The 56,227-nt window shown below is 65.8% G+C and carries 54 protein-coding genes and 1 tRNA gene (1 of these 55 cut by a window edge); 37 read left to right on the top strand and 18 right to left on the bottom strand.

The window, feature by feature from the left end; genetic code table 11:
* Positions 1-2,678, bottom strand: the 5' portion of a protein-coding gene (gene polA, locus EV665_RS20585; protein WP_133035502.1) for a DNA polymerase I. The gene continues 310 nt to the left of window position 1, outside the view; the window shows 2,678 of its 2,988 coding nt (coding positions 1-2,678); the start codon lies at positions 2,676-2,678; its stop codon lies beyond the left edge, outside the window.
* 428 nt (positions 2,679-3,106) lie between these two features.
* On the opposite strand from polA, the gene EV665_RS20580 reads away from it, so the two are divergent.
* The 5 genes from EV665_RS20580 to EV665_RS20560 all read left to right on the top strand — a co-directional run bounded on the left by EV665_RS20580 (position 3,107) and on the right by EV665_RS20560 (position 9,104).
* Complete coding sequence (locus tag EV665_RS20580) at positions 3,107-3,547, top strand: MarR family winged helix-turn-helix transcriptional regulator (RefSeq protein ID WP_064332086.1); 441 nt, start codon at positions 3,107-3,109, stop codon at positions 3,545-3,547.
* 117 nt (positions 3,548-3,664) lie between these two features.
* Complete coding sequence (locus EV665_RS20575; RefSeq protein WP_064332087.1) at positions 3,665-5,056, top strand: M20/M25/M40 family metallo-hydrolase; 1,392 nt, start codon at positions 3,665-3,667, stop codon at positions 5,054-5,056.
* A gap of 195 nt (positions 5,057-5,251) precedes the next feature.
* Positions 5,252-6,199: a lysylphosphatidylglycerol synthase domain-containing protein gene (locus EV665_RS20570; RefSeq protein WP_064332088.1), complete on the top strand. Its 948-nt coding sequence runs from the start codon at positions 5,252-5,254 to the stop codon at positions 6,197-6,199.
* A gap of 100 nt (positions 6,200-6,299) precedes the next feature.
* Positions 6,300-6,731 (top strand): BA14K family protein, encoded by a 432-nt coding sequence (locus tag EV665_RS20565; protein WP_064332089.1) that lies wholly within the window; start codon positions 6,300-6,302, stop codon positions 6,729-6,731.
* A 156-nt stretch (positions 6,732-6,887) separates the two neighbouring features.
* On the top strand, positions 6,888-9,104 hold the full coding sequence (locus EV665_RS20560; RefSeq protein ID WP_133035501.1) for a transglycosylase domain-containing protein: 2,217 nt from the start codon (positions 6,888-6,890) through the stop codon (positions 9,102-9,104).
* Positions 9,105-9,113: 9 nt separating this feature from the next.
* Here the strand turns inward: EV665_RS20560 and EV665_RS32380 are convergent, their stop codons facing one another.
* From EV665_RS32380 to EV665_RS20550, 3 genes are all read right to left on the bottom strand, one after another.
* Entirely contained in the window at positions 9,114-9,290 is a 177-nt protein-coding gene (locus EV665_RS32380; RefSeq protein ID WP_162853114.1) for a hypothetical protein, read from the bottom strand.
* 370 nt (positions 9,291-9,660) lie between these two features.
* A complete protein-coding gene (locus EV665_RS20555) occupies positions 9,661-10,029 on the bottom strand; it encodes a hypothetical protein (RefSeq protein WP_133035500.1) in 369 nt (122 codons plus the stop codon).
* A 24-nt stretch (positions 10,030-10,053) separates the two neighbouring features.
* Complete coding sequence (locus tag EV665_RS20550) at positions 10,054-10,752, bottom strand: hypothetical protein (RefSeq protein ID WP_133035499.1); 699 nt, start codon at positions 10,750-10,752, stop codon at positions 10,054-10,056.
* A gap of 467 nt (positions 10,753-11,219) precedes the next feature.
* Between EV665_RS20550 and dnaK the strand changes: the two genes are divergently transcribed.
* Positions 11,220-13,136, top strand: a complete 1,917-nt coding sequence (gene dnaK / locus EV665_RS20545; protein WP_064332092.1) for a molecular chaperone DnaK — start codon at positions 11,220-11,222, stop codon at positions 13,134-13,136.
* 241 nt (positions 13,137-13,377) lie between these two features.
* Positions 13,378-14,508: a molecular chaperone DnaJ gene (dnaJ, locus tag EV665_RS20540; RefSeq protein WP_133035498.1), complete on the top strand. Its 1,131-nt coding sequence runs from the start codon at positions 13,378-13,380 to the stop codon at positions 14,506-14,508.
* A 182-nt stretch (positions 14,509-14,690) separates the two neighbouring features.
* Here dnaJ and EV665_RS20535 read toward each other — a convergent pair whose 3' ends face one another.
* Positions 14,691-15,365 carry an HAD-IA family hydrolase gene (locus EV665_RS20535; RefSeq protein WP_133035497.1) on the bottom strand — a complete coding sequence of 225 codons (675 nt, stop codon included), beginning with the start codon at positions 15,363-15,365 and terminating at the stop codon, positions 14,691-14,693.
* 346 nt (positions 15,366-15,711) lie between these two features.
* Here EV665_RS20535 and recF point away from each other — a divergent pair, with 346 nt between their 5' ends.
* Both recF and moeB read left to right on the top strand, forming a co-directional pair.
* The gene (gene recF, locus EV665_RS20530; protein WP_064332095.1) at positions 15,712-16,836 is read left to right on the top strand and encodes a DNA replication/repair protein RecF; all 1,125 of its coding nucleotides are present in this window, start codon (positions 15,712-15,714) and stop codon (positions 16,834-16,836) included.
* Complete coding sequence (moeB, locus tag EV665_RS20525) at positions 16,833-17,591, top strand: molybdopterin-synthase adenylyltransferase MoeB (protein WP_133035496.1); 759 nt, start codon at positions 16,833-16,835, stop codon at positions 17,589-17,591. The genes recF and moeB overlap by 4 nt, the downstream gene beginning before the upstream one ends.
* 174 nt (positions 17,592-17,765) lie before the next feature.
* Here moeB and EV665_RS20520 read toward each other — a convergent pair whose 3' ends face one another.
* Positions 17,766-18,770: a 2-hydroxyacid dehydrogenase gene (locus EV665_RS20520; RefSeq protein ID WP_064332097.1), complete on the bottom strand. Its 1,005-nt coding sequence runs from the start codon at positions 18,768-18,770 to the stop codon at positions 17,766-17,768.
* A gap of 180 nt (positions 18,771-18,950) precedes the next feature.
* Between EV665_RS20520 and EV665_RS20515 the strand changes: the two genes are divergently transcribed.
* Positions 18,951-19,490, top strand: a complete 540-nt coding sequence (locus EV665_RS20515; RefSeq protein WP_133035495.1) for an SH3 domain-containing protein — start codon at positions 18,951-18,953, stop codon at positions 19,488-19,490.
* Here EV665_RS20515 and EV665_RS20510 read toward each other — a convergent pair.
* Complete coding sequence (locus EV665_RS20510) at positions 19,483-20,475, bottom strand: adenosine kinase (protein WP_133035494.1); 993 nt, start codon at positions 20,473-20,475, stop codon at positions 19,483-19,485. The genes EV665_RS20515 and EV665_RS20510 overlap by 8 nt on opposite strands.
* Positions 20,476-20,650: 175 nt before the next feature.
* Positions 20,651-21,220 carry an elongation factor P gene (efp, locus tag EV665_RS20505; protein ID WP_064332100.1) on the bottom strand — a complete coding sequence of 190 codons (570 nt, stop codon included), beginning with the start codon at positions 21,218-21,220 and terminating at the stop codon, positions 20,651-20,653.
* Positions 21,221-21,381: 161 nt separating this feature from the next.
* On the opposite strand from efp, the gene epmA reads away from it, so the two are divergent.
* From epmA to EV665_RS20485, 4 genes are all read left to right on the top strand, one after another.
* Complete coding sequence (epmA, locus tag EV665_RS20500) at positions 21,382-22,437, top strand: EF-P lysine aminoacylase EpmA (RefSeq protein ID WP_133035493.1); 1,056 nt, start codon at positions 21,382-21,384, stop codon at positions 22,435-22,437.
* Entirely contained in the window at positions 22,434-23,495 is a 1,062-nt protein-coding gene (locus EV665_RS20495; protein WP_133035492.1) for a lysine-2,3-aminomutase-like protein, read from the top strand. The genes epmA and EV665_RS20495 overlap by 4 nt, the downstream gene beginning before the upstream one ends.
* Before the next feature lie 248 nt (positions 23,496-23,743).
* Complete coding sequence (locus EV665_RS20490) at positions 23,744-24,448, top strand: GntR family transcriptional regulator (RefSeq protein ID WP_133035491.1); 705 nt, start codon at positions 23,744-23,746, stop codon at positions 24,446-24,448.
* A gap of 121 nt (positions 24,449-24,569) precedes the next feature.
* The gene (locus EV665_RS20485; RefSeq protein ID WP_064332104.1) at positions 24,570-25,532 is read left to right on the top strand and encodes a dihydrodipicolinate synthase family protein; all 963 of its coding nucleotides are present in this window, start codon (positions 24,570-24,572) and stop codon (positions 25,530-25,532) included.
* A gap of 270 nt (positions 25,533-25,802) precedes the next feature.
* Here the strand turns inward: EV665_RS20485 and EV665_RS20480 are convergent, their stop codons facing one another.
* The gene (locus tag EV665_RS20480) at positions 25,803-26,840 is read right to left on the bottom strand and encodes an Ldh family oxidoreductase (RefSeq protein ID WP_133035490.1); all 1,038 of its coding nucleotides are present in this window, start codon (positions 26,838-26,840) and stop codon (positions 25,803-25,805) included.
* Between the two features lie 148 nt (positions 26,841-26,988).
* On the opposite strand from EV665_RS20480, the gene EV665_RS20475 reads away from it, so the two are divergent.
* The 7 genes from EV665_RS20475 to lhpI all read left to right on the top strand — a co-directional run bounded on the left by EV665_RS20475 (position 26,989) and on the right by lhpI (position 34,750).
* Positions 26,989-28,506, top strand: a complete 1,518-nt coding sequence (locus EV665_RS20475) for an aldehyde dehydrogenase (NADP(+)) (RefSeq protein WP_133035489.1) — start codon at positions 26,989-26,991, stop codon at positions 28,504-28,506.
* A 178-nt stretch (positions 28,507-28,684) separates the two neighbouring features.
* Complete coding sequence (locus EV665_RS20470) at positions 28,685-29,494, top strand: ABC transporter substrate-binding protein (RefSeq protein WP_133035488.1); 810 nt, start codon at positions 28,685-28,687, stop codon at positions 29,492-29,494.
* 65 nt (positions 29,495-29,559) lie between these two features.
* Entirely contained in the window at positions 29,560-30,225 is a 666-nt protein-coding gene (locus tag EV665_RS20465; RefSeq protein ID WP_133035487.1) for an amino acid ABC transporter permease, read from the top strand.
* Between the two features lie 11 nt (positions 30,226-30,236).
* On the top strand, positions 30,237-30,887 hold the full coding sequence (locus EV665_RS20460; RefSeq protein WP_133035486.1) for an amino acid ABC transporter permease: 651 nt from the start codon (positions 30,237-30,239) through the stop codon (positions 30,885-30,887).
* Complete coding sequence (locus EV665_RS20455) at positions 30,880-31,602, top strand: amino acid ABC transporter ATP-binding protein (protein ID WP_133035485.1); 723 nt, start codon at positions 30,880-30,882, stop codon at positions 31,600-31,602. The genes EV665_RS20460 and EV665_RS20455 overlap by 8 nt, the downstream gene beginning before the upstream one ends.
* A gap of 7 nt (positions 31,603-31,609) precedes the next feature.
* Positions 31,610-32,860, top strand: a complete 1,251-nt coding sequence (locus EV665_RS20450; protein ID WP_133035484.1) for an NAD(P)/FAD-dependent oxidoreductase — start codon at positions 31,610-31,612, stop codon at positions 32,858-32,860.
* Positions 32,861-33,067: 207 nt separating this feature from the next.
* The gene (gene lhpI, locus EV665_RS20445; protein WP_133035483.1) at positions 33,068-34,750 is read left to right on the top strand and encodes a cis-3-hydroxy-L-proline dehydratase; all 1,683 of its coding nucleotides are present in this window, start codon (positions 33,068-33,070) and stop codon (positions 34,748-34,750) included.
* 116 nt (positions 34,751-34,866) lie between these two features.
* On the opposite strand, the gene EV665_RS20440 is transcribed toward lhpI, so the two are convergent.
* Positions 34,867-34,956: transfer RNA gene (locus EV665_RS20440), tRNA-Ser, on the bottom strand.
* Positions 34,957-35,190: 234 nt separating this feature from the next.
* Here EV665_RS20440 and EV665_RS20435 point away from each other — a divergent pair.
* From EV665_RS20435 to EV665_RS20425, 3 genes are all read left to right on the top strand, one after another.
* On the top strand, positions 35,191-35,511 hold the full coding sequence (locus EV665_RS20435) for a hypothetical protein (RefSeq protein WP_244770395.1): 321 nt from the start codon (positions 35,191-35,193) through the stop codon (positions 35,509-35,511).
* A gap of 82 nt (positions 35,512-35,593) precedes the next feature.
* Positions 35,594-36,244 carry a peptide-methionine (S)-S-oxide reductase MsrA gene (gene msrA / locus EV665_RS20430; protein ID WP_133035482.1) on the top strand — a complete coding sequence of 217 codons (651 nt, stop codon included), beginning with the start codon at positions 35,594-35,596 and terminating at the stop codon, positions 36,242-36,244.
* A 217-nt stretch (positions 36,245-36,461) separates the two neighbouring features.
* Positions 36,462-37,454, top strand: coding sequence for a BMP family lipoprotein (locus EV665_RS20425; protein ID WP_064332132.1), 993 nt, complete (start codon positions 36,462-36,464; stop codon positions 37,452-37,454).
* Between the two features lie 98 nt (positions 37,455-37,552).
* On the opposite strand, the gene EV665_RS20420 is transcribed toward EV665_RS20425, so the two are convergent.
* Positions 37,553-37,777 carry a SlyX family protein gene (locus EV665_RS20420; protein ID WP_064332723.1) on the bottom strand — a complete coding sequence of 75 codons (225 nt, stop codon included), beginning with the start codon at positions 37,775-37,777 and terminating at the stop codon, positions 37,553-37,555.
* A gap of 161 nt (positions 37,778-37,938) precedes the next feature.
* On the opposite strand from EV665_RS20420, the gene EV665_RS20415 reads away from it, so the two are divergent.
* Genes EV665_RS20415 through deoA form a run of 7 tightly spaced genes read left to right on the top strand, consistent with a single transcriptional unit; the run spans position 37,939 to position 44,866 of the window.
* Complete coding sequence (locus EV665_RS20415; RefSeq protein ID WP_133035481.1) at positions 37,939-39,474, top strand: ABC transporter ATP-binding protein; 1,536 nt, start codon at positions 37,939-37,941, stop codon at positions 39,472-39,474.
* Entirely contained in the window at positions 39,471-40,604 is a 1,134-nt protein-coding gene (locus EV665_RS20410) for an ABC transporter permease (RefSeq protein WP_133035480.1), read from the top strand. The genes EV665_RS20415 and EV665_RS20410 overlap by 4 nt, the downstream gene beginning before the upstream one ends.
* Positions 40,605-40,609: 5 nt before the next feature.
* Positions 40,610-41,581 carry an ABC transporter permease gene (locus EV665_RS20405; RefSeq protein WP_064332135.1) on the top strand — a complete coding sequence of 324 codons (972 nt, stop codon included), beginning with the start codon at positions 40,610-40,612 and terminating at the stop codon, positions 41,579-41,581.
* A 2-nt stretch (positions 41,582-41,583) separates the two neighbouring features.
* Positions 41,584-41,976 (top strand): cytidine deaminase, encoded by a 393-nt coding sequence (locus tag EV665_RS20400; protein ID WP_064332136.1) that lies wholly within the window; start codon positions 41,584-41,586, stop codon positions 41,974-41,976.
* On the top strand, positions 41,973-42,785 hold the full coding sequence (locus EV665_RS20395; RefSeq protein WP_133035479.1) for a purine-nucleoside phosphorylase: 813 nt from the start codon (positions 41,973-41,975) through the stop codon (positions 42,783-42,785). The genes EV665_RS20400 and EV665_RS20395 overlap by 4 nt, the downstream gene beginning before the upstream one ends.
* The gene (gene deoC, locus EV665_RS20390; RefSeq protein WP_133035478.1) at positions 42,778-43,551 is read left to right on the top strand and encodes a deoxyribose-phosphate aldolase; all 774 of its coding nucleotides are present in this window, start codon (positions 42,778-42,780) and stop codon (positions 43,549-43,551) included. The genes EV665_RS20395 and deoC overlap by 8 nt, the downstream gene beginning before the upstream one ends.
* A 1-nt stretch (position 43,552) precedes the next feature.
* On the top strand, positions 43,553-44,866 hold the full coding sequence (deoA, locus tag EV665_RS20385; protein ID WP_133035477.1) for a thymidine phosphorylase: 1,314 nt from the start codon (positions 43,553-43,555) through the stop codon (positions 44,864-44,866).
* Here deoA and EV665_RS20380 read toward each other — a convergent pair.
* From EV665_RS20380 to EV665_RS20350, 7 genes are all read right to left on the bottom strand, one after another.
* Positions 44,856-45,392 (bottom strand): TIGR02281 family clan AA aspartic protease, encoded by a 537-nt coding sequence (locus EV665_RS20380; protein ID WP_133035476.1) that lies wholly within the window; start codon positions 45,390-45,392, stop codon positions 44,856-44,858. The genes deoA and EV665_RS20380 overlap by 11 nt on opposite strands.
* A gap of 267 nt (positions 45,393-45,659) precedes the next feature.
* Positions 45,660-46,289, bottom strand: a complete 630-nt coding sequence (upp, locus tag EV665_RS20375; RefSeq protein ID WP_064332141.1) for a uracil phosphoribosyltransferase — start codon at positions 46,287-46,289, stop codon at positions 45,660-45,662.
* A gap of 105 nt (positions 46,290-46,394) precedes the next feature.
* The gene (locus EV665_RS20370; RefSeq protein WP_371328611.1) at positions 46,395-47,351 is read right to left on the bottom strand and encodes an adenosine deaminase; all 957 of its coding nucleotides are present in this window, start codon (positions 47,349-47,351) and stop codon (positions 46,395-46,397) included.
* A gap of 8 nt (positions 47,352-47,359) precedes the next feature.
* Complete coding sequence (locus tag EV665_RS20365) at positions 47,360-48,589, bottom strand: phosphopentomutase (protein WP_133035475.1); 1,230 nt, start codon at positions 48,587-48,589, stop codon at positions 47,360-47,362.
* 112 nt (positions 48,590-48,701) lie between these two features.
* Entirely contained in the window at positions 48,702-49,313 is a 612-nt protein-coding gene (locus EV665_RS20360) for a TadE/TadG family type IV pilus assembly protein (RefSeq protein ID WP_245507776.1), read from the bottom strand.
* Positions 49,313-49,915 (bottom strand): TadE/TadG family type IV pilus assembly protein, encoded by a 603-nt coding sequence (locus EV665_RS20355; RefSeq protein ID WP_064332144.1) that lies wholly within the window; start codon positions 49,913-49,915, stop codon positions 49,313-49,315. The genes EV665_RS20360 and EV665_RS20355 overlap by 1 nt, the downstream gene beginning before the upstream one ends.
* A 124-nt stretch (positions 49,916-50,039) precedes the next feature.
* Positions 50,040-50,453: a pilus assembly protein N-terminal domain-containing protein gene (locus EV665_RS20350; protein ID WP_064332145.1), complete on the bottom strand. Its 414-nt coding sequence runs from the start codon at positions 50,451-50,453 to the stop codon at positions 50,040-50,042.
* A 322-nt stretch (positions 50,454-50,775) separates the two neighbouring features.
* Here EV665_RS20350 and EV665_RS20345 point away from each other — a divergent pair, with 322 nt between their 5' ends.
* From EV665_RS20345 to EV665_RS20320, 6 genes are all read left to right on the top strand, one after another.
* Positions 50,776-50,955, top strand: a complete 180-nt coding sequence (locus tag EV665_RS20345; RefSeq protein WP_064332146.1) for a Flp family type IVb pilin — start codon at positions 50,776-50,778, stop codon at positions 50,953-50,955.
* 119 nt (positions 50,956-51,074) lie between these two features.
* Positions 51,075-51,578 (top strand): A24 family peptidase, encoded by a 504-nt coding sequence (locus tag EV665_RS20340; protein ID WP_133035474.1) that lies wholly within the window; start codon positions 51,075-51,077, stop codon positions 51,576-51,578.
* A 191-nt stretch (positions 51,579-51,769) separates the two neighbouring features.
* Positions 51,770-52,576 carry a Flp pilus assembly protein CpaB gene (cpaB, locus tag EV665_RS20335; RefSeq protein WP_064332148.1) on the top strand — a complete coding sequence of 269 codons (807 nt, stop codon included), beginning with the start codon at positions 51,770-51,772 and terminating at the stop codon, positions 52,574-52,576.
* A gap of 14 nt (positions 52,577-52,590) precedes the next feature.
* Positions 52,591-54,138 (top strand): type II and III secretion system protein family protein, encoded by a 1,548-nt coding sequence (locus EV665_RS20330; RefSeq protein ID WP_133035473.1) that lies wholly within the window; start codon positions 52,591-52,593, stop codon positions 54,136-54,138.
* A gap of 11 nt (positions 54,139-54,149) precedes the next feature.
* On the top strand, positions 54,150-54,866 hold the full coding sequence (locus tag EV665_RS20325) for a CpaD family pilus assembly protein (RefSeq protein ID WP_380687122.1): 717 nt from the start codon (positions 54,150-54,152) through the stop codon (positions 54,864-54,866).
* 61 nt (positions 54,867-54,927) lie between these two features.
* Positions 54,928-56,211 carry a CpaE/TadZ family protein gene (locus tag EV665_RS20320; protein ID WP_064332725.1) on the top strand — a complete coding sequence of 428 codons (1,284 nt, stop codon included), beginning with the start codon at positions 54,928-54,930 and terminating at the stop codon, positions 56,209-56,211.
* Positions 56,212-56,227: the final 16 nt, after the last annotated feature.

The following is a 56,227-nucleotide window of genomic DNA, read 5'->3' as shown; positions in this document are numbered from 1 at the left end:
GACTTGATCTCCGGGTAGTGTGCGCGGCGGCCGAAGATGGTTTCGACATAGCCATTCTCGCGGGCGAAGGCCTTGGTCTGGTCCATGTAGTCCTTGATGCCCGGGAAGCGCTCGAAATATTTCTTGATGTAGTCGCCGGCCTCGGAGCGCTCGATGGAGAGCTGGTTGGCAAGGCCGAAGGCCGAGATGCCGTAGATGATGCCGAAATTGATCGCCTTGGCGCGGCGGCGGACCTCCGGGGGCATGCCGTCCACCGGGACGCCGAACATTTCGGACGCCGTCATCGCGTGGATGTCGATGCCGTCGGCAAAGGCCTGTTTCAGTTGCGGGATATCGGCGACATGGGCGAGCACGCGCAGTTCGATCTGGCTGTAGTCGGCCGAGACCAGCTTGTGGCCGGGCGTCGAGATGAAGGCCGTGCGAATCTTGCGGCCTTCCGCCGTGCGCACCGGGATGTTCTGCAGGTTCGGATCGGAGGAGGAGAGGCGGCCGGTCGTCGTGGCGGCGAGCGCGTAGGACGTGTGCACGCGTTTCGTGTCGGGATGCACGAAGCCCGGCAGGGCGTCCGTATAGGTGGATTTCAGCTTGGTGAGCTGGCGCCAGTCGACGATCTTGCGCGGCAGCGGAATGCCCTGGGCGGCAAGATCCTCCAGCACCTGTGCGGAGGTCGACCACTGGCCGGTCTTCGTCTTGGAGGCGCCGGGCAGGCCCATCTTGCCGAACAGGATGTCGCCGAGCTGTTTCGGCGAGCCGATGTTGAAGCGTTCGCCGGCAAGGTCGTAGATCTCCTCCTCAAGGCCGGCGGCGCCCTGTGCGAGTTCCCCGGAAAGGCGGGACAGCACCTGGCGGTCGATGGTGATGCCGCGCTCCTCCATGCGGGCGAGCACCGGCACCAGCGGGCGCTCCAGCCGCTCGTAGACGGTGGTCATGCGCTCGCTTGCAAGGCGCGGCTTCAAGACGTGCCAGAGGCGCAGCGTCACGTCGGCGTCTTCCGCCGCATAGGCCGTGGCGCGGGAAATATCCACCATGTCGAAGGTCTGCGCGCCCTTGCCGGAACCGGCGACGTCCTTGTAGGAAATCGGCTTGTGGCCGAGCCAGCGTTCGGAGAGCGTGTCCATGCCGTGCGTGCCCGCGCCCGCGTCGAGCGCATAGGACATCAGCATCGTATCGTCGAAACCCTTCACGGTGATGCCGTGGCGGCGCATGACGAGGTAATCGTATTTGAGGTTCTGCGCGACCTTCAGGACGGAAGGATCCTCCAGCAGGCTTTTCAGCCGTTCCAGCGCCGGCCGGATCGGGATCTGCCCCTCGGCGAGCCCGCCGCCGAGCAAATCGCCGACGCCGGTCTTGTGGTTGAGCGGCACGTAGCAGGCGCGGATGACGGTGCCCGTCGGGTCCTTGGCATTGTCGGCGATCGCAAGGGAGAAGCCGCAAAGCTCCGCCTGCATGGCGTCGAGCGAGGTCGTCTCGGTGTCGAAGCCGACGAGGCCGGTCTCGCGCGCGGCGGAGATCCAGCGGTCCAGCGTTTCGATGTCCCGCACGGTTTCGTAGCTGGCATGGTCGATGGGGGCGGCCGAAAAGCGTTCGGCGCGGGCCCTGGCGAGCGCCGAGGGCGTGTCGCCATCCGCGCCGGCGGTGGGCAGCAGCGTGGCAGCGGCCTCGGCCGCCGTTTCCTTGCCGTCGAGCACGAGGGCGGGGCCGGCGACGTCGCCCTTGTCGAGGTCCGGGCCATGCGCCTCGGCGCCCCATTCGACCGGCACGTCCGCCGGCGCGATGGCGCCCGCGTCGCACTCGCAGGCTTCGGCGACGCGGCGCGTCAGCGTGGTGAATTCCATCGCCTTCAGGAAGGCGATCAGCCGCGGCCCGTCCTGCGGATGCAGGATCAGGTCGTCGAGCGGCGTGTCGAGCGGCGTGTCCGTCTTCAGCGTGACGAGCTGGCGGGAGAGCAGTACGAGCGCGCGGTTGGCGATGATGTTCTCGCGGCGCTTGACCTGCTTGATCTCCTCGGCGCGGGCAAGCAGCGTGTCGAGGTCGCCATATTCTTCGAGGAGCTGCGCCGCGGTCTTCGGGCCGATGCCGGGAACGCCCGGGATATTGTCGGTCGAATCGCCGGTCAGCGACTGGAGGTCGATCATCTTTGCCGGCGGCACGCCCCATTTCTCGACGACTTCGGGAATGGAGATCTGCTTGTCCTTCATGCCGTCATACATCGAGACGTTCTGGGTCACGAGCTGCATGAGGTCCTTGTCGGAGGAGACGATGGTGACATCCGCGCCGTCCGCCTCCGCAAGGCGGGCATAGGTGGCGATCAGGTCGTCGGCCTCAAAGCCTTCCTTCTCGATGCAGGGCAGGTTGAAGGCGCGCGTCGCGTGGCGGATCAGGCCGAACTGCGGGATCAGGTCCTCGGGCGGTGCCGTGCGGTTCGCCTTGTACTGGTCGTAGAGGTCGTTGCGGAAAGTCTTCGAGGAATAGTCGAAGATGACCGCGAAATGGGTCGGCGTCACGCCCACATCGGTGTTGCGCGCATCCTTCAGGAGCTTCCACAGCATGTTGCAGAAACCCGAGACGGCATTGACCGGCAGCCCGTCCGACTTGCGGTTGAGCGGCGGGATGGCGTGGAAGGCGCGGAAGATGAAGCCCGAGCCGTCGACGAGGAAGAGATGATCACCTTTTTTCATGGGGTGAATGGATAGCGCGGGCGGCTTTCCGCGTCCATCTTTCATTGCGGGCAAACAGGCCTTTCCAGGGGCCGGAAAGCCTCACACGAACGTTACCGATTTGTAATTTTCCCGGGCGCCTGAAACCCTTGAAAAGCCACATTCGAACCCACAGATATTGATCATCGGCACCTGATCAAAGCCGTTGTCTGGCACCCGGCCTGTCCCCCGCCGCGCCAGACAAAGGACAAAGGCCTCATCCCCCTCTCCGGGCCTTTGTCCATCATTCGAAGAAGCCGCCGCGACAAGCCTCCTGTCGTCGGCGGCTTCTCGTTTCTGGGGCCGCGCTGATGAATGGGGGAGCGCAGGAAGACATGGCCTCTCCCGGTCGCCAAAGCATCGCCTGCGATCCATTGTCTTCCGCCGAAAACCGGCTTAGCTTTCGCTCCATGGAATTTGACCGGAAGGAGTCGGCAGCGTACCTCGCCAATCTCCTGGCGAAGGCGGCGTCCCGCGCCCTTCAGGCACGGGCGGACGGGGCCGGTTTCGCGCCCGGCCAGTTCCCGGTCCTCCTGGAACTGTGGAGCGGCGACGGCCTCACCCAGCGCGAGCTTCTCGACCGGCTCGACATCGAGCAGGCAACCATGGCCAACACGCTTGCCCGCATGCAGCGCGACGGGCTCATCTCCCGCCGGCGCCACCCGAAGGACAAGCGGGCCCAGCTCGTCTTCCTGACGAGCCGCGGCAAGGCGCTGCGCGAGACCGCGATGGCGGCCGCCTCGGCCACCGAGGACACGCTCTTCCGGGGCTTCCGGCGCTTCGAGCGGGAGCTGCTTCTGGAATATATGCGCATGGTGCTTGCCAATCTCGGCCGCGATCCACGCCTCTGATCGTCATACGATTTGCCCTGACCGAGCCGATCGGTCTAATGTCGCGCCGAAATTCATTTGATTTGCTGCATGTTGCACCGCAAGAGCGCGCCCGCACCATGTCCTGGGGGTTCATCCATGACCAACATCCTGCCCGTCCTCGATCGCGCCAGCGCCGGCATTCCGGCCAGCCTCGAACGCCTGTTCGAGCTCGTGCGCATCAAGTCCATCTCCACCGATCCGGCCTTCAAGGCCGAGTGCCGCCGGGCGGCCGAGTGGCTGGTCACGGAACTGCGCTCGCTCGGCTTCGACGCGACGGTGCGCGATACGCCCGGCCATCCGATGGTGGTCGCCCATCACGACGGCGCCAGGCCCGATGCGCCGCATGTGCTCTTCTACGGCCATTACGACGTCCAGCCGGTCGACCCCCTGAATCTCTGGGACCACGATCCCTTCGAGCCGGCGGTGCGCGATGCCGGCGAGGGCCGGCGCATCATCACGGGCCGCGGCACGTCAGACGACAAGGGCCAGCTCCTGACCTTCGTGGAAGCCTGCCGCGCCTACAAGGAAACGGCGGGCAGCCTGCCCTGCCGCGTCACCATCCTCTTCGAGGGCGAGGAGGAATCCGGTTCGCCTTCGCTCAAGCCGTTCCTGGAGGCCAATGCCGCGGAATTGACGGCCGACTTCGCCCTCGTCTGCGATACCAGCATGTGGGATGCCGACACGCCGGCCATCTCCGCAGGCCTGCGCGGCCTCGTCGGCGAGGAGATCGTCATCAAGGCGGCCGACCGGGATCTGCATTCAGGCTATTTCGGCGGGGCTGCGGCAAACCCGATCCATATTCTGTCGGACATCCTCGCCGGCCTGCACGACGAGACCGGCCGCGTGACGCTCGACGGCTTCTATGACGGCGTCGAGGAAACCCCGACCCAGATCAAGGCGGCCTGGGACAAGCTCGGCAGTTCGGCCGAGAGTTTTCTGGGCGAGATCGGCCTGTCGATCCCCTCGGGCGAAAAGGGCCGGTCCGTGCTGGAGCTCACCTGGGCGCGCCCGACCGCCGAGGTCAACGGCATCACCGGCGGCTATACGGGCGAGGGCTTCAAGACGGTGATCGCCGCCGAAGCCTCGGCAAAGGTCTCCTTCCGCCTCGTCGGCAAGCAGGACCCGGCGAAGATCCGCGATGCGTTCCGTACCTATGTGCGTGGAAAAATCCCGGCGGACTGCTCGGTGACGTTCCATGCCCATGGCGGCTCGCCGGCCATCCAGCTTCCCTACGATTCCGCCCTGCTCGGCAAGGCGAAGAACGCGCTGTCCGACGAATGGCCGAAGCCCGCCGTCGTCATCGGCATGGGCGGCTCCATCCCGATCGTTGGCGATTTCCAGAAGATGCTGGGCATGGAATCCTTGCTCGTCGGCTTTGCGCTGTCGGACGACCGCATCCATTCGCCGAACGAGAAATACGAGCTGCGCTCCTTCGAAAAGGGCATCCGCTCGTGGGTTCGCATTCTTTCGGCGCTCGCGGCGCGCTGACGCAGATGTGATGAGATGGGAGGCCAGCATTAACCGGACGGAACGGAAATGCTGGTTTCCTCAAAAACAAGGACCGCGCGCGGACAGGCGACGACGGTCCGGACACGGGGAAAGGGTGAGAATGGCATCAGGAAAGATTGCGAGAACACCTCGCTGCTCGGGCTATGGGGCGCCGGGAGCAGGGGGGAAGGCAGGATGAAGCGGCTGAAAAAGTTCTTCTGGCCGCTCGTCAGCACCGCCGCGATCATCCTGTCGGTCTATATCCTCTACAAGGACCTTCGCGGCCTGTCGCTCGACGAGTTCATGGCGAGCCTGCATGCCATTCCGGTCTCCGGCTGGCTGCTGGCATGCGGCGCCACGCTCGTCGCCTATGCGGCGCTCGCCGCCTACGACCACCTGGCGCTCGAACATCTCGGCCATCGCATCTCGCTGTGGTTCATCACCATCACCTCCTTCACCACCTATGCGCTGTCGCACAATATCGGCGCCTCGGTGTTCTCCGGCGCGCTGGTGCGCTACCGCGCCTATACGTCGAAGGGACTGACCGGATCGGAGGTGGGCGTCCTCGTCGCCTTCTGCTCCTTCACCTTCGCGCTCGGCACGGTCGTGCTGTTCGGCCTGGTGCTGGTGCTGGAGCCGGAGATCGTCGGGCGGTTCGCCGAGTTCCTGCCGATCGAGGCGGCGTTCTCGACCGGTGTCTTCATCCTGGCGCTGGTCGCGCTCTACGTGGTCGGCAGCCTCGTCGGCTTCCGGCCGATCAACACGCGCTGGCTGAGGCTGGAATATCCCAAACCCTCGCTCGTCTTCCGCCAGCTCATCATCGCGCCCATCGAGCTGATCGGCGCGGCGGCGATCATCTATTTCGTGCTGCCGGTGGAGGGCAATCCGGGCTTCTTCGTCGTGCTCGGCATCTTCCTCGCCTCCTTCTCGGTGGCGCTGCTCTCCCACGCGCCGGGCGGCATCGGCGTCCTGGAACTCGTCTTCATCGCCGGCCTGCCGGACATGGATCCGGCGGCGGTGCTGGCCGCGCTCGCCGTCTTCCGGCTGTTCTACCTGATCATCCCGTTCATCATGGCGCTGGTGGTCATTCTCGTCTTCGAACGGCAGCGTTTCCTCAGCCGGCTGGGCAATGGCGAGGATTGAGACGTGGAGAAGTTCGGTTCATCTTGCATTCAGTCGAATTGTTTCATGCTGTCATCCGTCTTGATCACTGTAAAACAGTGACTATCCAAGGGAGATCGACATGAAGACAACGATCAAGGGCGGTATTGCCGCCGCCATGGCCGTCGCCATGTTCGCCACGACATTCGTATCCGCACCGGCCTTCGCCATGCCGATGCCGAAGGTCGGCGCTTCTCAGGCGAGCGATGTGCAGGAGGTGCAGTGGCGTCGCGAGCGTCGTGGCTGGCACAATGGCCATCGCGGCTATCGCTACGAGCGTCGCGGCTATCGCCGGCACTCGGACGGCTGGTGGTATCCGCTGGCCGCCTTCGGTGCGGGCGCGATCATCGGCGGCGCGATCGCCAATGACGGCTACGCCCAGCCGCGCTACGAAGGCATCAATCCGCGCCACACCGAATGGTGCTATGCGCGCTATCGCTCGTACCGGGCCTATGACAACACGTTCCAGCCCAACTATGGCGCCCGCCGCCAGTGCCTCTCGCCTTACTATTGAGGTGATTTTACGGGCGGCCCGCAAGGCCGCCCGATCTTTCTCTCAAATCCCCCTCAAACTGTCGCCCGCCCGTTCACCGGTTCTTAACGACCCCTTAAATCGCCGCATTTAAGGTCCACCGGACGGTGATCTTTTCGAGGGTGTATCCGACCGCTTATGGCAGCCAATCGCAAATCCCAGCGCATCGAACCGTCCTTCCGGGGATCGGGAGGGCACGACGACGAGGATGATTTCCACGTCGGCGCGGGAGATCGCGTGGCAGGCGGCGGCCGCAAGGGGCGCGGCAAGCCGCAGAGGGCCGAGCGGCCGAGGCGCGGTTCCGGCGGGCGCCGGCAGGCGGGCGGCGGCGGTTTCTTCGGCCTCTTCCGCCGGCTCTTCTACTGGTGCGTCGTGCTCGGCATCTGGGGCGCCATCGGCGTCGGCGGCCTCGTCCTCTACTACGGCGCGCGCATGCCGAGCGCCACGAGCTGGTCGATCCCCGATCGGCCGCCGAACATCAAGATCCTCGCGGTCAGCGGCGAGGCCATCGCCAATCGTGGCGCGACCGGCGGCGAGGCGCTGTCGCTGGAGAACATGTCGCCCTATATCCCCCAGGCCGTCATCGCCATCGAGGACCGGCGCTTCTATTCGCATTTCGGCATCGATCCGCTCGGCCTTGCCCGCGCCATGCTCACCAACATCACCACCGGCCGCATGGTGCAGGGCGGCTCGACGCTGACCCAGCAGCTCGCCAAGAACATGTTCCTCTCGCCGGAACGCACGCTGGAGCGCAAGGTTCAGGAAGTCTTGCTCGCCTTCTGGCTGGAGCACAAATATTCCAAGGACCAGATCCTTGCGATGTATCTGAACCGCGTCTTCTTCGGCTCCAATTCCTACGGCGTCGAGGCCGCCGCGCGGCGCTACTTCAACAAGTCGGCGCGTGACGTGAACCTCGGCGAAGCCGCCCTCCTCGCGGGTCTCCTGAAAGCGCCCTCGCGCCTCTCGCCGGCGCGCGATCCGGAAGCGGCGGAGGCGCGTGCGCAAATCGTGCTCGGCGCGATGCGCGAAGAAGGGTTCGTCACCGACACCGAGATCAAGACCGCGATGTCGCAGACGCCGGCGCGGGCGAAGAGCTACTGGTCCGGCGCCCAGCATTATGCCGCCGACATGGTCATGGCCCAGCTGCCGGGCATGATCGGCGACATCACCGAGGACCTCGTCATCGACACGACGATCGACCTCGACCTCGAGAAGAAGGCCGACGCGGCGATCACCGCGCTCCTAGACAAGGAGGGCGAAAAGTCGAACGCCTCGCAGGCCGCCCTCGTCTCGATCGACGGCACCGGCGCCATCCGGGCCCTCGTCGGCGGGCGGGACTATGCGGAAAGCCAGTTCGACCGCGCCTCCAAGGCCAAGCGCCAGCCGGGCTCGGCCTTCAAGCCCTTCGTCTATGCGGCGGCGCTGGAAGCCGGCCGCTCGCCGCTTTCCGTGCGCAACGACGCGCCGGTCAGGATCGGCAAGTGGACACCGGAGAACTACGACCAGAAGTATCGCGGCGAGGTGACGCTCTCCTCCGCGCTCGCCCAGTCGCTGAACACGATTGCCGCGCAGCTCGTCATGGAGGTCGGCCCGGACGACGTCATAAAACTCGCCCGCCGGCTCGGCATCGAATCGGAGCTTCAGTCGAACGCCTCGATCGCGCTCGGCACGTCGGAGGTGACGCTGGTCGAGCTGACCGCCGCCTACGCCCCCTTCATGAACGGCGGCTACAAGGCGACGCCGCACATCATCCGCCGCATTTCGACGGCCGACGGCCGGGTGCTCTACGAGAACACCTACGACAACCCGCCGCGCGTGCTGGAGCCTGGCATCGTCTCCCAGATGAACGGCATGATGATGCGCGTCATCACCGAGGGCACCGGTAAGAACGCCCGCATTCCCGGCTGGCCGGCGGCCGGCAAGTCGGGCACGACGCAGTCCTTCCGCGACGCGCTCTTCGTCGGCTACACCAGCAACCTGACGACCGGCGTCTGGTTCGGCAACGACGACGGCAAGTCGATGAAGAAGGTGACGGGCGGCGGGCTTCCGGCAAAGGCCTGGAGCCAGTTCATGACCGCCGCCCATGAGGGCCTAGCGCCTTCGCCGCTCTTCGGCACGGCCGGCGGCGAGCCTGTCGTGGACGGGACGGAACCGGCCCCGGAAGGCGACCAGCTCTTCGACATCATCTCCCGCACGCTGGGCAACGAGCCCGCCCGCGACGGGCAGGCGGTGGCGAACGGCGAGACGGGCGCCGTTCCGCTCGACGACGGCCTTACGCCGCCCGCAGACGTCGGCCAGCAGGGACAGACCGGCACGCGCCGGACGACGCTTCTCGATGTGCTGCTGGGGGGCTGACGGCCGCGTTTATCCGAAGGCGATGACGACATTTTCCGGCTCCCTCGGATGATCGATCCAGATCCGAATGCGCGTTTTGACGGTGGGCACCGATACGCTGGCAAACTCCGGCTCGTTGGCATCGAAGAAGACAAGCATCTTGTCGGGCGTGTCGAGAAACCCGTCGAATGTCGGGGGCGTCGACATGGTTATTTCCGAAGCTTCTCCAACGGAAAAGCTGGTGTCGCCATCATTCCAATATGTGCATGGAATACTGATGCAATCGGGAGTAGATGGAATGAATTTTTCCCTGAGATTGTAAGGAATGTTGCGTATATCCCGGTTTGCCAGATAAATTCTGCTGTATTAAGGCAGTGATGCTGAAGCGAAAAGTAGCTATCCTAGGGTTTTCCACCTCCTTTGAGCAGCATCTTCTCGCCAAGCGTACCTTTCTGTCTCCAGGAGATAATAAACATGTTATGGTTCGAAACAGTCATAACGTCGTGCCATTTATAAAAGTATTCTATATATTAAATGTAATTTGCAATAATAATGCCGTAGGACATTACTGTATTTCTTATCCCCAAGCAATAACGACATTTGAAGGCTCAATTGGATGATCGAGCCAAATGCGGATTCGCGTTTTTGTTGATGGAACTGTTGTGCTGACGTACTCAGATACTGTTGCGCCAAAAACAATAAGCCGCCTGTGTGAAGTTTTGAGAAATCCATCAAATGCCGGTTCGGCTGTTTCATTCAGGTCATCGAACGGGCCGAAAGTGACATTCGTGTCTCCATGGTTCCAGTCATAGGCAGGAACGTTTATACACTGAGGCGATGCAAAGATTCCCTGTCGATCCATGTGCATTGGAATATCGACACCGGTGCGGCCGGCGATATAGATGCTAAGATATTCTGGAGCGATTGTAAGCGTTTCAACAGACATGACCTCAATAACTTCCCTTTGATATCAAGCCGCCTTGTGATTTGCTGCACCACCAGCAGTGTGGATAAATCCTGCTAGGTTTGCCAACGATTTTGGCACCTGATGGTCGCCGGCAAAATGGCCCTGTGGCGTTCCCGACGTCTTTGTACCACACCAATGACATCCGTACGCCCGGCCTATGCGATCAATATCCGCCTGCTCCGCTCTGGTAAGCCGCTTATTGGTTGCTGGTGCGGCAATCCACTCCTTTGCAAACGGCCCGATACCGGTCCGAGGTAATTTTAACTGGAGCGCTCGGAGCATCGCCTCCTGTGCCGTTGCGTCGTTGGCCCGTATCAGTCCCTCAACCGTTTCGTATACGTGCGGCGTCGGTTTCCAGTTCGGTTCGCGCCTGTGAACGGCCCGCAGTGCCTCCTGCATTCGGCCGACGCTGACCGCCAAGCGCGCCTCCTGCGAGGGCGTCACGGCCTGCCATCTCCCGAGGATACGGATCTGTCCTCCGCCGCGAGGTCCTCGACGGCTGACGAGGATTGGCCGGACGCCGGAACCTTCGTCGACCCATTGCCCGCCGTCGGGATTGCCTGCGGGGACACGCGGTTGGTCGGCGCGGAAGCCGACCTTTAGTCGAAGAGAGAAGGCCAGCGCGCGGATTTCGACTGTTGTCGCCGCATATCGGTAGCTTGATTGTAAAAAGCTTGGTTCGGTAGGCTCCGTCGAGATCATTGCCACACAATCCGCTCGCAATTCAGTCGGAAAAGTGTGCGCGCGTTGGCGGCGACGGGGATAAATTTACCTCAAGAAAAATTTTACACTGCGTACAAGTAAAGGAAAATATTATATGTTTCCTTCCGTCGCTCTCTATCCGACACCTCCGTCCATGCCGGATGCTCTACATTTCCGGGCCTTAAGATCCCATCTCTCTGGGAGCCGCCAAGACCTCGATCCGTTGCTTGAAACACCGGAGAGGATTGTGGTTGATTGCGGGTTGCGAGGGGGGTACACCAAATCCATCGGACGCGCTGATTTTGCGAGCTTTGCGGCCCGGCAATGTCTTGCAGTCGTCTGGAGGGCTCCTTATATACGCCGCAAGGCAGGGCTGCGGCCCATGCTTTCGTGAAGACCATACCATTAGGGGCTGCCAATCGAATGCCTGAATGGGTTCCGGCAGTTCGCTTCAAGGAGAGAATGACATGGCTAAAGTAATCGGTATCGACCTCGGGACGACCAATTCCTGCGTCGCCGTCATGGATGGCAAGGACGCGAAAGTTATCGAAAATGCCGAAGGCGCGCGCACGACGCCTTCCATGGTCGCCTTCACCGAAGACGGTGAGCGGCTGACCGGCCAGCCGGCCAAGCGCCAGGCGGTCACCAACCCGGAAAACACCCTCTTCGCCGTCAAGCGCCTCATCGGCCGCCGCTACGACGACAAGCTCGTCGAGAAGGACAAGGGCCTCGTTCCCTACAAGATCGTCAAGGGCGACAATGGCGATGCCTGGGTCGATGCCCGCGGCAAGGGTTATTCCCCCTCGCAGATCTCCGCGATGATCCTTCAGAAGATGAAGGAAACCGCCGAATCCTACCTCGGCGAGACCGTCACCCAGGCCGTCATCACGGTTCCGGCCTACTTCAACGACGCGCAGCGCCAGGCGACCAAGGACGCCGGCAAGATCGCGGGTCTTGAAGTGCTGCGCATCATCAACGAGCCGACGGCCGCCGCGCTCGCCTACGGCCTCGACAAGAAGGACGGCAAGACCATCGCCGTCTACGACCTTGGCGGCGGCACGTTCGACATCTCGGTGCTGGAGATCGGCGACGGCGTCTTCGAAGTGAAGTCGACCAACGGCGACACCTTCCTCGGCGGTGAAGACTTCGACATGCGTCTGGTCAACTACCTCGCCGACGAGTTCAAGAAGGACCAGGGCGTCGACCTGAAGAACGACAAGCTCGCCCTTCAGCGCCTCAAGGAAGCCGCCGAGAAGGCCAAGATCGAGCTCTCGTCCTCGCAGCAGACCGAGATCAACCTGCCGTTCATCACGGCGGATGCGACCGGTCCGAAGCACCTGACGATGAAGCTGACCCGCGCCAAGTTCGAAGCGCTCGTCGACGATCTCATCCAGCGCACCGTCGCGCCCTGCAAGGCAGCCCTCAAGGATGCCGGCGTTTCGGCAGCCGAGATCGACGAAGTCGTTCTCGTCGGCGGCATGAGCCGCATGCCGAAGGTGCAGGAGACCGTCAAGCAGCTCTTCGGCAAGGAGCCGCACAAGGGCGTCAACCCGGATGAAGTGGTCGCCATGGGCGCCGCCATCCAGGCCGGCGTTCTGCAGGGCGACGTCAAGGACGTCCTGCTCCTCGACGTGACCCCGCTGTCTCTCGGCATCGAAACGCTGGGCGGCGTCTTCACCCGTCTGATCGAGCGCAACACGACGATCCCGACGAAGAAGAGCCAGACCTTCTCGACCGCCGAGGACAACCAGTCGGCCGTGACCATCCGCGTCTCGCAGGGCGAGCGCGAAATGGCGGCGGACAACAAGCTGCTCGGCCAGTTCGACCTCGTCGGCATTCCGCCGGCCCCGCGCGGCATGCCGCAGATCGAAGTCACCTTCGACATCGACGCCAACGGCATCGTGCAGGTCTCGGCCAAGGACAAGGGCACCGGCAAGGAGCACCAGATCCGCATCCAGGCCTCCGGCGGTCTTTCCGACGCGGACATCGAGAAGATGGTCAAGGATGCCGAGGCCAATGCCGAGGCCGACAAGAAGCGCCGCGAGGGCGTCGAGGCGAAGAACCAGGCCGAAAGCCTGATCCACTCCTCGGAAAAGTCGCTGAAGGAATATGGCGACAAGGTTTCCGAGGCCGACCGCAAGGCCATCGAGGACGCCATCGCCGCGCTGAAGACCGCCGTCGAGGCCTCCGAGCCCGATGCGGACGACATCAAGGCGAAGACCAACACGCTCATGGAAGTCTCCATGAAGCTCGGTCAGGCGATCTACGAGGCCCAGCAGGCCGAGGAGAACGCTTCTTCTGCCTCGGGCGAGGCCGGCGACAATGTCGTCGACGCCGACTACGAGGAAGTCAAGGACGAGGACGACCGCAAGAAGTCGGCCTGAGCCTCCTGAACTGCCGGCCGCGCTCTCTCGCGGCCGGTGCAACGGATAGCGAGAAGGCGGAAGTCAGCGCGAAGGGAAAAAGACAAGATGATCACTCCCGTTTACCGCGGCGACGATGTCTTGGCTTTTCCTTCGCTCCGGCTTCCGCCTTTTGCATGCGCGCTTTTCAGGCATGCAGGCTAAGGCAAGCTTCCAGGTCCATAACAAGAAGACCGTTCCCGAGAAACGGACGTGAACCCGAATGGCAAAAGCTGATTTTTACGAGACGCTGGGTGTTTCCAAGAGCGCCGACGAGAAGGAGCTGAAGAGCGCCTTCCGCAAGATGGCGATGAAGTACCACCCGGACAAGAATCCGGGCGATGCCTCCGCCGAGCAGAAGTTCAAGGATGTCAACGAGGCGTATGACACGCTCAAGGACCCGCAGAAGCGCGCGGCCTACGACCGTTACGGCCATGCGGCCTTCGAGCAGGGCGGCATGGGCGGCGGCTTCGGCGGCGGTGGTTTCCAGGGCGGCGGCTTCTCCGACATCTTCGAGGACATTTTCGGCGAGATGATGGGCGGCGGGCGCCAGCGGCGCTCGTCCGGCGGCCGCGAGCGCGGCGGCGACCTGCGCTACAACATGGAGATCTCGCTGGAAGAGGCCTATGCCGGCAAGACCGCGCAGATCCGCGTGCCGACGTCGATCACCTGCGACGTCTGCACCGGTTCGGGCGCCAAGCCCGGCACCAGCCCGAAGACCTGCGCCACCTGCCAGGGCTCCGGCCGCGTGCGCGCCGCACAGGGCTTCTTCTCGATCGAGCGCACCTGCCCGACCTGCCATGGCCGCGGCCAGACGATCAGCGATCCCTGCACCAAGTGCCACGGCCATGGCCGCGTCACGGAAGAGCGCTCGCTGTCGGTCAACATCCCCTCGGGCATCGAGGACGGCACGCGCATCCGGCTCTCGGGCGAGGGCGAGGCGGGCGTGCGCGGAGGCCCTGCGGGCGATCTCTACATCTTCCTGTCGGTGAAGCCGCACGAGTTCTACCAGCGCGACGGGGCGGATCTCTACTGCACCGTGCCGATCTCGATGACGACGGCAGCGCTCGGCGGAACCTTCGACGTGGCGACGCTCGACGGCACCAAGTCGCGCGTCTCGGTACCGGAGGGCACCCAGGCCGGCCGCCAGTTCCGCCTCAAGGGCAAGGGCATGCCGGTACTGCGCTCCACGCAGGTCGGCGATCTCTATATCCAGATCCAGATCGAGACGCCGCAGAAGCTGACGAAGCGCCAGCGCGAGCTGCTCAAGGAATTCGAGGAGATCTCCTCGAAGGACAACAACCCGGAATCGTCAGGCTTCTTCGCGCGGATGAAGGAGTTCTTCGAGGGCTGACCGCTCTCGTGAACAAACGTCACCCCAAGCACTCCGTCATCCTCGGGCTTGTCCCGAGGATCCATTTTTCAATGGGTTGTGGACGACCATGACAGAGGAGCGTTTGGCGGATTTTGTCAGCAGCCGGAAGCCGGGATGGAGACATCCCGGCTTTCCTGTTTCGTGAAACGGGAGCCCACGCGTCAGCCCGCCGCCCGCAGCAGCGTCAACCGGCCGTCCGCATCGGCTTGCGTGGTGACGCCCTCGTAGCTCTGCAGCGTCGGATGGCCGGTCTCGATGGGGTGATGGTGCGTCGCCGTCATCACCACGACATGGGCGCCGGCGCCCTCGCCGGCAAGAATGCCCGCCGGCACGTCCTCGAAGACGAGGCAATCGGCCGGGTCGAAGCCGAGCCGCTCGGCACCCAGCCGGTAGCCGTCCGGTGCTGGCTTGCCGCGCGTCACGTCGTCGGCCGTCACGATGACCGCGGGCAGCGGAATGCCGGCGGCGGCGAGGCGGCGATGGGCGAGCGCCACCGGCGCCGAGGTGACGATGCCCCAGCGGCCGGCCGGCAGGGCGGACAGGAAGGCGATCGCGCCCGGGATCGGCAGCACGCCCTCGACATCCTCCATTTCCTCGCGCTCGACCTCCTTGGCCTCGGCGACGGGATCGACGCCCGGCAGGCCGAGCCGCGTGATCGTGTCGATGCCGCGCACGCCATGCATGGTCGGCAGGAAGGTCGCCACGTCCAGCCCGTGCTTCAGCGCCCAGCGCGTCCAGACGCGCTCGGTGGCCGGAATGGAGTTGATGATCGTGCCGTCCATGTCGAAGAGGAAGGCGGAGAACGAACGGTCGAAGACGGGAAGGAAAGAGGACAAGGCAAGGACCTGCGGGCTGGGAGGGGGGAGGATGCAAGGCACGGCGGGATGTCCTGGCTTACCTGCTCGCGGCCGGGCAGGCAACCGGCTCAATGCCGCCGGATTTTCAGTCCCGACACAACGCAGGGCAATCGGTTGCGAAGACCCCTCTGCCTACCGGCATCTCCCCACAAGGAGGAGGGGTTTGCACCAAACGCGATTGCCCTGCGGTGTGACGACAGGGCTGCCGGCTGCGGGCCGGGACGACTTGCATGGCGCCCGGCGCCTGCCCATCTTTCTGTTGTTGCCCGATTTATGCGCCGCGGGGTGATTCCCCTTGGCGGCAAAATGCTCTAGCTCTCACCCCATGCCGCACAAGGTTTCCCTCTCCCGCCTCAAGCTCACGGATTTCCGCAACTATGCGGGCCTGTCGCTGCCGCTCGACGGCCGGCATGTCGTGTTGACGGGGCAGAACGGTGCGGGCAAGACCAACCTGATGGAGGCCGTCTCCCTGCTTTCGCCGGGCCGGGGCCTGCGCCGCGCGCCCTATGGCGATGTCGTGCGCGCCGGCGCGAGCGGCGGCTTTTCCATCTTCGCCACGCTCGACGGCATGATGGGCGAGGTCGACATCGGCACGGGCACGGAGGGCGGCGACGAGGGCCAGGCGCGGAAACTCCGGCTGAACGGCACGCCCGCCCGCACCGTCGACGAACTGCTCGACCATCTGCGCGTCGTCTGGCTGACGCCGTCCATGGACGGCCTCTTCACCGGCCCCTCCGCCGATCGCCGCCGTTTCCTCGACCGGCTGGTGCTGTCGCTCGATCCCGAGCACGGCCGCCGGGCGGCGGATTTCGAGAAGGCGATGCGCGGCCGCAACCGGCTGCTGTCCGAGCCGCGGCCCGATCCCGCCTGGCTGACGGCGCTGGAGCGGCAGATGGCGGAACTCGGCATCGCCATGGCGCATGCCCGCCACGAGCTCGTCGGCCTCCTCTCCGGCCTCGTGGAGGCGGCGCGCGACGACGGCCCGTTCCCTTCGGCCACCATGCGCCTTTCCGGCTTCCTCGACGGGGAATGGCAGCGCCCGGCCTACGAGATCGAGGATATCTATCTCGGCATGCTGCAGGACGGCCGCTACCGGGACGCCGCCGCCGGCCGCACGCTGGACGGCCCGCACCGCGCCGACCTCTTGATCCGCCACCGCGAGAAGGACATGGAGGCCGAGCGCTGCTCGACGGGCGAGCAGAAGGCGCTGCTCGTCGGCCTCATCCTCGCCCATGCCGGCCTCGTCGGGGGCATGACCGGCCATGCGCCGGTGCTGCTGCTCGACGAGATCGCCGCCCATCTCGACGCAGGCCGCCGGGCCGCGCTGTTCGACCGGGTCGATGCGCTCGGCGGCCAGGCCTTCATGACCGGCACCGACCGGTCGATGTTCGATGCGCTCGGCGATCGCGCGCAGTTCCTCACCGTCTCGCATGGAGGCATCGTGCCATGACCGATCCGCTCAGCCCCGAAGAGATCGACCGCTACCGCCGGCATATCGTGCTCGCCGAGATCGGCGGCGCGGGCCAGCAGAAGCTGAAGCAGGCGCATGTGCTGGTCGTCGGCGCCGGCGGCCTCGGCGCGCCGGTCATCCAGTATCTCGCCGCCGCCGGCATCGGCCATATCGGCGTCCTCGACGATGACACGGTTTCCCTCTCCAATCTCCAGCGCCAGGTGATCCACGATACGGCCGGCCTCGGCACGCCGAAGATCGCGAGCGCCGAGGCCGCCGTCGCCCGCCTCAACCCGCATGTCGCCTTCACCGGCATCGCCGAACGGCTGACGGCCGGCACCGCCGCGCGCCTCCTTGCCGGCTACGATCTCCTCGTCGACGGTTCGGACAATTTCGATACGCGCTATGCCTCCGCCGATGCGGCGGAGGCCGCGCGCATTCCGCTCGTCACCGGCGCCGTCGGCCGCTTCGACGGTTCGCTGACCGTGCTGAAACCCTATGAGGCCGGGCCGGACGGCACGCTTCATCCCGGCTACCGCGACCTCTTCCCCACGGCACCGCCCCCCGGCGTCGTGCCGGCTTGCGCCGAAGCCGGCATCGTCGGCGCGCTGACGGGCGTCGTCGGCACGCTGATGGCGATGGAGGTGATCAAGCTCGTCACGGGCGCCGGCGACCCGCTGGTCGGGCGGCTGCTGCTTTACGACGGGTTGGCGGCGCGGTTCGAGACGCTGAAGTACAAGCGGCGGAAGGCGTAAACCCTCCGTGTAGGAGAAATAGCCCTCCACTTGCCCCTTCTCCCCGCGGGGGAGAAGGGGGCAGCAGCGACGAAGCGGTCTTGCGTCCGGAATGCGAAACGCGGAAATGCTCTATCTGTTTGTTTTTACGCAATTCCGGACGCAAAACCGCTACGCACTTTTGCTGGAATTGCTCTAGACCCGGCTCGGCAGCACGCGGTCCGGCGGGCGGTGGCCGTCGAAGAAGGTGCGGATGTTGATGACGACCTTCTCGCCCATGTCGACACGGCTTTCGAGCGTCGCCGAGCTCATATGCGGCAGGAGCACGACCTTGCCCTCGCTAGCCAGCTTCAGGAGCTTGGGATTGACCGAAGGCTCGTTCTCGAAGACGTCGAGGCCGGCGCCGGCGATCTTGCCTTCGCGCAGGCACTTGATCAGCGCCGTCTCGTCGATGATGCCGCCGCGCGCCGTGTTGACGATATAGCTCGTCGGCTGCATCAGCTCGAGCCGGCGGGCCGACAGTAGGTGATAGGTCGCCGGTGTCGAGGGGCAGTTGACCGAGACGATGTCGACGCGCGCCAGCATCTGGTCGAGGCTGTCCCAATAGGTCGCCTCCAGCGCGTCCTCCGTGTCCGGGCGCACGCGGTGGCGGTTGTGGTAGTGGATGGAGAGGCCGAAGGCCTTGGCGCGGCGAGCGACGGCGGTGCCGATGCGGCCCATGCCGACGATGCCGAGGCGCTTGCCCCAGATGCGCCGGCCGAGCATCCAGGTCGGCGACCAACCGGCCCATTCGCCCTTGCGGTCCGTCAGGATGCGCGCCCCTTCCGCCAGCCGGCGGGGGGCGGCGAGGATCAGCGCCATCGTCATGTCGGCCGTGTCTTCGGTGAGAACGTTCGGCGTGTTGGTGACGGTGATGCCGCGCCGTGCCGCCGCCTCCACGTCGACATTGTCGACGCCGTTGGAGAAGCAGGCGATCAACTTGAGTTGCGGGCCGGCCTGCTCGATGAGCGCGGCGTCGATCCGGTCCGTCAGCGTCGGCACGAGCACGTCGGCCGATTTGACGGCGGCGACGAGTTCGGGCTGGCTGCGCGGCGTGTCGTCGATGTTGAGTTCCGCGTCGAACAGCTCGCGCATCCGGGTCTCCACGACCTCGGGCAGGCGGCGGGTGATGTAGACCTTCGGTTTTTTCTTCTGGGTCATGGGCTGTTCCGGCGTCCTGTTGACGGGTCCTTAACCAAGTTGGGCAAGGATTGCTTCATCAGGGGCATTTTCTACCAGACCCGGTCGCGAAGACAATCCGCCCTCTTCGGCGTTCCTGCGATTTGCCACTTTGCGCCGGTTCGGCAGCGTAATGCCTCCTCCAGTTTGTGCGGATCGTCCATGCGTCACCTTGTCCTGCGTCTCAGCCTTGCCGCCCTTGTGGGCCTCCTCGTCTCCGTTGCCGGCGTCCAGTTCGCCCATGCCCAGGCGGCCAAGGGGCCGAGCGGCCTGCCGCTGCCCCGCTTCGTCAGCCTCAAGGCGAAAAGCGTCAACCTGCGCGTCGGCCCCAGCGTCGATTATGCCGTCGCCTGGCGCTATCTCAAATCCGGCGTGCCGGTGGAAATCATCCAGGAATACGATAACTGGCGCCGCATCCGCGATGCGGATGGCACGGAGGGCTGGGTCAACCAGGCGCTGCTCTCCGGCGAGCGCACCGCCGTCACCGCGCCGTGGATGCGCGGCAAGGGCGAGGGCATCTTCGTCAACATGCGCCGCGAGGCGATGCCGAACTCGACGGTCATCGCGAAGATCCAGCCCGGCGTCGTCATCAAGGTCGGCGAATGCAACGGCGACTGGTGCCGCGCCGAAGCGGACGGCACGGCCGGATGGGTCTCGCAGAACGAGATCTGGGGCGCCTATCCGGGCGAGGCCTTCAAGTAAGGCCGGCCTTCCTGGCCTCTTCCGCCAGCGAGAGCAGCGGACGGGGGCCGACGTGCTGGATGACGAGGCCGGCGGCAAGGCTGCCGAGCCGGCCGCAATCGGCCAGCGACCGCCCGGTCGTATAACCGTAGAGGAAGCCGGCGGCATAGAGATCGCCCGCGCCCGTCGTGTCGACGACGCTCGGAATGCTGATCGCCTCCACCCTGGTGCGTTCGCCGCCGGTCAGGATGACCGAGCCTTCCTCGCTCATCGTCACCACCGCCAGCCGGCAATCCTTAGCGATGCGCGTCAGCGCCTCCTCGAAATCCTCTGTCTCGTAGAGCGCCAGGGCTTCCGCCTTGTTGGCGAAGACGATGTCGATCGTGCCGGAGCGCATGAGGTCGAGGAACTCGTCGCGGTAGCGGTGCACGCAGAAGCTGTCCGACAGCGTCATCGACATTTCCCGGCCGTTCGCATGGGCGATGCGGGCGCAGTCGCGGATCGCGTCCTTGGCGCGCGGCGGATCCCAGAGATAGCCTTCGAAATAGGTGACCTTGGCCTCGGCGACGACGCTTTCCTCCACGTCTTCCGGCCCGAGCTCCACGCAGGCGCCGAGATAGGTGTTCATCGAGCGCTCGCCATCGGGCGTGACGAAGATCATCGAGCGGGCGGTCGGCGGCGGGCCGGCCAGCGGCATCGTCTCGAAATGCACGCCCTGGGCGCGGATGTCGTGGATGAAGATCTCGCCGAGCTGGTCGTTCGCCACCTTGCCGAAATAGGCGGCCCTGCCGCCGAAGCTGGCGACGCCCGAGGCGGTGTTGCCGGCGCTGCCGCCGGAGGCTTCGAGCGCGGGGCCCATGCGGGAATAGAGCAGTTCCGCCCGCTCGGCATCGATGAGGTTCATCGCGCCCTTGATGATGCCGTTGTCCGTGATGAAGTTCTCGTCGCAGCGCGCGATGATGTCGACGATGGCGTTGCCGACCGTCAGCACGTCGAATTTGGTCATGCGGGGTTCCCGTCTCGGTTGGGTAAGAGCCGGAGGTTGGTCTTAACGGATTTTCCGCAAGTTGGAAGAAAAAAAGCCGCCCGGCCGTTTCCGGCGGGCGGCTTCCTATGATGCGGCGCATAACCCTTTCGATCGGCATGATCGAGAGAAAGGAATTATGCGCCAATCAAAAGGCTCAGTCCTTGGCGCGTTCCACGTAGGAACCGTCTTCCGTCGCGATCACGACGCGCGTGCCGGCGGTGATGTGCGGCGGCACCAGCGTGCGCACGCCGTTCGACAGGATCGCCGGCTTGTAGGAGGACGAGGCCGTCTGGCCCTTGACGACCGGTTCGGTCTCGACGATCTCCAGCGTGACGTGGCGCGGCAGGTCGATGGCGATGGCGACGCCTTCATGCACCGACAGGATGACCGTCATGCCTTCCTGGAGGTAGGCCTTCAGGTCGCCGATGTCCTCGTGGGACATGGTCAGCTGGTCGTAGGTCTCCGGGTTCATGAAGTGGTAGCCGTCACCATCCTCGTAGAGGAAGTTGTGCTCGCGGTCCTCGACGAAGGCGCGCTCGACCTGTTCGGTCGTGCGGTAGCGTTCGGAAACCTTCACGCCGTCGGAGATGCGGCGCATGTCGATCTGGGTGACCGGCGTGCCCTTGCCCGGGTGGAAGTTCTGCGCCGTCAGCACGACATAGAGCTTGCCTTCGACCTCGAGGACATTGCCCTTGCGGACGGAAGAGGCGATGATCTTTACCATAAGTCTTCCTTGTAACTGGATGGATCACGGCGTAGAGGACCGCCTTGAGACGCCTTCCCCGGGTGCCGAAAATGTGTTTTCGGGGCCGCAACTACCCTATATTCCGGCAAAAGACCAGTCTGTCCGCCGGCAAGCGCGAAGAAACCTGTCACAGGAACGCCATGAGCCTGAAGCCCTCGCCCTGGTGGACGCCCGATGTCCATGCCGATCGCCGGCCGTTCCTTCTTGCGCGAAACCGTATCCAGGCGGCGCTGCGCGGCTGGTTCGCGGCGCGCGATTTCATCGAGGTCGACACGGCGACGCTGCAGGTCTCGCCCGGCAACGAGGCGCATCTGCACGCCTTCGAGACCGCCGCGATCGGCCATTCCGGCGCAAGGACGCCGCTCTACCTGCACACCTCGCCGGAATTCGCCTGCAAGAAGCTGCTGACGGCGGGGGAAAGGCGCATCGCCTGCTTCGCCCATGTCTACCGCAACCGCGAGCGCGGGCCGCTGCACCATCCCGAGTTCACCATGCTGGAATGGTATCGCGCGGGCGAGGCCTATGACGTGCTGATGGAGGATTGCGCCGAAATCCTCGCGCTGGCCGCCAGGGTGGCGGGGGCCGCGATGCTTACCTATCGCGGCGCGACCTGCGATCCGGCCTTGCCGCCCGAGCGGCTGACGGTGGCGGAAGCCTTCCGGCGCCATGCCGGCATCGACCTCCTCGCCTCGATCGATCCCGACGGCGCGACGGACCGCGCGCGCCTGGCCGCTTTCCTGCAGGCAGCCGGCCTGCGCGTGGCGGAAGACGACACCTGGACCGACCTCTTCAGCCGCGTGCTGGTGGAAAAGGTGGAGCCGCAGCTCGGTTTCGGCCGCGCCACCATCCTTTGCGAATACCCCACGGCGGAGGCAGCGCTCGCGCGGCCCGCCGCGCATGACGGGCGCGTCGCCGAGCGCTTCGAGCTCTATGCCTGCGGGGTGGAGCTGGCCAATGCCTTCGGCGAATTGACCGATGCGGGCGAGCAGCGCCGGCGCTTCGAGCTGGAAATGGCGGAAAAGGCCCGCGTCTACGACGAGACCTATCCGCTCGACGAGGATTTCCTCGCCGCGCTCGCCCATATGCCCGAGGCCAGCGGCATCGCGCTCGGCTTCGACCGGCTGGTCATGCTGGCGACGGGCGCCGCGCGCATCGACCAGGTGATCTGGGCGCCGGTGGCGGAGACCGCGCCATGACGGCGGCGCGCAGCCTGACGACGGTGGCGGAGCTGGTCGAGGCCGGCCTCGTTCCCGAGGCGCGGCGGGCGGGCGCGGCGGCGGTCGCCGCGCGCTATGCCGTCGCCGTCACGCCGTCGCTCGTCGCGCTGATCGATCCGGCCGATCCGAACGATCCGGTCGCCCGCCAGTTCGTGCCCGATGCCGCAGAACTCGTGACCCTGCCGGAGGAGCGCGCCGACCCGATCGGCGACCTCGCGCACAGCCCCGTCGAGGGCATCGTGCACCGGTATCCCGATCGCGTCCTCCTGAAGGCCGTGCATGTCTGCCCGGTCTATTGCCGCTTCTGCTTCCGCCGCGAGATGGTCGGGCCGGAAGGGCTCGGCACCCTGTCCGCCCAGGCGCTCGATGCGGCGATCGCCTATATCGCGGCCCGGCCGGCGATCTGGGAGGTGATCCTGACGGGCGGCGATCCGCTCGTGCTCTCGCCGCGCCGGCTGCAGGCCATTCTGGAACGGCTTGCTGCCATTCCTCACGTGAAGATCGTGCGGTTCCACAGCCGGGTGCCCGTCGTCGATCCGGCGCGGGTGGATGCCGCGCTGATCGCGGCGCTGAAGGCCTCCGGCAAGACGACCTATGTGGCGCTGCATGCCAACCATCCGCGCGAATTCACGGCCGAGGCCCGCGCCGCCATCGCCCGCATCGTCGATGCCGGCCTGGTGATGATCAGCCAGACGGTGCTCCTGAAGGGCGTCAACGACGATGCGGCGGTGCTGGCCGACCTGATGCGCACCTTCGTCGAGAACCGGGTCAAGCCCTATTACCTGCACCATCCCGACCTGGCGCCCGGCACCGCGCATTTCCGCCTGACGCTCGCCGAGGGCAGGGCGCTGGTCGAAAGCCTGCGCGGCCGCGTCTCCGGCCTGTGCCAGCCGGCCTATATCCTCGACATCCCCGGCGGGCACGGCAAGGTGCGGGCGGATTCGGCGGCGGTCGAAGAGGCGGACGACGGCTGTTTCCGCCTTCTCGATTTCCGCGGGGAAACGCATCTCTATCCGCCGCGGCAGGACGAGGCGTAGCGCCGGCGCGAACGACCAGCGCGGAACGGAACCGCCCTTCAGGACAAAAGAGGGGCCTGCCGGCGCCACGGCGTCTCGCCGGGCGGGGCTTTCATACGCGTTTTTTCATCTTTGTGCGCGGCAGGTGCCGGATTTCCCGAAATCCCGGCCCCCGGAGACTTGACGACAGTTTCGTCAAAATGCCCACTTTAAACGATTGATAGCGCTGCCGGACAATTGTATTTCTTTTGTCGACAAGAGGATTTTCGATGACCGATACCGATTCCAGTTCCCTGCCCGAACGCAAGCGTGGCTCCGGCGTGAAGATGGTCTATGACCTGCTGCGCGACGAGATCCTCGACCTGAAGCTCGCCCCCGGCAGCCCGATCGACGAGGTGCAGCTTGCCGAGCGGTTCAAGATGTCGCGCACGCCGATCCGCGAGGCCCTTGTGCGGCTGGCCGGCGAGGGGCTGATCGAGACCCTGCCGAACCGCTCGACCATGGTCTCGAACATCGACTTCCTCAACCTGCACACCTTCTTCGACGCGCTGGTGCTGATGTACCGCGTGACGACGCGGCTTGCGGCGCAGGCGCACCGCCCGGAGGACCTCGCCGTCATCAGAGGCTTCCACGAGGACTATGCGGCGGCACTTGCGGCGCGCGACCCCCTGAAGATGATCGCCACCAATGCCGCCTTCCATGCCGCCATCGCCGAGGCCGGGCGCAATCCCTATTTCACCAGCCTGTTCCGCCGGCTGCTCGACGAGGGACGGCGCATCCTGCAGCTCTACTACCAGTCCTACGACGAACAGTTCCCCCAGCGCTTCGTGGACGAGCATGCCGCGATCATCGCCGCCATCGCAGCGCGCGACATCGAGGAGGCGGACCGGCTCGGCAAGGCCCATGCCGAGGCGATCGTCGCCCAGGTACAGAAGCTGTTCAGCCGCAACGACAGGCTCGACATCACGCTCTGACGGAGTTTGTATTTTTCTTGTCGACAAATAAAATACAAGGTGCTATACCCATCATCAGAGAGGGGGAGGCCTCGTGCATCGTGCCGGCCGCCCATCCGCCGAACCGCCAAAGGAGACCGACATGAAGGCCAAGATTTTTTCCGGTGTCATTCCCGCCCTGATGACCCCCTGCAAGGACGACCGCACGCCGGATTTCGACCAGCTGGTGCGCAAGGGCAGGGAACTCATCGAAAAGGGCATGTCGGCCGTCGTCTATTGCGGCTCGATGGGTGACTGGCCGCTCTTGACCGACGAACAGCGCATGGAAGGCGTCGAGCGCCTCGTCAAGGCGGGCATCCCGGTCATCGTCGGCACCGGCGCCGTCAACACCGCCTCGGCCGTCGCCCATGCCGCGCATGCCCAGAAGGTCGGCGCGCAGGGCCTCATGGTCATCCCGCGCGTGCTCTCCCGCGGCTCCGTCGTCGCCGCCCAGAAGAACCATTTCAAGGCGATCCTCTCGGCCGCTCCGGACCTGCCGGCCGTCATCTACAACAGCCCCTATTACGGCTTCGCCACCCGGGCCGACCTGTTCTTCGCGCTGCGCGAGGACCACAAGAACCTCGTCGGCTTCAAGGAGTTCGGCGGCGCGGCCGACATGCGCTATGCGGCCGAGAACATCACCAGCCGCGACGATGACGTCTCGCTGATGATCGGCGTCGATACCTGCGTCTTCACCGGCTTCGTCGATTGCGGCGCCGTCGGCGCGATCACCGGCATCGGCTGCGTGCTGCCCAAGGAAGTCCTCCACATGTGCAACCTCGCCCAGGCCGCTGCCAAGGGCGACCCGGACGCCCGCGCCCGCGCGCTGGAGCTGGAATCGGCGCTCGCCGTGCTCTCCTCCTTCGACGAAGGCCCGGATCTCGTCCTCTACTTCAAGCACATGATGGTGCTGAAGGGCGACAAGGAATACACGCTGCACTTCAACGAGACCGACGCGCTCTCCGACAGCCAGCGCGGCTATGTCGAGACCCAGCTGAAGCTGTTCGACACCTGGTATGCCGAATGGAGCAAGCTGCCGGGCGCCGTGCAGACCTACAAGGCATAGGGTTTGACGCCTTCTGGCAACAGGAAAGGCCCTCCGCAAGGAGGGCCTTTTGTTTTGGCGGCGATCGTGTGTGTCTGGCTGCGGCGAGCGATACGCCCCTGCGGCATTTCATGCCAAGGGCCCTCCCTCCTCCGTCATGCTCGGGCTTGACCCGAGCATCCATGCGACAAGCGAGGCGTACCGAGGGTTGGATCCTCGGGTCAAGCCCGAGGATGACGCTCGTGGGGATGCTCGCGACTCATTCGCCGGCTAATGAAAAGAGCGACGCGATCAGCCGATCGCATCCAGCCCCTTTTCCAGCAGGCGGTCGAGCTGCTCGATCTCGGCGGCGGTGAGCGTGACACCGTCCGCCTCGGATTTCCTGCGTGCCACGAAGCGGCGCTGCGAGGGCAGGCGGGCGCCCTGGCCGACGATGGCCTCGAACAGCACTTCGGCGCGGGCGAAGGGATCGCCGGGCCGACCGGCGGAGAAGGCCTCCGGCGACATGGCGATGATCAGCTCGCCATGGAAGGGCGCAAGCGTCGTGGTGCCGAGATAGTCCAGCACTTCCGGGCTCGTCAGGTCGCCGATCATGATGCCGGCGAGCAGTTCGATCATCGTGCCGATGGCCGAGCCCTTGTGGCCGCCGAAGGGCAGCATGGCGCCGGCGAGCGCGGCTTCCGGATCGGTGGTCGGGTTGCCCTCGGCGTCGATCGCCCAGCCCTCGGGCAGTTGTTTGCCGGCGCGGCGGTGCAGTTCGATCTCGCCGCGGGCGGCGACCGAGGTGGCGAAGTCGAAGACATAGGGCGCATCGCCCTTGCGCGGCCAGCCGAAGGCGAAGGGATTGGTGCCGAGCAGCGGCCTGTTGCCGCCGGTGGGCGCGACGGTGGCGTAGCTCGGGCACATGACGAGGCCGGCAAGGCCTTCATTTGTCACGGCCTCCACCTCCGGCCAGAGGGCGGAGAAATGCGTGCAGTCGTTGATGACGAGCGCGGCAAGGCCGAGCGAGCGGGCGCGCGCGGCAAGAACCGGCACGCCGAGTTCGAAGGCCGGGTTGGCAAAGCCGCCGCCGGCATTGACCTTGACGATGGCCGAGCCCTCGTTGGCATCCAGCACCGGCACGGCGTCCGGCTTGACCTTTCCGGCCTTTACTGTGCGCAGCGCACCCTCGATCCGGTAGATGCCGTGCGACTTGCAGGCGTCGCGCTCCCCGGCGACGATGACGCGGGCAAGCGCGCTGGCCTGCACGGCATTGAGCCCGGCCTTGCGGAAGATCGCTTCCACCCGTTCATGAAGGGCGGCAATCGTCAGGGTGGAGGTCTGCGTCATCTTGGTCTCTTCCGCTTTTGCCGACCGGGGCAGGTTGGCGATTGAACATTTGCATACATAGAGTATACAAGATTTCGACAAGTGCAATTCGCCCTGCAAGAGTCTATGTCAGGGGCGAATCCCTCTTCCCGTGAGAAAGGTACGTCTAATGGCTTTCACTCCCAACGGTAAACATCTCGTCGCAGGCGAATGGCTTGACGGAAACGGCACCTTCACCTCCTCGCCCGCCCATGGCCCGGCGCACGGCTTTGCCGTCGGCACGGTGGAGCTGGTGAACAAGGCCGCGCAAGCCGCCGAAGACGCCTTCCTCAGCTACGGCTATTCCTCCCGCGCGACACGCGCCGCGTTCCTGCGCGCCATCGCCGACGAGATCGAGGCCCGGGCAGAAGCGATCACCGAGATCGGCACGCAGGAGACCGGCCTGCCGGTCGCGCGCCTTCAGGGCGAGCGCGGCCGCACCACCGGCCAGCTCCGCCTCTTCGCCGATCATATCGAGAAGGGCGACTATCTCGACCGCCGCTTCGACGCCGCCCTGCCGGAGCGCCAGCCGCTGCCGCGCCCGGAAATCCGCCTGATCCAGCGGCCGCTCGGCCCGGTCGCCGTCTTCGGCGCCTCCAACTTCCCGCTCGCCTTCTCCACGGCCGGCGGCGACACGGCGGCCGCGCTTGCCGCCGGTTGCCCCGTCGTCGTCAAGGGGCACTCGGCCCATCCGGGCACGGGCGAGATCATCGCCGAGGCCATCGAGGCCGCCATCAGGAAGGCCGGCGTCCATCCGGGCGTCTTCTCGCTCATCCAGGGCGGCAACCGCCAGGTCGGCGAGGCGCTGGTGCAGCATCCGCTGATCAAGGCCGTCGGCTTCACCGGCTCGCTCGCCGGCGGCCGCGCCCTCTTCAACCTGTGCGCCGCCCGTCCGGAGCCGATCCCGTTCTTCGGCGAGCTCGGCTCGGTCAACCCGATGTTCCTGCTGCCGCAGGCCATGAAGGCCCGCGCGGAAGGCCTCGGCCAGGGCTGGGCGGGCTCGCTCACCATGGGCGCCGGCCAGTTCTGCACCAATCCGGGCATCGCCATCGTTGAGGACGGCGCGGATGCCGACCGTTTCACCGCCGCCGCCGTGGAAGCGCTCGGCAAGGTCGGCCCGCAGACCATGCTGACCGACGGCATTGCCAAGGCCTACCAGGACGGCCAGGCGCGCTTTGAAAGCCGCAACACCGTCAAGCCGCTGCTGACGACGGAGTCCACCGGCCGCAACGCTCTGCCGAACCTCTTCGAGATCTCCGGCGAACAGTTCCTCGCCGACCACGCGCTTTCGGAAGAGGTCTTCGGCCCGCTCGGCCTTGTCGTGCGTGTCTCTTCGGTCGACGAGATGGAGAGGCTCGCCCGCAATTTCGAAGGCCAGTTGACGGCGACCATCCACATGGATGAAGGCGACCTTGCCGATGCCAGGCGCCTGCGCCCGGTCCTCGAGCGCAAGGCCGGCCGCGTGCTCGTCAATGGCTTCCCGACGGGCGTCGAGGTGGTGGATTCCATGGTGCATGGCGGCCCCTATCCGGCCTCCACGAACTTCGGCGCCACCAGTGTCGGCACCATGTCGATCCGCCGCTTCCTGCGCCCGGTCTCCTACCAGAACATGCCGGAAGGTCTGCTGCCCGAAGATTTCCTGAACTGATTCAATGTTCTAGCGCTCCTGTCGGCCGGGCTTCCCGTAAGGAGGCCCGGCCTACACATTTTCTCCTTCTGGGTATATACTTTTTGTATATTAGTTGTATTTTAGAGGCGGTTTACAGTTTCGGCGCAGGACGGACCTCCGCCGCGTGAATCGACAGACCAATCCAGGGAGAGAGTTTATGAAGAAGACCTCGGTCCTCGCCTTCGGCCTCGTGGCCGCCACCGCTCTGACCAGCCCGGCCAAGGCCGACAAGCTGGACGACATCATCTCGTCCGGCACGCTGCGCTGCGCCGTCGTTCTCGACTTCCCCCCGATGGGTGCGCGCGACGAGAACAACAACCCGATCGGTTTCGACGTCGACTACTGCAACGATCTAGCCAAGGCCCTCGGCGTCACCGCCGAGATCGTCGAAACGCCTTTCCCGGAGCGCATCCCGGCGCTGATGTCCGGCCGCGTCGATGTCGGCGTCGCCTCGACCTCCGACACGCTGGAGCGTGCCAAGACCGTCGGCATGTCGATCCCCTACTTCGCCTTCGAGATGGCTGTCACGGCCAACGACAAGTCGGGCATCAAGTCCTTCGAGGACATGAAGGGCAAGACGGTCGGCGCCACCGCCGGCACGTTCGAGGCCATCGCGCTCGAAAACTCGGTCAAGGAATGGGGCACTGGCGAGTTCCGTCCGTACCAGACCCAGGCCGACGTCTTCCTCGCGCTGAGCCAGGGCCAGATCGACGCGACGGTCTCCACCTCGACGGTTGCCCAGTCCAACGTCAAGAGCGGCAAGTTCGCCGGCATCTCCGTCGTCGGCAAGGCGCCCTATGACATCGACTATGTCGCGCTTTTCACCAACCGCGAAGAATACGGCCTGATCAACTACCTGAACCTCTTCGTCAACCAGCAGGTTCGCACCGGCCGCTACAAGGAACTCTACGAGAAGTGGGTCGGCGGCGACGTGCCGGACCTCTCGGTCGGCGGCGTCTACCGCTAAGAGCCGTTTCCAAGGCGGCGCGGGATGTCCCGCGCCGTCCATCGTTTCCGAAGGGTGAGACGGCAATGTTCAGTTACACTTTCCATTGGAACCAGGCGCTGAAGGCGTTGCCCCAGATGCTGGACGGCGCGCTGGTCACGCTGCAAATCGCGCTGCTCTCCATGGCCATCGGCCTTGCCGTCGCCCTGGCGCTGACGCTCTTCCGGCTGTCCGGCAACCGCATCCTCGGCGGCTTCGCCACCGCCTGGGTCGAGATCGCGCGCAACACGCCGGCCCTCTTCCAGATCTACATGGCCCATTTCGGCCTCGGCAGTTTCGGCATCCATCTCAGCCCCTATGCGGCGCTGCTCGTCGGCATCGCCTTCAACAATGCCGGCTATCTCGCGGAGAACTTCCGCGGCGCGCTGAAGGCGATCCCCGAGACGCAGACCCGCGCCGGCCGCTCCCTCGGCATGACCTCGCTGCAGGCCTTCCGTTACATCGTCATGCCGCAGATGCTGCGCGTCGCCTTCCTGCCCGCCACCAACCAGATGGTCTGGGCGATCCTGATGACGTCGCTCGGCGTCACCGTCGGCATGAACACCGACCTTGCCGGCATCACCCAGGAGCTGAACGCCCGCTCGTTCCGCACCTTCGAATTCTTCGCGATCGCGGCGGTCATCTACTACCTGATCGCCAAGGCCGTGACGCTGGCGGCGCGCCTCGCCGCCGCGCGCATGTTCCGCTACTGAGGGGGTAAGCCATGTTCGATACCGCTCTCACCCTTGCCGATCTCGGCTTCCTCGCCAAGGGCGCGGCCATGACGCTCGCCGTCACCGCCGTCTCCGTCCTCGCGGGCACCGTGCTCGGCGTCCTCTTCGGCGTCATCCGCAACCAGGTCGGCCCCTACTGGTCGATGCCGCTCACCTTCCTGCTCGACATCTTCCGCTCCGTGCCGCTGCTCATCCAGCTCGTGCTCGGCAATGCGATGCAGTCGATCATGAAGCTCGGCTGGGCGCCGTTCACCACCTCCTGCGTGGTGCTGTCGCTCTATACGGCGGCCTATTGCACCGAGATCGTGCGCGGCGGCATCTCCTCCGTGCCGGCCACCACGCGCCGCGCGGCCCGCTCGCTGGGCATGACCTGGTGGCAGGACATGCGCTACATCGTGGCCCCGCTCGCCACCCGTGTCTCGCTGCCCGCCTGGATCGGCCTGACGCTCGGCGTCATGAAGGATTCGGCCCTCGTGCTCTGGCTCGGCCTCATCGAGCTCTTGCGCGCCTCGCAGATCCTCGTGACGCGCCTGCAGGAGCCGCTGTTCATCCTGCTCATCTGCGGCGCCATCTACTTCATCATCAGCTTCCCCATCGCCCGGCTCGGCGGTTATCTCGAAAGACGGTGGTCCAATGATTGAGATCGAAAACGTCCGCAAATCCTTCGGCCAGCTCGAAGTCCTGAAGGGAATCAACCTCACCGTGGAGAAGGGCGAGGTGCTGACCATCATCGGCGGCTCGGGCTCGGGCAAGTCGACGCTGCTCACCTGCATCAACGGGCTGGAGACCATCGACAGCGGCCGCATCGTCGTCGACGGCACCGACGTGCATGCCAAGGGCACGGACCTCAACAAGCTGCGCCGCAAGCTCGGCATCGTCTTCCAGCAGTTCAACGCCTTCCCGCACCTGACCGTGCTCGAAAACGTCATGCTGGCGCCCGTCAAGGTTCTGGGCCAGTCGAAGGCCGAGGCCGAGGCGATGGCCGTCAAGCAGCTCACCCATGTCGGCCTCGGCGACAAGCTGAAGGTCTATCCGAGCCGCATGTCCGGCGGCCAGCAGCAGCGCATGGCGATCGCCCGGGCGCTTGCCATGTCGCCGGCCTACATGCTGTTCGACGAGGTGACCTCGGCGCTCGATCCGCAGCTCGTCGGCGAAGTGCTCGACACGCTACGCATGCTCGCCTCCGAGGGCATGACGATGATCTGCGTCACGCACGAAATGAAGTTCGCCCGCGAGGTCTCCGACCGCGTCGCCTTCTTCCACAAGGGCGTTATGGCCGAGATCGCCCCGCCGGAAGCGCTGTTCGGCGCGCCGAAGGATGCCGACCTGAAAACCTTCCTCGCTGCGACGCACTGAGGCGATGATGAAGACTGGAATCGAACCCGGCGTCGTCGTCATCGGCGCCGGCGTGGTCGGCCTTTCCGCGGCCATTGCCGCCCAGGCCCGCGGCCTCGCCGTCACGGTGCTCGAACGCGAAGCCCCCGCCGCCGGCGCTTCCGCCGGCAATGCCGGCGCCTTCGCCTTCACCGACATCCTGCCGCTCGCCTCGCCCGGCATCCTCAGGAAGGCGCCGAAATGGCTGCTCGACCCGCTCGGGCCGCTTTCCGTGCCGCCGTCCTACGCGCTGCAGATCGCGCCCTGGATGTTCCGCTTCTGGCGCGCCTGCTCGGCACGCCGCGTCGCCCATTCCACCGCCGCGCAGACCGCGCTGATGGACCTTTCCAGGGCCGAGCTGGAGCCCTTCCTCGGCGCGACCGGCACGCTTGCCATGCTGCGCAAGGAGGGCAATCTCCAGGTCTATGAAAGCCAGGCCGAGCTGAACGCCGCGCTGCCGGGCTGGAAGGCCCGCGAAGCGCACGGCATCGAATTCCGCCACATGGACGCCGCCGAAATGGCCGCGATCCAGCCCGGCCTCGCCCCGCGCTTCACGCACGGCACCTTCACGCCCGGCTGGTATTCCATCGCGGACCCGAAACTCTACACGCTGGCGCTCGCCGATCATTTTCGCGCGAAGGGCGGCAGGATCGAGCGTGCCGAGGTCTTGGGCCTCAGGCCCGTCGAAGGCGGCGTCGAGATCACGACGGCGGATGGCGGGACGCGGCGCGTGGAAAAGGTCGTGCTCGCGGCCGGCGCCTTCTCGCACCAGGTCGCCCGCACGCTCGGCGAGAGTATCCCGCTCGAGACCGAGCGCGGCTACAACACGACCTTGCCGTCGGACGCCTTCGACCTGAGGACGCAGGTCACCTTCGGCGGCCACGGCTTCGTCGTGACCCGGCTGTCGACCGGCATCCGCGTCGGCGGCGCGGTGGAACTCGGCGGACTGAAGCTGCCGCCGAATTTCCGCAGATCCGAGGCCATGCTGGAAAAGGCGAAAGCCTTCCTGCCCGGCCTGAAGCCGGCGGGCGGCGTGCAGTGGATGGGGTTCCGCCCCTCGCTGCCCGACAGCCTGCCCGCCATCGGCCGCGCCCGCGCGACGCCCGATGTCGTCTACGCCTTCGGCCACGGCCATCTCGGCCTCACCCAGTCCGCCGGCACGGCGCGGCTCGTCGCCGACCTCGTGACCGGCCGGCCGACGGCGATCGACATCGCGCCCTTCTCGCCGCAGCGTTTCTAGGCGACTGCGCCGGAGCGGTATCGCTTCGGCGCGGGAAAACACTATCCTGGAACAGTCCGGCGCGCCGGATGGCACCGGCCCTGCGCCAGGCCGTGCCAGCGTCCCTCGGGATCGCGGATATGCCGATACCCTGGTTTTCGCGCGTTTCCGGCAAGCGCGCGCCGCCTATCCTTGATGGAACCACCCCAGCAGCACAGGACCCGTCCCATGGCCGACCTCTCCGCCCGCAGCATCCTTTCCGGCACCGCCGCCGGCCCGGTCATCGCGACGGGCGAGGCGCTGAGCTTCTGGGGCGGCGTCGATCCCGCCACCGGCCGGGTCATCGACGTGCACCACCCGCTGCATGGCGTCACGATCACCGGCGGCATCCTGATGATGCCGTCGAGCCGCGGCTCCTGCACCGGCTCCGGCGTCCTGCTCGACCTTGCCCTCACTGGCCGCGCCCCCGCCGCCCTCGTCTTCAGCGAGGCGGAGGACGTCCTGACCCTCGGCGCCCTGATCGCCGCCGAGATGTTCGGAAAATCCCTGCCGGTCCTGCGCCTGTCGCAGGCGGCCTTCGATGCCCTCTGTCGCGCCCGGAGCGCCCGGATCGGCGAAACCGCCATCGAGGCTGACGGCCTCACGATCCCCGTCGCCCCGCCCGCCATCGCCGCGCTCGATCTGACGGAAGACGACCGCGCCATGCTGGACGGCCGCGACGGCATCGCCGTTGCGCTCGCCATGCGCATCACCACGGCCATGGCGGCCCAGCAGGGTGCCCACGAACTCGTCGATGTCGTGCAGGGCCATATCGACGGCTGCATCTATGCCAGCCCCGCCAACCTCACCTTCGCGGAAACGATGGCGGAGATGGGCGCGAAGGTCTGCGTGCCGACCACGATGAACGCCATCTCCGTCGACCGTGCCAACTGGCAGGCGCAGGGCGTGCCGCCGTCCTTCGGCGATCCCGCCGCCCGCCTCGCCGATGCCTATGTCCGCATGGGCTGCCGTCCGACCTTCACCTGTTCGCCCTATCTGCTGGACAGCGCGCCGAAGACCGGCGAGGCCATCGCCTGGGCCGAATCCAATGCCGTGATCTTCGCCAACACCGTGCTCGGCGCCCGCACGGCGAAGCATCCCGATTTCCTCGACCTCTGCATCGCGCTCACCGGCCGCGCGCCGCTGTCCGGTGTCTATCTCGACGAGCACCGCAAGGCGCGCCGCATCATCGACGTCGATCTGCCTGACGGGATCGACGATGCCTTCTGGCCGCTCATCGGCTATCTCGCCGGCCGTGCCGCGCCCGACCGCATCCCGCTCCTGCGCGGCCTTGCCGCGGCAAGGCCGACGCGGGACGACCTCAAGGCCCTCTGCGCCGCCTTCGGCACCACCTCCGCCGCGCCCATGCTGCACATCGAGGGCGTGACGCCGGAGGCGGACGGCGCGGCCTTGCCCGCGGCCGACCGCGTGACGATCACCCGCGCCGACATGGTCGAGGTCTGGACGATGTTCAACGAAGGCCCGGCCGAGGTCGAGCTCGTCGCCATCGGCAGCCCGCATGCCTCGCTCTCGGAATGCGAGGCCCTCGCCGATGCCCTCGCCGGCCGCAGGTGCCACGCCGACGTCGCCGTGATCGTCACCGCCGGCCGCGACGTGATGGCGGAAGCCGGGAATACCGTTGCCCGGCTGAGGGAGGGCGGCGTCCAGGTCCTGCCCGACCTCTGCTGGTGCTCGATCTCCGAACCGGTCTTCCCGCCGAAGACCCGCACGCTCCTCACCAATTCCGGCAAATACGCCCATTACGGCCCGGGCCTCTCCGGCCGCACCGTCCGCTTCGGCAATCTCTCCGACTGCATCGAAGCCGCCCTGACCGGCCGCGTCCCCCCACGCCTGCCCGCCTGGCTTTCCTGACCGCGGGACGGCAATGCCCGCCGGGGCTTGCCGGGCGGGCGTTCAGGGAACGCAAAGGCATGCGCCTCGGCGCGGATTTCCTCGGGGGAAGATCGGGGAGAACCTTGAAGGGAATATGGCGGACAGAGAGGGATTCGAACCCTCGATAGAGTTTCCCCTATACACGCGTTCCAGGCGTGCGCCTTCAACCACTCGGCCACCTGTCCGTCCGCTCGCTGCCGGCGGTCAATCCGGCGCGGACCGCTTTCCTGTTTCCATTTCGGCGGGACGGCGCGATATATACCGAGGTTTGCGGCGGGATCAACCGCTTTCTGACAGATTTTTGAAGGATGTTCGGGTTCGGGCGAAGGATTGCGGAAAGCCGGCAGTCTCCCTATCTATAGGCAGGAATGAAGCGGAGCGGATTTGGGCTTGCGCGGGCGGTATCTGGAAGGTGCGCGATGATACGGTTCATCCTGAAGGCCATCAGCCTCGTCGCGCTGGTCGTCGCCGTCATGGCGGGCACGATCGATGCGATCCAGTCGGTTTCAGCCTCCGAGCCGGTGCTGACGCCGCTCGCGGTCGCCTGGAGCACGGCAAGCCCGGACACGATCGCGCTCGTCGCCGACGGCATCATGCGCAACCTCCATCCCTATGCCTGGGATCCGGCGGCCATGTGGGTGCTCTCGCAGCCGGCCTTTGTCGTCCTGCTCGCCGTCTCGCTGTTCTTCTGGGTGATCGCCTACCGTCGCCCGCCCGTCGCGGGCCGCTTCACCGCCTGAAACACGCCTTTTCGCGCAGGTGCCGCCAAGCCAGGCGCTTTGCACCTTCGCTGGAATTGCCCAACCGGCCAGGAGGCCAGAAATGTTCCTGATCGACATGTTCAACAAGAAGACCGTCATGCCCGCGCCCGGCGCAGCCCTGCCCGGCCGCGCCGAACCCATCCCCACATCCAAGACCCACTTCGTCAACGGCCGGCCGCTGGAAGGCCCCTATCCGGACGGTTTCAAGACCGTGCTGCTCGGCATGGGCTGCTTCTGGGGCGCCGAGCGGCTGCTCTGGAAGATCCCGGGCGTCCATGTGACGGCGGCCGGCTATTCCGGCGGCTTCACGCCCAACCCCACCTATCACGAGACGACGACGGGCCTGACCGGCCATGCCGAGGTCGTGCGCGTCGTCTACGATCCCGCCGAGGTGAGCCTGGAGGCGCTGCTGAAGGCGTTCTTCGAGGCGCATGACCCGACCCAGGGCATGCGCCAGGGCAACGATATCGGCACGACCTATCGCTCGGCGATCTATCTCGACGACGCGGCGGACCTTGCGACCGCGCGCCGCGTGCGCGACGCCTACCAGGCCGCGCTGACGGCGGCGGGACGCACCGACAGGATCACCACCGAGATCGCCGAGGCCGGGCCGTTCTACTTCGCCGAGGATGTGCACCAGCAATATCTCGCCAAGAACCCGGGCGGCTATTGCGGCCTGCGGGGCACGGGCGTTTCCTGCGCCATCGGCTGATTTCGCAGGATTTTCAGAAGGATGCACGCCGCCGCGAAAAGGCTTTCGCGGCGGCTTCTATTTTTTACCAGTTGAAAAATTTCTGGTGAATTTTTCCTTGAGCCATGCAAGGATGCCGCCAGCCTGACCCAAGGGAACGGGTCGGTGGCTCCGTTGCGCGCCTTTCGGCGCCCACGCGGAAGGTCCCTATAAGATCAATAGCGAACAGGGCTGCACAATGAAAAAAACCCTTCTCACCCTTCTTGCCACGGCCGCCATGTCGGCAAGCGCGTTTGCCGCGGACATCAAGCCGGCGATCATCTATGACCTCGGCGGCAAGTTCGACAAGTCGTTCAACGAGGCAGCCTATAACGGCGCGGAGAAGTTCAAGGCCGAGACCGGCATCGACTATCGCGACTTCGAAATCGCCAATGACGCCCAGCGTGAACAGGCGCTCCGGCGCTTCGCCAGCGACGGCAACAACCCGATCGTGATGGCCGGCTTCTCCTGGGCGGCCCAGCTCGAGAAGGTCGCGGCCGAATATCCGGACACCAAGTTCGCCATCATCGACATGGTCGTCGACAAGCCGAACGTCCGTTCGGTCGTCTTCAAGGAAGAGGAGGGCGGCTGGCTCGCCGGCATCCTCGCCGGCATGGCATCCAAGACGAAGACCGTCTCGTTCGTCGGCGGCATGGATATCCCGCTGATCCACAAGTTCGCCTGCGGTTATATCGGCGGCGTCAAGTCGCTCGGGTCCGACATGAACGTGCTTGAAGCCTATACGGGCACGACGCCGGATGCCTGGAACGACCCGGTCAAGGGCGGCGAGATCGCCAAGTCGCAGTTCGACCAGGGCTCCGACGTGGTCTATCACGCGGCCGGCGGCACGGGCGTGGGCGTCCTCCAGGCGGCGGTCGATGCGGGCAAGCTCGGCATCGGCGTCGATTCCAACCAGAACGGCCTGCATCCGGGCAAGGTGCTGACCTCGATGGTCAAGCGCGTCGACGTCGCCGTCTACGACGCCTTCATCACCGCCAAGGACGACACGTTCCAGCCCGGCGTCAACGTGCTCGGCCTCAAGGAGAACGGCGTCGACGTCGCCATGGACGAGAACAACGCGCCGCTCATCACCCCGGAAATGAAGGCCGCGGTCGACAAGGCCCGCGCCGACATCATCGCCGGCACGGTGAAGGTGCACGACTACATGTCGGACGAGACCTGCCCCTACTAAGCGGCAGCGACGGCCCGTTTGCATCGCGCAGACGGGCCGATTCCGTCTTCCGGGATTGCTTTGCGCACGCAAACCGATGCGCGCCTGCTGGACGTGCTTCAGTAGTGCGGTGGGCGGGTGATGGCCGGGGCGTCGAGGGAGCCCTCTTCCAGCGCGAGGAACCGTTCCGTCAGCCGGTCGAGCTTCGACCGTAGCTGCTCGACCACGCGCCATTGCTCGGCGAGCTGGTCGGAGAGTTCCTCGATCGTGTTGGCCTGGTGGGCGACGTGTTCCTCCAGCCGGGCGAGACGGTCGGCCTCGGTCTCGTCGGGGCGGTCGGGCATGGTCATGGCTTTCCTCCTCGGTCGAATGCCGGGCGGCAGGAGCTATAGCGGCTGGGGCCGGCGTCCGCAATCGGACTGGACAAGGGCGGCGGAAGCAACAAGACTAAGACCGGTCGGCCGAAAGGCCCGTCGGCCTCAAATCCCCGTAAGAGTGGATCGTCATGAGCGAATTGGCAATCGAACTGCAGGGCATCGACAAGAGCTTCGGCCTCGTCCACGCCAACCGGAACATCAACCTGAAGGTCCGCAAGGGCACCATTCACGGTATCATCGGCGAAAACGGTGCCGGCAAATCCACCCTCATGTCGATCCTCTACGGCTTCTACCAGGCCGACCATGGCGACATCCTCGTCGACGGCCGGAAGGCCAATATCCGCGATCCGAACGCGGCGATCGCCGCCGGCATCGGCATGGTGCACCAGCACTTCATGCTGGTGGAGAATTTCACCGTGCTGGAAAACATCATGCTCGGCGCGGAAGAGAGCCAGATCCTCAACGCCGGCATCACCAAGGCGCGCGCCGAGCTGAAACGGCTGGAAAAGGAATATGCGCTGGAGGTCGATCCGGACGCCGTCATCGAGGAGCTGCCGGTCGGCATTCAGCAGCGCGTGGAGATCCTGAAGGCGCTCTACCGCAGGGCCGATATCCTCATCCTCGACGAGCCGACGGGCGTCCTCACCCCGGCGGAAGCCGATCACCTCTTCCGCATCCTCGAGCAGCTGAAGGCCGAGGGCAAGACGGTGCTGCTCATCACCCACAAGCTGCGCGAGATCATGGCGATCACCGACGAGGTCTCCGTCATGCGCCGCGGCGAGATGGTGGCCACGCGCACGACGAAGGAAACCTCGGTGGAGGAGCTGGCCGAGCTGATGGTCGGCCGCCGCGTTCTGCTGCGCGTCGAAAAAGGTGAGGCGAAGCCTGCCGACGTCAAGCTCTCGGTGAAGAACCTCACCGTGCGCGACAGCCGCGGCGTGACCATGGTCGACGACGTCTCCTTCGACATCCGCGCCGGCGAGATCGTCGGCATTGCCGGCGTTGCCGGCAACGGCCAGTCGGAGCTGCTGGAGGCGATCTCCGGCATCCGCCGCGCGAAATCCGGCACGGTGCTGCTGAACGGCAGCCCCATCGACGTCACCGGCCATGCGGATCCTGCCGAGCTGCGCAAGCGCGGCCTCGCCCATGTGCCGGAGGACCGGCACCATGTCGGCCTCGTGCTGAAATTCGAGGAAAGCGAGAACGCCATCCTCGGCTACCACGACGATCCGAAATACCGCAAGGGCATGCTGCTCGACATCGACGCCATTCGCGCCGATGCGGAGGAGAAGATCGCCGCCTACGACATCCGCCCGCCGAACCCGCGGCTGAAGACCGCCAATTTCTCCGGCGGCAACCAGCAGAAGATCGTGCTCGCGCGCGAGATGGAGCGCGATCCGGACGTGCTGGTCATCGGCCAGCCGACGCGCGGCGTCGATGTCGGCGCCATCGAGTTCATTCACAGGCGCATCATCGAGATGCGCGACCAGGGCAAGGCGGTGCTGCTCGTCTCGGTCGAGCTCGACGAGATCCGCGCGCTGTCCGACCGCATCCTGGTCATGTTCGCCGGCCGCGTCGTCGGCGAACGCACGCCCGATGCCACCGAAGGAGAACTCGGCCTGTTGATGGCCGGGGTGGAAGGCCGGAAGGAGGCCGCGGAATGAGTGTCCCGCACGCGAAACTGCCCGGCTGGGCCGAATACGGCCTGATCCCGCTCGTCAACCTCGCCGTCGCCTTCCTGATTTCCGGCCTCGTCGTGCTCATCGTCGGCGAAAGCCCGCTGGAAGCCGCCTACCACATGATCAACGGGGCCTTCGGCCGCGGCGAATATATCGGCTTCACGCTCTACTATACGACGACCTTCATCTTCACCGGCCTTGCCGTGGCCGTCGCCTTCCATTGCGGCCTGTTCAACATCGGCGGCGAGGGGCAGGCCTATATCGGCGGCATCGGCGTGGCGCTCGCCTGCCTGTCCTTCGATCATACGCTGCCCTGGTATCTCGTCTTCCCGATTGCCATCCTCGGCGCCGCCTTCTTCGGCGCGCTCTGGGCGCTGATTCCCGGCTGGCTGCTGGCCAGGCGCGGCAGCCACATCGTCATCACGACGATCATGTTCAACTTCATCGCCGCCAGCCTGATGAACTACCTGCTCAACAAGGTGTTCAAGCCGCTCGGCTCCATGTCGCTGGAAACCCGTACCTTCGATGCCGGCGGCCAGCTGCCCAAGCTCGACTGGCTGATGTCGATCTTCGGCCTTTCCGTCGGCACGGCGCCGTTCAACATCTCCTTCCTGCTGGCGCTTCTTGCCGCCTTCGGCGTCTGGGTGCTGATCTGGCGCACGCGGCTCGGCTACGAGATGCGCACCATGGGCCACAGCTCCGCCGCCGCGCGCTATGCCGGCATCAAGGAGGCGAAGATCATCGTCATCACCATGATGATCTCGGGCGGGCTGGCCGGCATGATGGCGCTGAACCCGATCATGGGCGAGCAGTTCCGCATGCAGCTCGACTTCGTGCAGGGCGCGGGCTTCGTCGGCATCGCCGTGGCGCTGATGGGCCGCTCGCATCCGGCGGGCATCATTCCCGCGGCGCTGCTCTTCGGCATGCTCTACCAGGGCGGGGCGGAAATCTCCTTCGAGATGCCCTCCATCTCGCGTGACATGATCGTCATCATCCAGGGCCTCGTCATCCTCTTCGCCGGCGCGCTCGAGCACATGTTCCGCCCGGCCATCACGCGCCTCGTCCTCGGGCTCTCGCCGAAGACCCGCGACGTCGCCGCCACCAAGGGAGCCTGATATCAATGGATTTCTTTCAGGTCTTCATCGAGCTGGCCCAGTCGACCGTCCGCCTCTCGACGCCGCTGATCCTTGCCGCGCTTGCCGGCCTCTTTACCGAACGGGCCGGCGTCTTCGACATCGGCCTCGAAGGCAAGATGCTGGGCGCGGCCTTCGCGGCCGGCTGCGTCGCCTATATCAGCCAATCCGTGATGATGGGGCTTTTCGCCGCCGTGCTCGTCTCGGTGCTGCTCTCGCTGGTGCACGGCTATGCCTCGATCACCCAGCGCGGCAGCCAGATCGTCTCCGGCGTCGCCATCAACTTCGTCGTCGCCGGCTCCACGGTCATCCTCGGCGAGGCCTGGTTCCGCCAGGGCGGGCGCACGCCGGCGCTGACGGAGGACGGCCGCTTCGGACGGATCACGCTGCCGTTTGCCGATGCGGTGCGCGAGGTGCCGATCCTCGGCCCGCTCTATTCGGGGCTGCTGTCCGGCCATTCGCCGCTGACCTACCTCGCCTTTCTGATGGTGCCGGCGAGCTGGTGGATCCTCTACCGCACGCGCTTCGGCCTGCGTCTTCGCGCCGTCGGCGAGAACCCCGGCGCGGTCGATACGGCCGGCATCTCGGTGATCTGGCTGCGCTACCGCGCCGTCATCTGCTGCGGCATCCTGTGCGGCATTGCCGGCGCCTATCTCTCGCTTTCGGCCAATGCCGGCTTCACCAAGGGCATGACGGCGGGCAAGGGCTATATCGCGCTCGCGGCCCTCATCTTCGCCAAGTGGCGGCCGAAGAACATTCTCTTCGCCTGCCTGCTCTTCGGCTTCCTCGATGCCTTCGCCATCCGCTACCAGGGCTACGCCTTCCCGCTGATCGGCAGGGTGCCGGTACAGTTCATGCAGGCGCTGCCCTATATCCTGACGGTGATCCTGCTTGCAGGCTTCATCGGCAAGGCCATTCCGCCGAAGGCCGGCGGCGTGCCCTACGTCAAGGAGCGCTGAAAATGTCCCACGACCTCTTCGAGGCGGCGCGCGCCGCGATGGCCTTCGCGCACGCGCCCTATTCGAAATTCCCCGTCGGCGCGGCGATCCGCGCCGAGGACGGCAAGATCTATGCCGGCGCCAATATCGAGAATCTGTCCTTCCCGCAGGGCTGGTGCGCCGAGCCGACCGCGATCAGCCACATGATCATGGCCGGCAACAGGAAGATCGTCGAAATGGCCGTCATCGCCGAGAAGCTGCCGCTCTGCCCGCCCTGCGGCGGCTGCCGGCAGAAGATCGCGGAATTCGCCACCGCCGGGACGCCGATCTACCTGTGCGACGAGACCGGGGTGAAGAAGACCATGACCATGGAAGAATTGCTGCCGCACGGCTTTGCGACGGATGTGATCGGATGAGCGCGGAAACGACAGAGCTCCTTCGCGCCCGCCTCGGCGGCGTGCTGCCGCGCTACGGCATCGTGCTCGGCTCCGGCCTCGGCGCGCTTGTCGAGGCCGTCGAGAACCCGCTGCGCATACCCTATTCGGACCTGCCGAGCTTTCCCGTCAGTTCCGTCTCCGGCCATGCCGGCGAAATGGTCATCGGCACGCTCGGCACCGTGCCGGTCATCATGCTGTCCGGCCGCGTGCACTATTACGAGCGCGGCGACGCCAATGCCATGCGCCCGCCCATCGAGGTGCTGAAGGGGCTCGGCGTCACGTCGCTGATCCTCACCAATTCGGCAGGCTCGCTGCGCGAGGACATGCCGCCCGGCTCGGTGATGCGCATTTCCGACCATATCAATTTTTCCGGCGCCAATCCGCTGATCGGCATCGACAGCGACGACCGCTTCGTCGGCATGACCAATGCCTATGACGCGGGCCTTGCCGCGCGCATGGACAGGGCGGCCGGGAAACTGGACATCCCGCTGTCGTCGGGCGTCTATATGTGGTTCTCGGGCCCGAATTTCGAAACGCCGGCGGAGATCCGCATGGCGCGCGTCCTCGGCGCCGATGCCGTCGGCATGTCGACCGTGCCGGAAGTGCTGATCGCCCGCCATCTCGGCCTGAAGGTCGCCGCCGCCTCGGTCATCACCAATTTCGGTGCCGGCATGACGGGCGGCGAACTCAGCCATCACGAAACCAAGGACATGGCCCCGATCGGCGGGAAGCGGCTTGCCGCGATCCTCGGCGAAATGATCGCGGGCGGAGACGAAGACCATGCATGAGGACAGCATCAAGGCCACCGCGCAAAAGGCGCTCTCGCTGCTCGACCTGACGGACCTCACCGACACCTGCGATGCCGCCGCCATCGACACGCTCTGCGCCCAGGCGCAGACGCGTTTCGGAAACACGGCCGCCATCTGCATCTGGCCGCGCTTCGTGGCTGAGGCGCGGGATATCCTCGGCGCGGGCCACGCGGTGAAGATCGCGACCGTCGTCAACTTCCCTTCAGGCGACCTTGCGGTCGAGGAGGTGCTGGCGGAGACGCAGCAGGCGATCGCCGATGGCGCCGATGAAATCGACCTCGTCATCCCCTACCGCGCCTTCCTCGCCGGCAACGCGGCGGCGGTGAGCGAGATGGTGGCGGCGGTCAAGGCCGCCTGCACGCCGCCGGTGCGTCTCAAGACCATCCTGGAAACCGGCGAGATCAAGGATGCGGCGCTCATCCGCAAGGCGTCGGACCTCGCCATTGCCGCCGGCAGCGACTTCATCAAGACCTCGACCGGAAAAGTGTCCGTCAATGCGACCCTGCCGGCCGCCGAGATCATGCTGACGGCGATCAGGGACAGCGGCAAGCCGGTCGGCTTCAAGCCGGCCGGCGGCGTGCGCACGGTCGCCGATGCCGGCGAGTATCTGGCGCTCGCCGCCTCGATCCTCGGTGAAGACTGGGCGACGCCGCAAACCTTCCGCTTCGGCGCCTCCGGCCTTCTCGGCGACATCCTCTCCGTGCTCGGCGGCCAGTCCGCGCCGCCACCGCCCGCGAGCTACTAGCATGCTCCCGCAGGAGACGATCCGCCGCAAGCGGAACGGCGAGCTCCTCACCCGCGAGGAGATCGCCCGCTTCATCGCCGGCCTCACGGATGGCAGCGTCTCGGAAGGGCAGGTGGCGGCCTTCGCCATGGCGGTTTGGTTCAACGGCATGGCGCGCGAGGAGACCGTGGCGCTGACGCTCGCCATGCGCGATTCGGGCGATGTACTCGACTGGTCGGACATCGACCGGCCGATTGCCGACAAGCATTCGACCGGCGGGGTGGGCGACAATGTCTCCCTCATGCTGGCGCCGATCGCGGCGGCCTGCGGGCTTGCCGTGCCGATGATCTCCGGCCGCGGGCTCGGCCATACCGGCGGCACGCTCGACAAGCTGGAATCGATCCCCGGCTACACGATCATGCCCTCCGCCGAGCGCTTCCGCCGCACGGTCCGGGAGGTCGGCTGCGCCATCATCGGCCAGACGGCGGACCTCGCGCCGGCCGACAAGCGCCTCTATGCCATCCGCGACGTCACGGCGACGGTCGATTCGGTGCCGCTGATCACCGCCTCCATCCTCTCCAAGAAGCTTGCCGCCGGCCTCCGGTCGCTGGTGCTCGACGTGAAGGTCGGCAACGGCGCCTTCATGGCGGAGACGAGCGAGGCGGAGACGCTGGCCCGCTCGCTGGTCGCGGTCGCGAACGGGGCCGGGGTCACGACCGCCGCCCTCATCACCGACATGAACCAGCCGCTCGCCGATGCCGCCGGCAATGCCGTCGAGATCGCCAACTGCATCGCCTTCCTGAAGGGCGGGAAGACCGGGACGCGCCTGGAGCGGATCGTGCTCGCCTTCGCGGCGGAAATGCTGGTTCTGTCGGGACTGGACAAGGATATCGCCGCCGCCGAAGGCCGTGCCGCCACGGCCCTTTCCAGCGGCGCGGCGGCCGAGACGTTCGGGCGCATGGTGCAGGCGCTCGGCGGCCCGGCCGACCTCATGGAGCGGCCGGACGCCTATCTTGCGCCGGCCCCCGTCATCCGGCCGGTCATCGCGCCGCATTCCGGCTATCTTGCCGCCTGCGACACGCGTGGGCTCGGCCTTGCCGTCATCGCGCTCGGCGGCGGGCGTAGCCGCCCGGACGACGGGATCGACCATCGCGTCGGTTTCGACCGGCTGCTGCCGCTCGGCACGACGGTGGAGAAGGGCGAGGAGATCGGCCGCGTGCATGCGGCGGATGCGGAGAGCGCGGCGCATGGCGCGGCGCGGCTTGCCGGGCTCTACCGGATCGCGCCGGAGGCCCCCTTGCCCTCGCCGGACATCCTGTCGCGCATCAGCGGGTGAGGTGCAGCTTGCCGCCCTCGACGCGGTAGGACGACAGCCCCTTCAGGAAGCTCATGCCGATCAGCGTGCCCGACAGCGCCTTGTCGTCGAGCACCATGGCACCGACATTCTCCATGCGCACCGGGCCGATCTCGACGCGGTTAAGGCGGATATAGGCGGCGCGCGCCTTGCCGTTCGCCGTGTCGACGGCATAGCGGAAATCGAGGTCCGTCTTGGCGATGCCGAGGCGCTGCGCCGTCGAGATGTTGATGGCGACCATGCTGGCGCCGGTATCGACCAGGCCTTCCTCCTTGCGGCCGTTGATGGCGAAGAGGCCGGTGAAATGGCCGTTCGGATCGGCGCTGATGACGGCGCTGCGGTTGCCGGTATAGCGTGCCGCGGCCTTGCCGGTCTCCACGGCCGCCTTCTCCACTTTCGTCTCGGGTGCTTTGGCGGTCGCGTCGAGATAACGGGTCGCAACGCCGGGCACGAAGGCCGCGGCCGCGACAACGGAACCGACGAGAAAGACAAGGCTGCGAACGAACATGGGACAGTCTCCGGGAGGATCTGTCCCGAAATAGCACGCATCCGGCTAACGGACGGCAAAAGGGGCGCTCGACGGCGCCCCTCTCCACGATCTTTGATCGGCTTGGTAAATGGCGCGTTAAATGCTTTTGCGAGCACCCTCGCCCCCCCCCCCCTCAAGTCATCCTCGGGCTTGACCCGAGGATCCATGCGGCGGGTGTGGCGTGGATGGTCGGGTCAAGCCCGACCATGACGGAGGAGAGGGCAGAGGCCCTGTCCGGTCAGCCGCTCACTTCGTGCCGTACATGCGGTCGCCGGCATCGCCGAGACCGGGCACGATATAGCCCTTCTCGTTGAGCTGGCGGTCGATGGAGGCGGTGTAGACCGGCACGTCCGGATGGTGCGCGCGGAAACTCCGGATGCCCTCCGGCGCGGCGAGCAGGCAGAGGAAGCGGATGTTCGTCGCCCCGCGGCTCTTCAGCGTGTCGATGGCGGCAATCGCCGAATTACCCGTCGCCAGCATCGGGTCGACGACGATGACGAGGCGCTCGTCGATGCTGTCGGGCGCCTTGAAGAAATATTCGACCGCCTCCAGCGTCTCGTGGTCGCGGTAGACGCCGATATGGGAGACGCGGGCGGATGGAACCAGTTCCAGCATGCCTTCGAGCAGGCCGTTGCCGGCGCGCAGGATCGAGGCGAAGACCAGCTTCTTGCCTTCGAGGACGGGCGCGTCGATCTCTTCCAGCGGCGTCTCGATGCGCGCGGTGGTCAGCTCCAGGTCGCGCGTGACCTCGTAGCAGAGCAGGGTGGAGATCTCGCGAAGGAGGCGGCGGAAACTCCCCGTCGAGGTCTCCTTCTTGCGCATGATGGTCAGCTTGTGCTGCACGAGCGGGTGATCGATGACTGTGACGCCGTCCATGGCCAACCTTCCGAAAATGAGTAAACGCCTCTTTTTCCACGGAACGGCGCAAGGCCGCAAGAGTGGAGCGCGCCCGGCCGGCAACATCCCCAGCCGGCTTGCCCGTCAAAGCCGGGAAAGCAACCCCTGGCGCGTCGGTTCGTCGACGAAGGCGGCCTCGATCGCTGTCCGCGTCATGCCGAGCAGCGCCGCGTCGCTGAAGCCCATGACGGAGGAGGCGATTTCGTATTCCCGGGCGAGCGAGGTGTGGAAGAACGGCGGGTCGTCGGAATTGAGCGTCACGCGCACGCCGGCCTCGTGAAGGGCGCGCAGCGGGTGATGCTCGAAGTCCGGGAAGACCTTCAGCGCGATATTCGAGCCGGGGCAGACCTCCAGCACCACGCCCTCGTCCGCCAGCCGCTTCACAAGGTCGCCGTCCTCGATGGCGCGCACGCCGTGGCTGATGCGCGAGGGGCGGACATGGTCGAGCGCATCGCGCACGCTGAAGGCGCCCGAAAGCTCGCCGGCATGGATGGTGATGCCGAGGCCGGCATCGCGGGCGATGTCGAAGGCGCGGGTGAAATCGGCGACGCGGTGCATGCGCTCCTCGCCGGCAAGGTTGAAGCCCGAAATCAGCGGATGCGGCCGGCGGGCGGCATATTCCGCCGCCTTCACCACCCGTTCCGGGCCGAAATGGCGGATGCCGACGATGAGGAAGCGCGTCTCGATGCCGGTCCTCGCCCGGGCCCGCCCGGCGCCCTCGGCAAGGCCGCTTATATAGGCATCGGCGCCGATGCCGACGGCGTCCCCCTGGTCGGGCGAGACGATCAGCTCGCTGTAGACGGCACCGGCTTCGGCGATCCCGGTGAGGTAGGTCTCGGCGAGCAGGGCATAGTCCTCCTCCGTGCGGAAGAGGTTCGCCGTCGCATCGTAGCTTGCGACGAAGCTGGTGAAATCCTGCCAGGCATAGGCGCCGTCGCGGATGAAGGCGGAGGTGTCGATGCCGTAGCGCTTCGCCTGGGAAAGGGCGAGGGCCGGCGGGGTCGCGCCTTCGATATGGCAGTGCAGCTCCGCCTTGGGCATGGGTTTCGTCACAGAAAGCTCCTTCCATGCGGGCCCGGCGCAATGCCGAGATGGCGTGCGACGCTTTCGCCGATGTCGGCGAAGGTGGTACGGGTTTGAAGCAGGCGCGAGCGCAGGCCCGGGCCGAAGCTCATGATCGGCACGCGCTCGCGCGTGTGGTCCGTGCCGCGCCAGGTCGGGTCGCAGCCATGGTCGGCGGTGAGGATGACGATGTCGCCTTGCTTCAGCTTGCGGTCCACCTCCGGCAGGCGCCGGTCGAAGGCTTCCAGCGCGGCGGCGTAGCCCGCGACATCGCGGCGGTGGCCGTAGAGCATGTCGAAATCGACGAAGTTGGTGAAGACGAGATCGCCGTCCGCTGCTTCGTCCATGACGCGGAGCGTCGCGTCGAACAGTGCCATGTTGCCGTTCGCCTTGGTGAGCCGGCCGATGCCCTGGTGGGCGAAGATGTCGCCGATCTTGCCGACGGCATGCACGGTTCGTCCGGCCTCCGTCAGCCGGTCGAGCAGGGTCGGTTCCGGCGGCAGCACGGAATAGTCGCGGCGGTTGCCGGTGCGCTCGAAGGTCTCCGGCGTCTCGCCGACGAAGGGCCGGGCGATGACCCGGCCGATGCGCCCGCCCGGCCGCTCGTCGAGGATCTGTCGCACCGTTTCGCAGAAGGCGAGCAGCCGGTCGAGGCCGAAGGCGCGCTCGTGCGCGGCGACCTGGAAGACGGAATCGGAGGAGGTGTAGCAGATCGGCTTGCCGCTGCGCATATGGTCGAGGCCGTGGCGGGCGATGATGTCGGTGCCGGAGGCATGGCAGTTGCCGAGGATGCCCGGCACCTTGCCGGCCATCGTGATGGCCTCCACCAGCTCCGGCTCGAAGGCGTCGCCTTCCGCCGGAAAGTAGCCCCAGTCGAAGCTGACGGGCGTGCCGGCGATCTCCCAGTGGCCGGAGGGCGTGTCCTTGCCGTTGGAGACCTCGCTGGCGGCGCCGTGATAGCCGAAGACGCGCTGCGGCACGTCCATGCCCTGCGGGAAGCGGCCGGTCGCGGCGCGGGCGGCATGCAGCAGGCCGAGCGCCGACATGTTGGGAAGCTTCAGCGGTCCCTGGCGAAGACCCGGCCGGTCGGCGACGCCCGCCGCGCAGAACTCGGCGATGTGGCCGAGCGTGTCGGCGCCGAGATCGCCGAAGGCGGCGGCATCCGGACCGCCGCCGATGCCGAAGGAATCGAGAACGAAGAGAAAGGCTCGCGCCATGGATCACCTGCCGTCTGTCCGCATCCGGCCTGCCGGACGGACGGATGAACTGCCAGACATGACACGGGGCTCGTGCGCGGTTCAAGCGAAATCGGCAGGCCTTGCGGTGCGCTCAGCAGTCGGAGCAGTCGATCTTCTTGCCGACGCGCAGGCGGAAATAGCTCGTCCTTCCGAGCTTGATCTTGTTGAGATTCGAATCAAGGTTCGGGGCGAGCAGCAGGATCGAATAGGGCACGGACAGTTCCGTGCGCACGATGAAGGTCTCCATGTTGCCCATGTCGCTCGGCAGCGTGACCACGCTGTTCTTGGCATAGGGGGCGTTCCCGGCCTGGTCGCGCGACCAGGCGACCGTCGCCTTGCCGTCGGCGGCAACGGCGACACCGGTGATCTTCAGCGTATAGGCGCTGTTGACGGGGAACGGCGCCACGATCTTGGCGACGACGTTCTTCATCGTGTCGAGCGTCGCCTTGTTGGTCGTATTGCTCTGCGTCAGGAGGTCGGAAATGGTGGCCGAAGCGCGGCTGACCTTGCGCGAGGCGGTGATGGCGACGGTGACCTCGAAGGCACTCACATAGGCCATCATCAGCAGCGGCGCGACGATGGCGAATTCGATGGCGCCGACGCCGCGGCGATCCTCGACGAAACGGCGCAGCCGCAGCAGCATGCCGCGCCCGGTGGTCTGCCAGCCCTTGAGGACGTCGGGAGGGGAAAGGACCTTGCGCATCACGGATAGTCCTCGTTCTGGACGACGGCCGTCGCGATCATCAGGTAGTTCTGCCGGGAACCGTCGGCCGCGCGGATGTTGGAGACATAGGGGCGGACGAGGTCCGTCACGATGTCCCAGCGATAGTAGGCCCGCACGATGTTGATGGTCCGCTTGCCGCCGGGGGCGATCTTGAAGGAAGACGGGTCGAGATCGCTGCCGGTAAGCGGGGTGGTCTTCGGGATGTCGGAGAACTTCGCGAAGCTCCTGACGTCGAGGAACAGCTTGTCCGCCTTTTTGATCTCCTTGGGCGAGCAGGGCATCAGGATGGCGATCTCGTCGCAGAAAGCCTTGCGGAACGTCTCCTCGTCTTGGGTAGAGTTGCCCGAGGAGCGGATTTCGCCCGTCCTGATCTTGCGCGCCATGGTTTCGGTGGCGTTGGCGAGAAGCTGCTCGGCGGAAAAGGCGATGAAGGTCTCAAGGGAAGCGAAGACGATCATGAAGAAGGGCAGGCTGAGAAGCGCGATCTCGATGGCCGTCGCGCCGTCACGCCGGGCAAGAAAGCGGCCGAACAGGCCCTTCTTCGGCCTTCGGCGGACAGGTGCATCATGATCGAGCGACATCGCGATCCGTTCCCAAATGCTGGACACGGGCGAGAATAGGCCGCAGACCGTTTATATTTCGTATGCGTAATGCGGAGGAGTTGAACGGTTTCCCGCATTCGGACGCCCGAAGCGGGACGAGGCGTCAGCCTCCGTTCCTGTTGCGGGCGGCGTGCTCTTCGCAATTGGGCGTGCAGGAGAGGACCGAGCGGTCCGTCTGCCGGAAGACGCGCACCGTGTTGCCCTCGTCGATCGAAACGAGGATGCGTTCGTCGACGATGGCGTTGCCGTCCGCATCGAGCAGGACCAGGTTGGTGGTTCCGAAGTTGCGGCCGGTCAGCACGATCGTCTGGGCATCGGCCACGGTCGCATCGGCGACATCGGCATTGCCGATGATCACCTTGCTGACGGGGCGATCGAGCTTGAGCACGCGGGCGTGGTCCATGTAGACGCGCATCAGCGGCTCGTCGGCAAGGGCGGAAGACGCCGTCGCCGCCACGACAAAAGCGGCTATTGCAAGCTTTGCGGCTTCCGCAGCGAAGATCCAGTCGCGTCCCATAAACAGTCATCCCTGCGATAAAACACCGATAGCATCGCTGCGAATGGTGAACGAAGCCTTAAGCCACTCGCTAGCCTTGTAGATTTATCCGCCGCCGATTTGGCGTGCATCACCCTTCAAGCGGGCCAAACAAAGGGAAAATACGCGCGCGTAGGGGGATTAACCGAATGCTCACCATAAATCCGGCAGGCGATTGGCAAGGTTCCGTTAACCGATTTCCTTAAGTCGATGGAAATGGCTTGCCTGTAGGTTGCAACCATCCGAACAACGGAAACAGTTGGCGGACGTGCTGAACCAACAATCGTGGAGCTAGGAGAATACCATGACCAAGATTTTCGCTCGCCTTATGAAGGACGAATCGGGCGCCACCGCCATCGAATACGGCCTGATCGCCGCCCTGATTTCCGTTGCCCTCATCACCGGCGCAACCGCCCTCGGCAACTCGCTGAACGAGACGTTTACCACGCTGGGCACCAAGCTGACCACCGAAGTGAACAAGTAATCGCCGGCGGAAAACCAATCTCCGTATTTGGAAAGCCGCCTCTTAGGCGGCTTTCTGTTTTCCGGCATTATCCTTTTCCAAACGGATCGCGGGCATTCTTCGCCGAAATGGAGAGTATCATGACCCAGGCCATCATCTTCGTGGTTTTCCCACTCTGCCTTGCGGTCGCGGCCTGCTCCGATTTCCTGACGATGCTCATCCCCAACCGGGTCTCGGCGATCCTTCTTGCCGCCTTCGTCGTCGTGGCGCCGCTGGCGGGCCTCGGCCTGACGGAGATCGCCATGCATCTTGCCGCCGGCCTTCTCGTCTTCTCCATCTGTTTCGCGCTCTTCGCCCTCAATGTCATGGGTGGAGGCGACGCCAAGCTCCTGACCGCCAGCGCGGTCTGGTTCGGCATGAGCTTCTCCCTCATCGAATACCTGGTCTACGTGTCCTTCTTCGGCGGACTGCTGACCATCGCGATCCTCGCCCTGCGCGCCAACACGAACCTGATCCTCGCCTCGGGCCTGCCCGTTCCCGATCACCTGCTCAAGGCCAGGAAGGTACCCTATGGCATCGCGATCGGCATCGGCGCCTTCCTCGCCTATCCGTCCTCGCCGCTGATGCTCGCGGCGCTCGGTTGAGCGGCTGCTGCCAAACTCGTTTTCATGGTCGTCCTGCCAGCCCCGGTTGAAGCGCCGGGGTTGATGCCTGTTCGCGATCCTCGCACCGTTAGCCTCGCATTAACCATGCGCGTAAGGCGCTTATTAACCATAATTACACCATTGCCGGTCAATGTGGGCGGATAGGAAAGTCCGCAGCCCAGGGAAACCACATGAGACCGGCGCGAATCATCATTCTGGCAGTGGCCGTCGTTTCGGCCGGCGTCGCAGGGCTTCTGGCCCTGAAGGTCGCCGGCGGGCGCGCGCCCGTTCAGACCGAAGCCGTCGTCGAGCGCGAGCCGACCGTCAGGGTGCTGGTCGCCAGGGAAAGCCTGCCGGTCGGCGCGCGCCTCAATCCGGAAACGATCGCCTGGGCGGCCTGGCCGGAAGGCTCGGTCGTCGAGGGGTTCATCACCGAGCAGAGCCGGCCGGATGCGATGGAGAGCCTCAACGGCGCCATCGCCCGCATGCCGATCTTCAACGGCGAACCGATCCGCCAGGAGAAGATCGCCGACGCGAGCAACCGCATCATGTCGTCGCTGCTGCCATCGGGCAAACGGGCGGTCGCGACGGAAATCTCGGTCGCCACGGGCGCCGGCGGCTTCATCCTGCCGAACGACCGCGTCGATGTCATCATGGTGCGCAAGAGCCCGGAAGGCTCCTACATAACCGAGACCGTGCTGTCGAACGTGCGCGTGCTCGCCATCGACCAGCAGATCCAGGAAAACGAGGACGGCTCGAAATCCGCCGTCGGCACCACCGCGACGCTGGAACTCACGCCCGACCAGACGAAGGTGATCGCCGTCGCCCAGCAGATGGCCGAGCGCCTGTCGCTGGCGCTGCGCAGCATCGCGGACGCCCAGGAAGCCGATACCGGCGCGGCCGACTACCTTCTCAGCGGCGGCGACGGCATGCCGATCATCCAGGTGATCAAGACCGGCGAAATCGTAAACGGCGGCGCGCCCGCAGCCCAGAAGTGACCAGGAGCTGACCCGTGTTTGGAATCACAAGGACTTTTCGGGCTTCTGTTGCCGGCGGGCTCAGCGTCTGCCTGGCGCTGTCCGGCCTGCCGGAGGTCGTGTTCAACGGCACGCCGGCGCTTGTCGCCGAAGCGGCGACCGCTTCCGTCATCCGCATCAACGACAGCGGCCCCGGCGCCCGCAAGGCGGTCAAGCTCGGCCTCAACAAGGCGATCGTGGTGGACCTGCCGACCGATGCGCACGATATCCTCGTCGCCGATCCGGGCAAGGCGGACGCGGTCACCCGCACCTCGCGCCGCATCTACCTCTTCGGCAAGGAAGTGGGCCAGACCAACATCTTCATCTTCGGGCCGGGCGGCGAGGAGATCGTCAGCATCGACCTCACGGTCGAGCGCGACATCGACGGGCTCCAGGCGAACCTGCGCCGCTTCATTCCCGACTCCGACATCCAGGTCGAGATCATGTCGGACAACATCGTGCTGAACGGCACCGTGCGCACCCCGCAGGACGCCAAGCGAGCCGAGGAGATCGCGGGAATCTTCCTGCGAGGCGGTGAGGCGACGACCCGCAACATCACGGCCCAGGGCAACAACGGCGATGCGGCGATCTTCGGCGAAGTGCGCCAGCGCTCCCAGGTCGTCAACATGCTCAAGATCGACGGCGAGGACCAGGTGACGCTGAAGATCACCGTGGCGGAAGTCAGCCGCCAGGTGCTCAAGCAGCTCGGCTTCAACGGCGCCGCGCAGGGGTCGAATGCAGGCATCTCCTTCCGCAACCCGACCAATCTCGGCGGGGCTGCGGACTGGGTCTCCAACGGCGTCGCCTCCGGCACGATCGGCGGCCTCGCCCTTGCCAGCAGCATGAGCGCCATGGAACAGGCCGGCGTGATGCGGACCCTTGCCGAACCGAGCCTGACGGCGATTTCCGGCGAAGAGGCCCGCTTCTATGTCGGCGGCGATTTCCGCCTTCCGACCGAGCAGACGATCGATGGCGGCGACGACGGGGAAACGCCGACGGTCACCCGCAGCATTTCCCAGGTCGAATACGGCATCCGGCTGAATTTCCGCCCGGTCGTGCTGTCACCCGGCCGCATCAGCCTGCGCGTCGAGACGGAGGTCTCCGAACCGACCTTCGAAGGATCGGCGACCTATGGCGGCCTCAATACCATCCCCGGCATGACGGTGCTCGGCATCCGGCGCCGCGAGGCCACGACGAGCGTCGAGCTGCCGTCGGGCGGTTCGATTGTCATCGCCGGCCTCGTCAAGGACGATATCCGCCAGGCCGTCTCCGGCCTGCCGGGCCTGTCGAAGATTCCGATCTTCGGCACGCTGTTCCGCTCCAAGGACTTCGTGCGCAACGAGACGGAAATGGTCATCATCGCCACGCCCTATCTCGTACGGCCCGTCGCGCGCACCGCGCTCCAGCGTCCGGACGACAATTTCAATGCGACCAACGATGCGGCGAGCTTCTTCCTCGGCAAGGTGAACAAGATCTACGGCCGCAAGGAACAAGCCGTGCCGGCGGGTAACTACCACGGCTCCATCGGCTTCATCTACAAGTGACGGGACGGGACATGCGCGACACGACCAGCAAGACTTGGCTCCCCGCAAGGAACCGCACCATGCACCAGACCCTGCCGATGCGCGCCGTGCTCGCGGCGACCCTCGTCCTGTCCGCCACCCTGCTTGCCGGTTGCGGCGCGCGGCCGGACAGGTCCGCCACGGCCTCGATCCCGGACGACTACCGCACGCGCCACCCGATCGTGCTGTCCGAGACCGCGCAGACGATGGACATTCCCGTGGCCATCGGCGACCGGGCGCTGACGATGGCGATGCGCGACAACATCCGCGGCTTTGCCGCCGACCATGCCGCAAAATCGCGCAGCGCCGTGCAGATCATGCTGCCGCGCGGCTCGGCCAATGCCGCGACGGCGAACAACCTGCGCAAGGATATCCGCACGACGCTGACGGTGGCGGGCGTGAAGCGCGACCAGTTGATCGAGACGAGCTATGATGCGAGCGGCTACGGCGCCAATGCGCCGATCCGGCTTGCCTTCTTCGCCATCACCGCGCAGACCGGCCCGTGCGGCCAATGGCCGGAGGATCTCGTCGTCAACACGATGGAGAACAGGAACTACCACAATTTCGGCTGCGCATCGCAGGCGAACCTTGCCGCCCAGATCGCCAATCCGATGGATCTCGTGCAGCCGCGTGGCATGACCGAGATCGATGCGGCACGGCGCTCCAATGTTATTGACGATTATCGCGATATCGGCCAACCGCCGCTCTGATCGACGGCCAGGGCAGGCACATATCCATCCGGTCCGCCGGACACCAGGAACGGGCATGACGATGAGCACAGTAGACTACACCATCGAGCGCGGGGGCGCAGCCGAGGCGGAGGAGACGGTCCGGTCCGCCGAACTGGAGGGCGTGCGCCCGCTGCCGCGCATCTCGGTCCATGCCTTCTGCGAAAGCGAGGCCATGCTGCGCACCATGGAACGTTGCGGCCAGGACCGCCGCATGGCCAAGGTGAGCCTCAGGGTCTCCAGCGCCAGCATCGCGGCGGCGGCCAACATGTTCGCCTCGGCCCCGACGCCGAACCTTTTGATCCTGGAGACCTCGACGGAACCGCGCGGCATCATGGACGAGCTCGCCCCGCTCGCCGAGGTCTGCGATCCCAGCACCAAGGTCATCATCGTCGGCAGCTACAACGACATTCCGCTCTACCGCGACCTCATCCGCAATGGCATTTCCGAATACATGGTCGGCCCCGTCGGCATGGCCGAGATCCTCAACGCCATGTCGACGATCTTCGTCGATCCCGATGCCGAACCGCTCGGCCGCACCATCGCCTTCATCGGCGCCAAGGGCGGCGTGGGGTCCTCGACGATCGCGCACAATTGCGCCTTCGACATTTCGAGCCTCTTCCAGACGGAGGTGATCCTCGCCGACCTCGATCTGCCCTACGGCACGGCCAATATCGACTTCGACCAGGATCCGCCGCAGGGCATTTCCGAGGCGATCTACGCGCCGGAGCGACTCGACGAGATGTTCCTCGACCGCCTGCTGACGAAGTGCTCCGAGCGCCTGTCGCTGCTTGCGGCGCCCTCCATGCTCGACCGCGCCTACGATCTCGAGCGCGGCTCCTTCCAGCCGATCGTCGAGGTGCTGCAGCGCAGCGCGCCGGTGACCGTGCTCGACGTGCCGCATGCCTGGTCGGAATGGACGCGCACGCTGCTGTCGGAGGTCGACGAGCTGGTGATCACCGCGGTGCCGGACCTTGCGAACCTGCGCAACACCAAGAACATGCTCGACGCCTTGAAGAAGCTTCGGCCGAACGACAAGCCGCCGCACCTGATCCTCAACCAGGTCGGCCTGCCGAAGCGGCCGGAGATCGCGACGGACGATTTCTGCGAACCGCTCGGCATACAGCCGATCGCGGTCATTCCCTTCGACGCGCAGCTCTTCGGCACGGCCGCCAACAGCGGCCGCATGATTGCCGAGATGGACCGCAAGTCGCCGACGGCGGAGACCTTCTCGCAGATCGCCCATCTCGTGACGGGGCGCGCGACGATCAAGAAACCCAGAAAGACCGGCCTCGGCAATCTGCTCGGCCTCATCGGCAAGAAATAGGCCCGACGGGCGGCGC

Source organism: Shinella granuli (assembly GCF_004341885.1).
Lineage (GTDB): Bacteria > Pseudomonadota > Alphaproteobacteria > Rhizobiales > Rhizobiaceae > Shinella > Shinella granuli.
This window is presented reverse-complemented; position numbering and strand designations above follow the sequence as displayed.

Coding starts and splice junctions, on each gene's coding strand:
- moeB (WP_133035496.1), top strand. CDS start 16,833: ATGACCGATCCGCTCAGCCCCGAAGAGATCGACCGCTACCGCCGGCAT.
- EV665_RS20575 (WP_064332087.1), top strand. CDS start 3,665: ATGACCAACATCCTGCCCGTCCTCGATCGCGCCAGCGCCGGCATTCCG.
- deoC (WP_133035478.1), top strand. CDS start 42,778: ATGCATGAGGACAGCATCAAGGCCACCGCGCAAAAGGCGCTCTCGCTG.
- EV665_RS20340 (WP_133035474.1), top strand. CDS start 51,075: ATGACCCAGGCCATCATCTTCGTGGTTTTCCCACTCTGCCTTGCGGTC.
- EV665_RS20580 (WP_064332086.1), top strand. CDS start 3,107: ATGGAATTTGACCGGAAGGAGTCGGCAGCGTACCTCGCCAATCTCCTG.
- upp (WP_064332141.1), bottom strand. CDS start 46,289: ATGGACGGCGTCACAGTCATCGATCACCCGCTCGTGCAGCACAAGCTG.
- EV665_RS20380 (WP_133035476.1), bottom strand. CDS start 45,392: ATGTTCGTTCGCAGCCTTGTCTTTCTCGTCGGTTCCGTTGTCGCGGCC.
- dnaJ (WP_133035498.1), top strand. CDS start 13,378: ATGGCAAAAGCTGATTTTTACGAGACGCTGGGTGTTTCCAAGAGCGCC.
- EV665_RS20320 (WP_064332725.1), top strand. CDS start 54,928: ATGAGCACAGTAGACTACACCATCGAGCGCGGGGGCGCAGCCGAGGCG.
- EV665_RS20415 (WP_133035481.1), top strand. CDS start 37,939: ATGAGCGAATTGGCAATCGAACTGCAGGGCATCGACAAGAGCTTCGGC.
- EV665_RS20520 (WP_064332097.1), bottom strand. CDS start 18,770: ATGACCCAGAAGAAAAAACCGAAGGTCTACATCACCCGCCGCCTGCCC.
- EV665_RS20395 (WP_133035479.1), top strand. CDS start 41,973: ATGAGCGCGGAAACGACAGAGCTCCTTCGCGCCCGCCTCGGCGGCGTG.
- efp (WP_064332100.1), bottom strand. CDS start 21,220: ATGGTAAAGATCATCGCCTCTTCCGTCCGCAAGGGCAATGTCCTCGAG.
- EV665_RS20565 (WP_064332089.1), top strand. CDS start 6,300: ATGAAGACAACGATCAAGGGCGGTATTGCCGCCGCCATGGCCGTCGCC.
- EV665_RS20560 (WP_133035501.1), top strand. CDS start 6,888: ATGGCAGCCAATCGCAAATCCCAGCGCATCGAACCGTCCTTCCGGGGA.
- EV665_RS20405 (WP_064332135.1), top strand. CDS start 40,610: ATGGATTTCTTTCAGGTCTTCATCGAGCTGGCCCAGTCGACCGTCCGC.
- EV665_RS20515 (WP_133035495.1), top strand. CDS start 18,951: ATGCGTCACCTTGTCCTGCGTCTCAGCCTTGCCGCCCTTGTGGGCCTC.
- EV665_RS20485 (WP_064332104.1), top strand. CDS start 24,570: ATGAAGGCCAAGATTTTTTCCGGTGTCATTCCCGCCCTGATGACCCCC.
- EV665_RS20370 (WP_371328611.1), bottom strand. CDS start 47,351: ATGCCCAAGGCGGAGCTGCACTGCCATATCGAAGGCGCGACCCCGCCG.
- EV665_RS20490 (WP_133035491.1), top strand. CDS start 23,744: ATGACCGATACCGATTCCAGTTCCCTGCCCGAACGCAAGCGTGGCTCC.
- EV665_RS20420 (WP_064332723.1), bottom strand. CDS start 37,777: ATGCCCGACCGCCCCGACGAGACCGAGGCCGACCGTCTCGCCCGGCTG.
- EV665_RS20400 (WP_064332136.1), top strand. CDS start 41,584: ATGTCCCACGACCTCTTCGAGGCGGCGCGCGCCGCGATGGCCTTCGCG.
- EV665_RS20455 (WP_133035485.1), top strand. CDS start 30,880: ATGATTGAGATCGAAAACGTCCGCAAATCCTTCGGCCAGCTCGAAGTC.
- EV665_RS20345 (WP_064332146.1), top strand. CDS start 50,776: ATGACCAAGATTTTCGCTCGCCTTATGAAGGACGAATCGGGCGCCACC.
- recF (WP_064332095.1), top strand. CDS start 15,712: ATGCCGCACAAGGTTTCCCTCTCCCGCCTCAAGCTCACGGATTTCCGC.
- EV665_RS20410 (WP_133035480.1), top strand. CDS start 39,471: ATGAGTGTCCCGCACGCGAAACTGCCCGGCTGGGCCGAATACGGCCTG.
- EV665_RS20465 (WP_133035487.1), top strand. CDS start 29,560: ATGTTCAGTTACACTTTCCATTGGAACCAGGCGCTGAAGGCGTTGCCC.
- EV665_RS20325 (WP_380687122.1), top strand. CDS start 54,150: ATGCGCGACACGACCAGCAAGACTTGGCTCCCCGCAAGGAACCGCACC.
- EV665_RS20365 (WP_133035475.1), bottom strand. CDS start 48,589: ATGGCGCGAGCCTTTCTCTTCGTTCTCGATTCCTTCGGCATCGGCGGC.
- EV665_RS20510 (WP_133035494.1), bottom strand. CDS start 20,475: ATGACCAAATTCGACGTGCTGACGGTCGGCAACGCCATCGTCGACATC.
- EV665_RS20460 (WP_133035486.1), top strand. CDS start 30,237: ATGTTCGATACCGCTCTCACCCTTGCCGATCTCGGCTTCCTCGCCAAG.
- EV665_RS20425 (WP_064332132.1), top strand. CDS start 36,462: ATGAAAAAAACCCTTCTCACCCTTCTTGCCACGGCCGCCATGTCGGCA.
- EV665_RS20570 (WP_064332088.1), top strand. CDS start 5,252: ATGAAGCGGCTGAAAAAGTTCTTCTGGCCGCTCGTCAGCACCGCCGCG.
- EV665_RS20480 (WP_133035490.1), bottom strand. CDS start 26,840: ATGACGCAGACCTCCACCCTGACGATTGCCGCCCTTCATGAACGGGTG.
- EV665_RS20550 (WP_133035499.1), bottom strand. CDS start 10,752: ATGATCTCGACGGAGCCTACCGAACCAAGCTTTTTACAATCAAGCTAC.
- EV665_RS20475 (WP_133035489.1), top strand. CDS start 26,989: ATGGCTTTCACTCCCAACGGTAAACATCTCGTCGCAGGCGAATGGCTT.
- EV665_RS20355 (WP_064332144.1), bottom strand. CDS start 49,915: ATGTCGCTCGATCATGATGCACCTGTCCGCCGAAGGCCGAAGAAGGGC.
- EV665_RS20360 (WP_245507776.1), bottom strand. CDS start 49,313: ATGCGCAAGGTCCTTTCCCCTCCCGACGTCCTCAAGGGCTGGCAGACC.
- EV665_RS32380 (WP_162853114.1), bottom strand. CDS start 9,290: ATGTCGACGCCCCCGACATTCGACGGGTTTCTCGACACGCCCGACAAG.
- EV665_RS20495 (WP_133035492.1), top strand. CDS start 22,434: ATGACGGCGGCGCGCAGCCTGACGACGGTGGCGGAGCTGGTCGAGGCC.
- deoA (WP_133035477.1), top strand. CDS start 43,553: ATGCTCCCGCAGGAGACGATCCGCCGCAAGCGGAACGGCGAGCTCCTC.
- EV665_RS20450 (WP_133035484.1), top strand. CDS start 31,610: ATGAAGACTGGAATCGAACCCGGCGTCGTCGTCATCGGCGCCGGCGTG.
- cpaB (WP_064332148.1), top strand. CDS start 51,770: ATGAGACCGGCGCGAATCATCATTCTGGCAGTGGCCGTCGTTTCGGCC.
- EV665_RS20470 (WP_133035488.1), top strand. CDS start 28,685: ATGAAGAAGACCTCGGTCCTCGCCTTCGGCCTCGTGGCCGCCACCGCT.
- msrA (WP_133035482.1), top strand. CDS start 35,594: ATGTTCCTGATCGACATGTTCAACAAGAAGACCGTCATGCCCGCGCCC.
- lhpI (WP_133035483.1), top strand. CDS start 33,068: ATGGCCGACCTCTCCGCCCGCAGCATCCTTTCCGGCACCGCCGCCGGC.
- EV665_RS20555 (WP_133035500.1), bottom strand. CDS start 10,029: ATGTCTGTTGAAACGCTTACAATCGCTCCAGAATATCTTAGCATCTAT.
- EV665_RS20435 (WP_244770395.1), top strand. CDS start 35,191: ATGATACGGTTCATCCTGAAGGCCATCAGCCTCGTCGCGCTGGTCGTC.
- dnaK (WP_064332092.1), top strand. CDS start 11,220: ATGGCTAAAGTAATCGGTATCGACCTCGGGACGACCAATTCCTGCGTC.
- EV665_RS20350 (WP_064332145.1), bottom strand. CDS start 50,453: ATGGGACGCGACTGGATCTTCGCTGCGGAAGCCGCAAAGCTTGCAATA.
- epmA (WP_133035493.1), top strand. CDS start 21,382: ATGAGCCTGAAGCCCTCGCCCTGGTGGACGCCCGATGTCCATGCCGAT.